51 protein-coding genes, 1 tRNA gene and 1 other RNA gene are annotated in these 57,671 nt (G+C 33.6%); 42 read left to right on the top strand and 11 right to left on the bottom strand.

The window, feature by feature from the left end:
• Window positions 1–36 precede the first annotated feature (36 nt).
• Entirely contained in the window at window positions 37–426 is a 390-nt protein-coding gene (locus tag KA894_RS05865) for a GrpB family protein (protein ID WP_170006914.1), read from the bottom strand.
• Between the two features lie 127 nt (window positions 427–553).
• Between KA894_RS05865 and KA894_RS05860 the strand changes: the two genes are divergently transcribed.
• From KA894_RS05860 to KA894_RS05845, 4 genes are all read left to right on the top strand, one after another.
• Window positions 554–1,444: an EMYY motif lipoprotein gene (locus KA894_RS05860; protein WP_103373376.1), complete on the top strand. Its 891-nt coding sequence runs from the start codon at window positions 554–556 to the stop codon at window positions 1,442–1,444.
• A gap of 150 nt (window positions 1,445–1,594) precedes the next feature.
• On the top strand, window positions 1,595–1,915 hold the full coding sequence (gene ytxJ / locus KA894_RS05855) for a bacillithiol system redox-active protein YtxJ (protein ID WP_096810693.1): 321 nt from the start codon (window positions 1,595–1,597) through the stop codon (window positions 1,913–1,915).
• 617 nt (window positions 1,916–2,532) lie between these two features.
• Complete coding sequence (locus KA894_RS05850; protein WP_119487896.1) at window positions 2,533–3,657, top strand: glycerate kinase; 1,125 nt, start codon at window positions 2,533–2,535, stop codon at window positions 3,655–3,657.
• 619 nt (window positions 3,658–4,276) lie between these two features.
• Window positions 4,277–4,417, top strand: a complete 141-nt coding sequence (locus KA894_RS05845) for a hypothetical protein (protein ID WP_157772556.1) — start codon at window positions 4,277–4,279, stop codon at window positions 4,415–4,417.
• Between the two features lie 345 nt (window positions 4,418–4,762).
• On the opposite strand, the gene pepT is transcribed toward KA894_RS05845, so the two are convergent.
• From pepT to gdpS, 4 genes are all read right to left on the bottom strand, one after another.
• Window positions 4,763–5,995, bottom strand: a complete 1,233-nt coding sequence (gene pepT / locus KA894_RS05840) for a peptidase T (RefSeq protein WP_103373377.1) — start codon at window positions 5,993–5,995, stop codon at window positions 4,763–4,765.
• A 12-nt stretch (window positions 5,996–6,007) separates the two neighbouring features.
• Complete coding sequence (locus tag KA894_RS05835; RefSeq protein WP_096810690.1) at window positions 6,008–6,508, bottom strand: threonine/serine exporter family protein; 501 nt, start codon at window positions 6,506–6,508, stop codon at window positions 6,008–6,010.
• 13 nt (window positions 6,509–6,521) lie between these two features.
• The gene (locus KA894_RS05830; RefSeq protein ID WP_096810689.1) at window positions 6,522–7,283 is read right to left on the bottom strand and encodes a threonine/serine exporter family protein; all 762 of its coding nucleotides are present in this window, start codon (window positions 7,281–7,283) and stop codon (window positions 6,522–6,524) included.
• A gap of 402 nt (window positions 7,284–7,685) precedes the next feature.
• Entirely contained in the window at window positions 7,686–8,756 is a 1,071-nt protein-coding gene (gdpS, locus tag KA894_RS05825; protein ID WP_096810688.1) for a GGDEF domain-containing protein GdpS, read from the bottom strand.
• A gap of 396 nt (window positions 8,757–9,152) precedes the next feature.
• Between gdpS and KA894_RS05820 the strand changes: the two genes are divergently transcribed.
• Window positions 9,153–10,208, top strand: a complete 1,056-nt coding sequence (locus KA894_RS05820) for a glycosyltransferase family 4 protein (RefSeq protein ID WP_096810687.1) — start codon at window positions 9,153–9,155, stop codon at window positions 10,206–10,208.
• Window positions 10,209–10,319: 111 nt separating this feature from the next.
• On the opposite strand, the gene KA894_RS05815 is transcribed toward KA894_RS05820, so the two are convergent.
• Window positions 10,320–10,961, bottom strand: coding sequence for a YigZ family protein (locus tag KA894_RS05815; RefSeq protein WP_096810686.1), 642 nt, complete (start codon window positions 10,959–10,961; stop codon window positions 10,320–10,322).
• 143 nt (window positions 10,962–11,104) lie between these two features.
• On the opposite strand from KA894_RS05815, the gene fakB1 reads away from it, so the two are divergent.
• The 21 genes from fakB1 to KA894_RS05710 all read left to right on the top strand — a co-directional run bounded on the left by fakB1 (window position 11,105) and on the right by KA894_RS05710 (window position 36,972).
• Window positions 11,105–11,968 (top strand): fatty acid kinase binding subunit FakB1, encoded by an 864-nt coding sequence (gene fakB1, locus KA894_RS05810; protein WP_096810685.1) that lies wholly within the window; start codon window positions 11,105–11,107, stop codon window positions 11,966–11,968.
• Between the two features lie 316 nt (window positions 11,969–12,284).
• Window positions 12,285–13,355 (top strand): DEAD/DEAH box helicase family protein, encoded by a 1,071-nt coding sequence (locus tag KA894_RS05805; protein WP_245337198.1) that lies wholly within the window; start codon window positions 12,285–12,287, stop codon window positions 13,353–13,355.
• Window positions 13,356–13,366: 11 nt separating this feature from the next.
• Window positions 13,367–14,026, top strand: a complete 660-nt coding sequence (locus tag KA894_RS05800) for a ComF family protein (RefSeq protein WP_103373012.1) — start codon at window positions 13,367–13,369, stop codon at window positions 14,024–14,026.
• A gap of 66 nt (window positions 14,027–14,092) precedes the next feature.
• Window positions 14,093–14,659: a ribosome hibernation-promoting factor, HPF/YfiA family gene (gene hpf / locus KA894_RS05795; RefSeq protein WP_096810683.1), complete on the top strand. Its 567-nt coding sequence runs from the start codon at window positions 14,093–14,095 to the stop codon at window positions 14,657–14,659.
• 280 nt (window positions 14,660–14,939) lie between these two features.
• Window positions 14,940–17,471 (top strand): preprotein translocase subunit SecA, encoded by a 2,532-nt coding sequence (gene secA / locus KA894_RS05790; RefSeq protein ID WP_103373010.1) that lies wholly within the window; start codon window positions 14,940–14,942, stop codon window positions 17,469–17,471.
• Window positions 17,472–17,719: 248 nt separating this feature from the next.
• Window positions 17,720–18,824, top strand: a protein-coding gene (gene prfB / locus KA894_RS05785) for a peptide chain release factor 2 (protein WP_119487895.1) whose coding sequence is annotated in 2 segments (ribosomal slippage) — window positions 17,720–17,791 and window positions 17,793–18,824 — 1,104 coding nt in all. Because the reading frame shifts where the segments join, the coding sequence is not laid out codon by codon here.
• A gap of 587 nt (window positions 18,825–19,411) precedes the next feature.
• A complete protein-coding gene (locus KA894_RS05780; protein WP_107643926.1) occupies window positions 19,412–20,347 on the top strand; it encodes a COG3942 and LysM peptidoglycan-binding domain-containing protein in 936 nt (311 codons plus the stop codon).
• A gap of 643 nt (window positions 20,348–20,990) precedes the next feature.
• Complete coding sequence (locus KA894_RS05775; protein WP_096810679.1) at window positions 20,991–21,632, top strand: YfbR-like 5'-deoxynucleotidase; 642 nt, start codon at window positions 20,991–20,993, stop codon at window positions 21,630–21,632.
• A gap of 5 nt (window positions 21,633–21,637) precedes the next feature.
• Window positions 21,638–21,868, top strand: coding sequence for a CsbA family protein (locus KA894_RS05770; RefSeq protein ID WP_096810678.1), 231 nt, complete (start codon window positions 21,638–21,640; stop codon window positions 21,866–21,868).
• Between the two features lie 311 nt (window positions 21,869–22,179).
• A complete protein-coding gene (gene uvrB, locus KA894_RS05765) occupies window positions 22,180–24,165 on the top strand; it encodes an excinuclease ABC subunit UvrB (protein WP_174221781.1) in 1,986 nt (661 codons plus the stop codon).
• A 5-nt stretch (window positions 24,166–24,170) separates the two neighbouring features.
• The gene (gene uvrA / locus KA894_RS05760) at window positions 24,171–27,008 is read left to right on the top strand and encodes an excinuclease ABC subunit UvrA (protein WP_096810676.1); all 2,838 of its coding nucleotides are present in this window, start codon (window positions 24,171–24,173) and stop codon (window positions 27,006–27,008) included.
• A 283-nt stretch (window positions 27,009–27,291) separates the two neighbouring features.
• A complete protein-coding gene (gene hprK / locus KA894_RS05755) occupies window positions 27,292–28,230 on the top strand; it encodes an HPr(Ser) kinase/phosphatase (RefSeq protein ID WP_096810675.1) in 939 nt (312 codons plus the stop codon).
• Window positions 28,230–29,063 carry a prolipoprotein diacylglyceryl transferase gene (gene lgt / locus KA894_RS05750; protein WP_174221771.1) on the top strand — a complete coding sequence of 278 codons (834 nt, stop codon included), beginning with the start codon at window positions 28,230–28,232 and terminating at the stop codon, window positions 29,061–29,063. Before hprK ends, lgt begins: the two co-directional genes overlap by 1 nt.
• Window positions 29,064–29,072: 9 nt before the next feature.
• Window positions 29,073–29,546 carry an acyltransferase gene (locus KA894_RS05745; RefSeq protein ID WP_103373506.1) on the top strand — a complete coding sequence of 158 codons (474 nt, stop codon included), beginning with the start codon at window positions 29,073–29,075 and terminating at the stop codon, window positions 29,544–29,546.
• 25 nt (window positions 29,547–29,571) lie between these two features.
• Complete coding sequence (locus KA894_RS05740; RefSeq protein ID WP_103373505.1) at window positions 29,572–31,020, top strand: tetratricopeptide repeat protein; 1,449 nt, start codon at window positions 29,572–29,574, stop codon at window positions 31,018–31,020.
• A gap of 65 nt (window positions 31,021–31,085) precedes the next feature.
• Window positions 31,086–32,030, top strand: coding sequence for a thioredoxin-disulfide reductase (gene trxB / locus KA894_RS05735; protein ID WP_096810671.1), 945 nt, complete (start codon window positions 31,086–31,088; stop codon window positions 32,028–32,030).
• 374 nt (window positions 32,031–32,404) lie between these two features.
• Window positions 32,405–33,331: an RNase adapter RapZ gene (gene rapZ, locus KA894_RS05730; RefSeq protein ID WP_096810670.1), complete on the top strand. Its 927-nt coding sequence runs from the start codon at window positions 32,405–32,407 to the stop codon at window positions 33,329–33,331.
• Window positions 33,318–34,298, top strand: coding sequence for a gluconeogenesis factor YvcK family protein (locus KA894_RS05725; RefSeq protein ID WP_096810669.1), 981 nt, complete (start codon window positions 33,318–33,320; stop codon window positions 34,296–34,298). Before rapZ ends, KA894_RS05725 begins: the two co-directional genes overlap by 14 nt.
• Window positions 34,299–34,345: 47 nt before the next feature.
• A complete protein-coding gene (gene whiA / locus KA894_RS05720; protein WP_210133823.1) occupies window positions 34,346–35,290 on the top strand; it encodes a DNA-binding protein WhiA in 945 nt (314 codons plus the stop codon).
• 479 nt (window positions 35,291–35,769) lie between these two features.
• A complete protein-coding gene (locus KA894_RS05715; protein ID WP_096810667.1) occupies window positions 35,770–36,615 on the top strand; it encodes a YitT family protein in 846 nt (281 codons plus the stop codon).
• Window positions 36,616–36,753: 138 nt separating this feature from the next.
• Entirely contained in the window at window positions 36,754–36,972 is a 219-nt protein-coding gene (locus tag KA894_RS05710; protein WP_096810666.1) for a hypothetical protein, read from the top strand.
• A 285-nt stretch (window positions 36,973–37,257) separates the two neighbouring features.
• Here KA894_RS05710 and KA894_RS05705 read toward each other — a convergent pair.
• Window positions 37,258–37,329 (bottom strand) — tRNA-Arg (locus KA894_RS05705).
• Between the two features lie 151 nt (window positions 37,330–37,480).
• On the opposite strand from KA894_RS05705, the gene clpP reads away from it, so the two are divergent.
• The gene (gene clpP / locus KA894_RS05700) at window positions 37,481–38,065 is read left to right on the top strand and encodes an ATP-dependent Clp endopeptidase proteolytic subunit ClpP (protein WP_096810665.1); all 585 of its coding nucleotides are present in this window, start codon (window positions 37,481–37,483) and stop codon (window positions 38,063–38,065) included.
• 509 nt (window positions 38,066–38,574) lie between these two features.
• Here the strand turns inward: clpP and KA894_RS05695 are convergent.
• Window positions 38,575–39,471 carry a TIGR01777 family oxidoreductase gene (locus KA894_RS05695; protein ID WP_096810664.1) on the bottom strand — a complete coding sequence of 299 codons (897 nt, stop codon included), beginning with the start codon at window positions 39,469–39,471 and terminating at the stop codon, window positions 38,575–38,577.
• Between the two features lie 368 nt (window positions 39,472–39,839).
• Entirely contained in the window at window positions 39,840–40,031 is a 192-nt protein-coding gene (locus KA894_RS05690) for a hypothetical protein (protein WP_210133820.1), read from the bottom strand.
• A 275-nt stretch (window positions 40,032–40,306) separates the two neighbouring features.
• Between KA894_RS05690 and KA894_RS05685 the strand changes: the two genes are divergently transcribed.
• Entirely contained in the window at window positions 40,307–40,987 is a 681-nt protein-coding gene (locus KA894_RS05685; RefSeq protein WP_210133817.1) for a DUF4887 domain-containing protein, read from the top strand.
• A 247-nt stretch (window positions 40,988–41,234) separates the two neighbouring features.
• Here the strand turns inward: KA894_RS05685 and KA894_RS05680 are convergent, their stop codons facing one another.
• Window positions 41,235–41,468 carry a hypothetical protein gene (locus KA894_RS05680; protein ID WP_232514181.1) on the bottom strand — a complete coding sequence of 78 codons (234 nt, stop codon included), beginning with the start codon at window positions 41,466–41,468 and terminating at the stop codon, window positions 41,235–41,237.
• A 359-nt stretch (window positions 41,469–41,827) separates the two neighbouring features.
• On the opposite strand from KA894_RS05680, the gene KA894_RS05675 reads away from it, so the two are divergent.
• From KA894_RS05675 to KA894_RS05615, 13 genes are all read left to right on the top strand, one after another.
• A complete protein-coding gene (locus KA894_RS05675) occupies window positions 41,828–42,856 on the top strand; it encodes a sugar-binding transcriptional regulator (RefSeq protein ID WP_096810660.1) in 1,029 nt (342 codons plus the stop codon).
• 39 nt (window positions 42,857–42,895) lie between these two features.
• A complete protein-coding gene (gene gap, locus KA894_RS05670; RefSeq protein WP_096810659.1) occupies window positions 42,896–43,903 on the top strand; it encodes a type I glyceraldehyde-3-phosphate dehydrogenase in 1,008 nt (335 codons plus the stop codon).
• 131 nt (window positions 43,904–44,034) lie between these two features.
• The gene (locus tag KA894_RS05665; protein WP_103372936.1) at window positions 44,035–45,225 is read left to right on the top strand and encodes a phosphoglycerate kinase; all 1,191 of its coding nucleotides are present in this window, start codon (window positions 44,035–44,037) and stop codon (window positions 45,223–45,225) included.
• Window positions 45,226–45,295: 70 nt separating this feature from the next.
• Entirely contained in the window at window positions 45,296–46,057 is a 762-nt protein-coding gene (gene tpiA, locus KA894_RS05660; RefSeq protein WP_119488119.1) for a triose-phosphate isomerase, read from the top strand.
• Window position 46,058: 1 nt separating this feature from the next.
• Window positions 46,059–47,576, top strand: coding sequence for a 2,3-bisphosphoglycerate-independent phosphoglycerate mutase (gene gpmI / locus KA894_RS05655; RefSeq protein WP_103372938.1), 1,518 nt, complete (start codon window positions 46,059–46,061; stop codon window positions 47,574–47,576).
• 194 nt (window positions 47,577–47,770) lie between these two features.
• On the top strand, window positions 47,771–49,075 hold the full coding sequence (eno, locus tag KA894_RS05650; RefSeq protein WP_096810655.1) for a surface-displayed alpha-enolase: 1,305 nt from the start codon (window positions 47,771–47,773) through the stop codon (window positions 49,073–49,075).
• Window positions 49,076–49,721: 646 nt separating this feature from the next.
• Window positions 49,722–50,183 (top strand): hypothetical protein, encoded by a 462-nt coding sequence (locus KA894_RS05645; protein ID WP_119488118.1) that lies wholly within the window; start codon window positions 49,722–49,724, stop codon window positions 50,181–50,183.
• A 68-nt stretch (window positions 50,184–50,251) separates the two neighbouring features.
• Window positions 50,252–50,485, top strand: a complete 234-nt coding sequence (gene secG, locus KA894_RS05640) for a preprotein translocase subunit SecG (protein ID WP_019469442.1) — start codon at window positions 50,252–50,254, stop codon at window positions 50,483–50,485.
• Between the two features lie 135 nt (window positions 50,486–50,620).
• Complete coding sequence (locus KA894_RS05635; RefSeq protein WP_096810653.1) at window positions 50,621–51,361, top strand: alpha/beta hydrolase; 741 nt, start codon at window positions 50,621–50,623, stop codon at window positions 51,359–51,361.
• 35 nt (window positions 51,362–51,396) lie between these two features.
• A complete protein-coding gene (rnr, locus tag KA894_RS05630; RefSeq protein ID WP_119488117.1) occupies window positions 51,397–53,769 on the top strand; it encodes a ribonuclease R in 2,373 nt (790 codons plus the stop codon).
• 22 nt (window positions 53,770–53,791) lie between these two features.
• Entirely contained in the window at window positions 53,792–54,256 is a 465-nt protein-coding gene (smpB, locus tag KA894_RS05625) for an SsrA-binding protein SmpB (protein WP_096810651.1), read from the top strand.
• Between the two features lie 101 nt (window positions 54,257–54,357).
• Window positions 54,358–54,717: a transfer-messenger RNA gene (gene ssrA, locus KA894_RS05620) on the top strand.
• Between the two features lie 188 nt (window positions 54,718–54,905).
• Window positions 54,906–55,376 (top strand): DinB family protein, encoded by a 471-nt coding sequence (locus KA894_RS05615; protein WP_107643938.1) that lies wholly within the window; start codon window positions 54,906–54,908, stop codon window positions 55,374–55,376.
• A 361-nt stretch (window positions 55,377–55,737) separates the two neighbouring features.
• On the opposite strand, the gene KA894_RS05610 is transcribed toward KA894_RS05615, so the two are convergent.
• Window positions 55,738–56,697, bottom strand: coding sequence for a thermonuclease family protein (locus tag KA894_RS05610; RefSeq protein WP_207606565.1), 960 nt, complete (start codon window positions 56,695–56,697; stop codon window positions 55,738–55,740).
• Window positions 56,698–56,949: 252 nt separating this feature from the next.
• Here KA894_RS05610 and KA894_RS05605 point away from each other — a divergent pair, with 252 nt between their 5' ends.
• A complete protein-coding gene (locus tag KA894_RS05605; protein WP_096810648.1) occupies window positions 56,950–57,480 on the top strand; it encodes a hypothetical protein in 531 nt (176 codons plus the stop codon).
• Window positions 57,481–57,671: the final 191 nt, after the last annotated feature.

The following is a 57,671-nucleotide window of genomic DNA, read 5'->3' as shown; positions in this document are numbered from 1 at the left end:
TTGTTCACCAAAATGTGTTGCTAAAGATGGGTTGGCTTATAGAAAATCATTTGTTTTTAAATAATCATCATAAAGATTTGAGTGTTTTTGAATAATATGTAACCGTACGGTTTGTTTTAAGTCAATTAAATTATTAAATTTAGCCATGATTACTTTTTTATTATATGGATGATGTAGCCTATAAAACCCTTCATAAATCAAGCGTTTTTCACCTAAAGAAGTAATGTCATGTAAATGATTGACACCGGCTAAAATATCTAAAATAGGCTCTGTTGGATAATTGAAATGGCTCGTCTCACCTATGTGATGCGTTGATCGGATTGGCGTATCTAACAGATTAAATAACTTATGGCTTAGCGCCTCATATTGTTTTATAAAATTTTGCTGAACATCGTCTTTGATAAAAGGTTGAACGTCAGAATGCATTGAATTAAAACACTCCTTTAAATATGAATATTTAATTGTTAAACTGTAAATTCTGAAATAATATATCATATATTATTTTCAAGTCAAATAAGTTTCTGTATAATACAAAATGATAAGGAGTGCAGAAATGAAAAAAATAATATGCTTTATTTTATTAGTGTGTGTTTCTGTAGTACTTGTAGCTTGCGGACGCGAAGGTGCAAATGAATTTAAAGATTTTGATAGCACGCTAAGCGATGTGAATAACAAAGAAAAAGCGTTCAATAAAACAATGGATTCAATTGATTTGAGCTATATCGATGATTTAAGTAAAACAGATATGACGGATAAAAACAAAAAAGAATTCAATCAATTACAAAACAAGTTAAATAGCAAGTTAATGCCTAAACTTGAGGCTTATGATAAAGCTGCTAAAAAGTTACCAGCAGAATCAGAAGAAACTAAAGAATTAAAAGCTGAATACTTAGAAGCGGTTAAAAAGAAAAAAGACGCAATTAATGAAGTTAAAAACTTTGTAGATTTATATAATCAATCAGTTAAAGCGAATGAAGATATATTAGATTATACAAAACTCTTTGAGAAAAACAGATCACAAGTAGAAGATAATATGGAAAAAGCTAATAATGCTGGTGAAAATGTAAAAGATTTTAAACATAAATTAGAACAGAATAATAGAGATTTGAAACTTACTGCAGAAAAACAATCCAATATGATGGATGCTAAAGCAGAAAAGAAAACAATAGAGACACAAATTATGCCGCTCATAAATAAACAAATTAAAGATTTAAACAAGGCAGAGATTACAGATGGCTATGTCAACGATGCACGTAAAAATACGATTGAAATGTACTATAGTCTACAAAATTATTATGAAACTAGAGAAGAGACAATTGAAATTGGTGAATCATTGGCTAAAATCGACATCAATAAATTACCTCAAGAAAGCAAAGATTTGGAGCCATATGATAAGAAGTTTAATGAGAAATATGCCGATATAAAAGATAAATATCAAAAATAAATGATCTAGTTAAGTCATAAGATTTAGAATAAACTGTTAACAATAAAAAGGTATTTGTGTATAATTGGAAACAATGATATGTGAATATCGTTGGAATTTCACACTTTTAGAAACGATATGGTGTGTTAAATATTTTTAGAGGTGAATAGAATGGCTATAAAGCTGAGTTCGATTGACCAGTTTGAGCAAGTTTTAAAAGAAAATAATTATGTGTTTGTGTTGAAACATAGTGAAACATGCCCGATTTCAGCAAACGCGATGGATCAATTCAACAAATTTTTATATGAAAGAGATATGGATGGCTATTATTTAATTGTACAACAAGAAAGAGATTTATCAGATTACATTGAAGAAAAAACAAAAGTGAAGCATGAATCGCCACAAGCATTTTATTTTGTGAAGGGACAAGCGATTTGGAATGCTGATCACGATCATATTAATGTCAAATCTTTAGCAGATGCTGAAGAATAAAAAATAAATACGTTAAAATGAAACGCTTGTTGGACTCTAATTAACATTGAGAAGTTTAACAAGCGTTTCTTATAATGTGAAAAAAAGTCTTAGGACATGTATAATAAGTAGTTGAATTAGTAAAAAAGTTTAGGAACAGTGCGTTCAATTTTATATATGATTATTTTACTAAATAAACATGTAATATATCATATACACTCGCTATGCCTAAAACCATACTAGAAATCGTGATGGTTTATAAGTTGTGTGGAGAATAGTTTGATAAAATCAATTGCATGTTTTGAGTAATTTTCATCATATCAACTACTGATATGGTGTGGTTTAGATGTTATCTCGAATCCCTACGATTAGAATAATGAGGTGCGTATTTTTTATAAAAAATGCACATGGATGAAAGAGAGTGTTTTCAAAAAAAGGCTATAGTCTAGCCTGATTGAAAATCTATCTAACTTTGAAGCGTAAAATAATAAAAATTGGATTAAAATGTACCAAGTATTTGAAATTCAACAATATAATGATAAAAGTAAGATTTAGTTAATTATACTACATAAAGTCTAAATACATTATATTAAAATAAAATACAGTTAACGATGTATATTAATATTAGAGGTGACAAAATGAAAGTATTAGTGGCAATGGATGAATTTAATGGTATTATATCTAGCTATCAAGCTAATCGTTATGTGGAGGAAGCAGTAGCTAGTCAAATAGAGAAAGCTGACATTGTACAAGTACCTTTATTTAATGGTCGACATGAGCTTATGGATTCAGTTTTTTTATGGCAATCTGGGAGGAAATATAGAGTGGCTGCACATGATGCAGATATGAATGAAGTAGAAGCTGTCTATGGCATTACAGATAATGGAATGACGATTATTGAAGGCAATTTGTTTTTAAAAGGACAAAAACCTATAAAAGAACGAACAAGTTTTGGTCTGGGTGAAGTAATCGAAGATGCTATTGATAACGGCGCTGAGCATTTAATCATTTCTCTTGGAGGTATTGGTAGCTTTGATGGTGGAGCTGGTATGCTACAAGCACTAGGTGTTAGGTTCTTTGATGATGAAGCTGAAGTGGTTGATGTTACGCAAGGTAGTCAAGTTTTAAAATATATTCGTCGTGTTGATATGTCTCAAATCAACCCTAAGTTGAAAGATATGCGCATTCAACTAATGTCAGATTTTGATAGTAAATTATATGGTAAAAACAGTGAAATTATGCAAACGTATGAAACATATCATGTTACACATCAAGAAGCTGCTGAAATTGATAATTTAGTTTGGTATTTAAGCGAGATATTTAAAGCAGAGCTGAAAATCGCGTTAGGTCCCGTTCAAAGAGGTGGAGCTGGCGGCGGTATCGCTGCAGTATTCAATGGACTATATGGTGCTGAAATTATGACAAGTCATGAATTAGTAGACCAAATAACGCATTTGGACACTTTAATACAACAAGCGGATTTAATTATATTTGGTGAAGGTGTGAATGAAGCTGATCAAATTTTAGAAACGACAACAGTGCGTTTAGCAGAACTGGCTACGAAACATGAAAAACCTTCAATAGCAATTTGTGCAACAGATGATAAATTCGATTTATTTGAATCAATGGGCGTGACAGCAATGTTTAACACGTTTATTGAAATGCCAGAAACATTTACAGATTTTAAAATGGGTATTCAAATTAGACATTATACGATTCAAGCGATTAAGCTATTAAAAACGCAATTTGATGTAAACCAATAATAGCTTAAGAGGCTATCACTGATAATAGCCATATAGATGAGTGAGACGAACAAGTATGATTAAAAATTTAAAATGATAAGTCAACCAATTTTTTGAATGGTTAGAAGAACTATTAGGATTACTCGTCAAGTTGCTTTCAAACCTATTGAAAAAGGGTTCATATGGTCAGAAAAGGATTATGTTTTAAATTAGTTTTGGCTTAAATATTATTTAGTAGAAGCGTTATAACATTCAAATTTTGAAAAATCATAAGTTACACACGATGATAAAGTTATAATCTATAACACCTTATTTATTTTGTACAACTGCGCGCCACGCTTTTATAGCGTGTTTAATAAATAATGTAGTATAGATATGCTAGAAGTTGAGACATCAATCTCATCATTCAGCCCCAAAATATTTCTAACACAAGGAATTTTTGGGGCTTGTTTTATGTCCCTTCATATTATTTTGCTCCTTTAGGACACGGCCTTCCTGCAGGTGCTTCACAACCGAAACGATTTTTTAAACTACATATCATTATCACAGATTTTTTATTACAAAAATAAGATACTTTGTATAATTTAATAAACATCACTAAACTAAATTAGCGAAGCGCGGTACGTATAATAGTCATAACATGACTCAATTTACATTAACACTGGAAACTTCAATTTTAACTTCTACTAAAGATATACCACGCTATGTAAATAACATTATTGAAGCAACACTTGAAAACGAATTCGACAAATTGCAACATCATCGTGAGGCATCTGTTTAACATTCAAAAATCATGCTGAAAATTATGCTATACGCTTATACACGAACTGTGTTTTCTAGTCATAAAGTAAAAAAGTTACTCAATGAGAGTATTAGAATGGTGGGGCGCTTTCAAAATCAAACACTTCATATAAATCAACCAGTTTTAGATTGAATTCATAAACTGACATTTGGTTAACATCACTTTTTATTTAATTTCATTAAAAATGGCTGACTACGTACCGAATGGTAGGAAGTCAGCCTAGTTAACAACTTTAATTATTTAATTGTACTCTTTTTTCTATTCATTCTTACTGAAAGGGAGCAATAAAATCATACCATAGAAATATAGATTTTATCCCACTCGTTATTTCTCATAAGTTTGTACGACTTCTTGTGCTATACCAATAATAACGCGAACTGCTTTTTCCATGACGTCGATTGAAGCATATTCGAAAGGACCATGGAAATTATCACAGCCAGTGAAGATATTTGGTGTTGGAAGTCCCATAAATGATAATTGGGATCCGTCTGTACCTCCACGAATAGGCTCGGTATTAGCTGGAATGCCTAATTTACTAAAGACACGTTTAGGAATATCTATGACGTGTGGATTTGGCTTAATTTTTTCGCCCATATTGTAATATTGATCGTTCATTTCAATTTCAATTGGTTCATCTTCAAAGTGACTGTTGATATCATTTTGAATTTCCACTAAACGTTTTTTACGTAAATCAAATTTAACGCTATCATGGTCACGAATAATGTAGTAAAGTTTTGCTTGTTCAACATCACCATCAAACTTCATTAAGTGATAGAAACCTTCATAGCCTTCGGTACGCTCAGGAACTTCATTTTGTGGTAATAGCGTATTGAATTGTTGACCTAAAAGCACAGCGTTAACCATTGCATCTTTGGCAGAACCTGGATGAACGTTGACACCATGACAAGTGACAATCGCTTCTGCAGCATTGAAGCTTTCGTATTGTAATTCTCCAAATTGGCTGCCATCCATTGTATAGGCAAAATCAGCATTGAAACGTTCGACATCAAAGGCATGTGGACCTTTACCAATCTCTTCATCAGGTGTAAAAGCTACTCTAATTCGACCATGTTTGATTTCTGGATGCATCGTTAAGTATTTTAAAGCCTCCATAATTTCAACTACGCCAGCTTTATCATCTGCACCTAACAATGATGTACCATCAGTAACCATTAATGTGTGTCCCTCTACTTCTTTCATAGCAGGGAATACATCCTGACTTAAAGTACGATTTGTTTCTCCAAGTTTTATGGGTTGCCCGTCGTAACTTTCAATAATTTGTGGATTAACGTTTGTAGCGTTGAAATCTGGAGAAGTATCAACATGTGCTAAAAATCCTACAGTAGGAAGTTCTTGGTCAACATTACTTTCTAATGTTGCAAATAAATAACCATTTTCATCCATATCTGTTTCTAACCCTAAGTCTGTGATTTCATCATTTAATAAATTCAATAAATCCCACTGTTTTTGAGTGGAAGGTGTTGAATTAGATTGTGGATCAGATTGTGTATCAATTTTTACATATCTTGTAAGCCTATCTATAATATCGTTTTTCATTAAAAACACCCCTTATGCTCTGTTATTCATATTATACGACTTCTTATATATTTTACCATGCATTTTACCGTAATGCTGTTTAATACGCGTATAGATGTAGTATATAATCTCGGCGCATAAAATACCAAAAGCAATGGCGCCTGAAATCAGTGTTACCTCAAGAAAAGTATTTACAGCATGGGTATATTGGTTACTCACTAAGAAACGTGTAGCTTCATATGCAAGTCCACCAGGAACAAGTGGAATAATCCCAGGCACGATAAAAATAATGACGGGCCGTTTATAACGTCTACTCATCGTGTGACTCATAATAGCTAAAATAAAACTACCTAAAAATGAGGCCATTACTTTACCTAATTCTAAATCAAATGTCACTTTATAAATAATCCACCCCATAGCGCCAACGAAACCACAAGCTAAAAGGAGACGTCGGGGTGCATTAAAAATAACAGAAAATAGCATCGTTGCTAGATAACTAATTATAAATTGTAAAACATAGTAGCCAATGACCATACAAGCACCCCTTTTAAAATATTAATAAAACGATTGCAACGCCAGCACCAATAGCAAATGATGTTAGTGCTGCTTCTACACCACGTGACATGCCAGCAAGTAATTCCCCCGCCATGAGATCTCGAATTGCGTTTGTAATTAAAATACCAGGTACAAGAGGCATAACGCCGGCTATGGTGATAATATCTTGGTTTTCTGTTAGGCCAAATTTTGAAAATGTGGCCGCTATCATAATAACAACGGCAGCACTGATAAATTCTGAAAAGAATTTTATTTGAATATAGCGCTGCACAAAATCAAATGTTAAAAATGCGCCAGCTCCTGCAAGTATAGCAAAAAAGAAATCATTTATAACGCCACCGAACATAAATAAGAAAAATCCACATGCAATAGCAGCTGCAAAGAATTTAGTGACAGATGAAAATTGTAATGACGCGTGGTGTAGGTGAATAAGTTCTGATTTTGCTTCATCTATACTCAATTGATTACTTGAAATTTTTCGAGATAAGCTATTAGTTAATGCAATTTTTTCTAAATCAGTAGTCCGCTCACGTATACGTATTAATCTAGTGTTCGTGCGATTATTAAGTGAAAATATAATCGCAGTAGATGTCACGAAACTATATGTATCATCCAAACCGAAACTAGCGGCAATTCGTGTCATCGTATCTTCTACACGATAAGTTTCTGCACCACTTTCAAGCAAAATTCTGCCTGCAATGAGTACAACATCAATTACTTTATCTTCATCGATGATAGTGATTGAATCGGTCATAGCTTTGCACCTCCTAAGTAGTTCATAAATGAATAAAAAGTTTACAATATACGCATGCAACTTTCATTCGTGTTTCATCTGTATAGATGGTTTTTATAATTACCTTCTATATTGTAACAAACTTAAATTTAGAAATGATATGTTTTACATTTGATTTTAAAAGCATATGTGCCCAAGAAGACTATTGTTTTAAATAGCATTCATTGATATTTTCATTATATAACACAAAAAGGGCCGAAACATAAAGATGTTTCGGCCAGATATAGTACAAGTAAGGGATAGGGATGGCTGGAATGAAAATGTAATTTCTGTCTTATTCCTAGCACGATCAATTTAAAACAAATCGTTCATTTTAATAATCCAACAAAATTCAATGCCTTTTATCATTATATTATTCGAGCGTTATAGCTTAACAATAGGGTTGAACATAACTTGGTTGCGGCCTTCATTTTTAGCCATGTGTAACATATCATCCGCGACTTTAAAGACTGTACGTTGAGATTTATAATCATCTTTGGTTAGATAACCGACACCGATAGAAACAGATAATTTAATAACTTCTTTATTTGGCAAGTGGAACGTTGATTGTTCAACCCCTTTACGGATGCTTTCGCTCAATTTTACACATTGATCTAATGTATAGTCATATAAAACTACAGAAAACTCTTCGCCCCCGTTACGATAGATACTAAACTGTTGTGGGACGTAATTTTTTAACAATTGGGCGATTTGTCTTAACACTGCGTCGCCAGAATCATGTGAGTACGTGTCGTTCACGTCTTTAAATCCATCTATGTCAATAAGTAATAAACCTAAACTTTCACCATTTTTCTCAGCAATACGCGTCGTTTCGTTTAAATGTCTATCGAATTCTTTGACGTTGCCTAACCCCGTTAGATAATCAAATCTATCTTCGTTTTCGTATCGATTTACTAATGAGAAGAAATGCCAAATGTCCACGAACGTAATCGAAGAAGTGATAGTTAAGATGAAAGATAATGGAATTAAATATAATACTTCTTTAAATTCATAATAAGGACTGATAAATGACAAGATGATAAAGATAACTAACGTAATTAAGTTGAGAATCTGTAACGAGATAATATCATTTTGTTTTAAAAATGGTCCGACTGCGCCTACAATTATAGCAATAACAATGAGTATCATTGCGCTAATGATGGTATAATCACCAATTAATACGTTGACGAGAGAAACTATAAATGCTGCTAGCACTGTATAAACCATGTTTGTATATCTACCTAAAAATAGAATAGGAACAAAAGATAAGTAAAGTACATATTCATGGAAAATAGGTATTGGTTTTATGGTTAATAACAACGCTACAATTGTCATTAAAATTGTGACATATTCTTTTGAAAATACCATGTTTTTATTTTCTGAGTACTGTAAACGATGGAATAAATAGATGCCTGCGACAGTAACCGCAATATTGTAAATAATAGCTTCAAACATTTCCTTACGCTCCTTTAAATAAACACTTAGTTATTGTAAGTGAAAAGTTACATTTTGTCATCATTGATATATAGATATTAATAACATTTGTTTAAAATTCATGTTAAAATGTTAATTTGAGTGATTATAAAATAAATAATTTGATTATTCTATAAAAATACTAAGTTACGAGTTATTTTGCTCTAACCACCACATTACTATTTGTATTAGCAAAAGTACATCATGTATTATAGAATTAATGAGATTGTTCATAGCATCACTCAATAAAAATAAATTTTATTATGGCATAAAACACACTATGTGTATTCATTATAAATAAAATTTCGTATTTGAAATATATAGATAATTGATATTTAAATTCAATTTTTAAAGACTTAAATTAATGAAGGTGAACTGATGTATACATTATTATTAATCATTTTTTCAATGATTGTCAGTTTAATACTTACACCCATTGTTATCAAAGTTTCACATAAATTAGGGGTTGTAGATCAGCCTAATTTTAGAAAAGTACATAAAAACCCAACCTCTGTGCTTGGAGGTACCGTTATACTTCTTTCTTTTTTACTAGGTATTTGGTTGGGACATCCAATCGAAACAGAAGTGAAACCACTTGTCATTGGGGCAGTATTAATCTACTTAGTAGGATTAATAGATGATATCTATGATCTGACGCCAATAATTAAATTATTAGGGCAAGTGATTGCAGCATTAGTTGTAGTATACTATGGTGTAACCATTGATTTCATATCTTTACCAATTGGGCCAACCATACATTTTGGTATATTAGGTATTCCTATTACTGTCGTTTGGATTGTAGCGATTACCAATGCGATTAACTTAATCGATGGGTTAGATGGGTTAGCTTCTGGTGTAGCAACTATCGCTTTAATGACTATTGGGTTTATAGCTATATTACAAGCAAATATATTTATCATGATGATTTGTAGTGTGCTAATTGGTGCACTATTAGGGTTCTTATTCTTTAATTTTCATCCTGCTAAAATATTTTTAGGTGATAGTGGTGCATTGCTAATCGGATTTATAGTGGGCTTCCTTTCACTCTTAGGTTTTAAAAATATTACGTTTGTGTCTTTATTTTTCCCAATTGTTATTTTAGCTGTTCCATTTATTGATACGCTGTTTGCTATGATTCGACGCGTGAAAAAAGGTCAACATATTATGCAAGCAGACAAATCACATTTGCATCATAAATTGCTAGAATTGGGGTATTCTCATCGTCAAACGGTTATCCTTATTTATTCTATCGCATTGTTATTTAGTCTTTCGAGTATCATCTTATACTTATCACAACCGTGGGGCGTACTTATGATGCTCATTCTAATACTAATTACAATCGAACTTATCGTAGAGTTTACAGGATTAATAGATGATGATTACAAACCACTATTGAAATTAATTGAAAATAAAGATAGGCATAAAGAAAAATAAATAATGACATACCATAAAAAGTAACCGGCAATTTCAACAGAATTTGAAATTACCGGTTATTTTAAATGTTAATTGAACTAACTATATGATAAAACATCTTTTTTATACCGGTTAGTTTGTTGGTATATCAAATGGTAATTGAACCATATCTTGTTTAATCAGGCCATACTTACCTGAAGTAATGCTATTTAAAAATGAGATAAATGATTCATACTCTGCTTCAACTACATCTATTTGATAGCTGACCTTATCAGTATACTGCGTTTCCCTTAAGAAAAAAGATGTCCGTTCTAACTCATATTCAAACTTACCAGTAAGGTCGTAATCTATCGTTACAGTCGTAGGTATAGCTGAACGGAGTGCAACGCGACCTATATCATAAATGACATCTCTCACCGCGCCACTGTAAGCCCGAATTAAACCGCCACCCCCTAGTTTGATTCCTCCAAAATAACGTGTTACAACGACACAAACGTTATGTACTTCAAGTTTTTTTAATACTTCTAGCATCGGTATGCCAGCAGTTCCACTTGGTTCACCATCATCATTTGCTTTTTGAATGTTCATTTGATCACCAACAGTATAAGCTGAGCAATTATGTGTTGCTTCGTGATGTTGTGATTTTATAGATTTTATAAAATTTTTGGCTTCTGCTTCAGTTTCAACAGGTTGAATATGGGCGATAAATCGCGATTTGCTAATTACATTCTCTATTGTATGTGCTTCTTTTATTGTAATGATTGCTTCGTCCATGTCTAATCACTCCAGTCATAGTATACATCAATTCATTATATCGTATTATACACTGTTATGAATTGGAGTTTAATGTAAAAATAAATTTTCTTTTAATATAAAATAATGTATCATAGTTGTGAGTATAATTGAGGAGGATTATGATGAAAATTGCTGTGTTATCAGATTCAACGAGTTATCTGTCTCAAACATTAATTGATAAATATAATATAAAAATTGCTCCGTTAAGTGTAACTTTTGACAATGGTGAAAATTTTGTGGAAAATGCATCGATTTCAGCAGATGAATTCTATGAAAGAATGAAATCATCTAAAACAATTCCTACGACAAGTCAACCAGCGATTGGCGAATTTATAACGAATTTTGAAAAGTTACGTGATGAAGGCTATACAGATGTTATTTGTGTCTTTCTTTCTGCAGGTATTAGTGGTAGTTACCAAACTGCTACACAAGCAGGGGAAATGGTAGAAGGTATCGATGTTCATACATTCGACTCGAAAATTTCAGCAATGGTACAAGGAAGCTATGTACTTCGCGCAATTGAAATGATAGAACAAGGTTATGAACCAATAGAAATTATCGACGATTTAAAAGCGATGCGTGCAGAGACAGGTGCGATATTGATGGTCGATGATTTGAAAAATTTGCAAAAAAGTGGTCGTATTACTGGTGCTCAAGCGTGGATTGGTACAATGTTAAAAATGAAACCTGTCTTAAGATTTGAAGATGGACTTATTTTACCGGATGAAAAAGTACGTACCAAAAAACGTGCATTACAAGAAATCATAAATAAAGTGATACATTTAGTTAAAGATTATGAAGACGTGACTTTATTTGTAATTGGTGGCGATATTAAAGAAGATGCAGACTGGATGTATAACGAATTACAAGAAAAATACCCGCAATATAAAGTTCACTACTCTCATTTAGGGCCTGTTATAGCAGCGCATCTAGGTTCTGGCGGTATGGGTTTAGGGTACACTGGTAGAGCAATTCGTTTAGATTAATATATATTAAAAAATGGTTAGATATTTTATAGAGCGGAGGATGAAATTAAAAGTGAATACTTAATTTCTAATCCGCTTTTTTGTTTGGAGGTTATAAGAGATTAAATACTATGGAAGAGTGATTCATAATCGAGCATTATTAACTGGAGAACATGTGAAACAAATTTCTAAGGGGGTGACGCTTAAGCATGGAAGATGGATTTGTTCACAATGTCATTCAACTCGGCAATCCCATTTTTATCAATATAGGTCTGTAATTTTGGATAAAAAGATAGTTTATTGTCGTAATTGTGTGAATATCGGCAGGGTGGATAATATGAATGATGTGTTTCTAATTGAAACCCACAATGTTAAATCCTCATGTCATTACCAATTGCCCTTTGAATTATTTGAACAACAACAGTTTGCTTCTAAAAAAATAGTAACAGCCATTGCGCATTTACGTTCATTATTACTCCATGCAGTCACAGGCGCGGGTAAGACAGAAATGATATTTGAAGGCATTAAATATGCGAGAAATGAAGGGCTTAATATTGCTATTGTATCTCCACGGGTCGATGTAGTGATAGAAGTAAGTATGAGAATTAAGAAAGCTTTTGTTGATGAAGATATCGACGTTTTACATCAATCTTCACAACAACAATTTGACGGTCATTTTGTTATTGCTACAGTACATCAACTTTACCGCTTTAAACAACATTTCGATTTAATTATAGTCGATGAAGTCGACGCGTTTCCTTTATCTGTAGATCCTACCTTAATGCAGACATTAGTACATGCCTCAAAGTTTAAACACTGTCATATATTGATGACGGCTACGCCTCCACGTGTTTTAATGAGACAAATTAAACACTTAGAAGTTATAGCATTACCTGCCCGTTTCCACAGATATCCTTTACCAGTACCTCGCTTCCAATTTTTAAAAATAAATCCCCATAAAAAGCAATATAAATTATTAAAGTACTTGCAACAACAAATCGAACAACAGCGCTACACTTTAGTCTTTTTTAATAATATTGATGTGATGAAACGTTTATTTCATCTATATAAAAATGAGGTGCCTTCATTAACTTATGTATATAGTGATGACGCGTTACGATTTGATAAAATAGAGCGTTTGAGACGAGGCGACCACCAAATTGTATTTACGACGACTATTTTAGAAAGAGGATTTACCATGGCCTATTTAGATGTCTTGATTTTAAATAGTCATTTGTTCGAAGCCAATGCTATCGTCCAAATTGCTGGTAGAGTAGGGAGAAAAGCCGAAGCACCCACAGGTCTTGTATTGTGTATGCATGAAGGTATTACACTACCGATGTTACAAGCCAGGCATAGTATAAAGAAAATGAACAAACTCGCACAAAAAAGAGGGTGGATTGATTGAAAAAGACATGCATGCAATGCCAAACACGTTTGTTTGAATCCTTGAACGCTACCACATTTTATAAGAAAGCATCAAAACTATGTACTGTATGTAACGAACAGTGGGACGAAATGAAATTAGAGATAGATGGTCGTTGTCAAAAGTGTTTGAAGCAATTAAACGTCGCAGAAACAATATGTCTAGATTGTGCATTCTTGTCCGAAAAATTTAATTTAATGGATAAATTGTACTGCGCATACCAATATGATGGCATTGTAAAAGAAATGATACATCAATACAAATTTATGAAAGACGTTGCAATTGCTGAGATATTAGTAGAAAAAATAAGATTACCTCATCAAAAGTATGACTATGTAGTGCCTATACCTTCTTCCGTTTATAAAGATCAAGAAAGAACATTTAACCCCGTCCGATTTGTTTTAGATTTAAAACAAGTTAACTATCATTGCTTGCTTCGTATGCAATCACGTCCTAAACAATCAAAGTTAAGTAAGCCAATGCGTGCACAATTAGCGAATCCATTTGAAATTATCTCAATGGTTGATTTAAAAGAAAAAAATATTTTGTTGGTAGATGATATCTATACCACGGGTTTAACGGCTCATCATGCCGCACAACTATTATTTGATAGAAAAATCAGAAAATTCGATGTGTTTACGTTTGCACGTTAGGTGATTCGTGGTATTATATAGATAAGCACTATTACCAATATAGAGGTTTTAAAGGAGTCGATTACTATGATCAGATTTGAAATTCACGGAGAGAACCTCACTATTACTGATGCGATTCGCAACTATATTGAGGAAAAAATTGGTAAATTAGAACGTTATTTTAACAATGTGCCCAATGCAACCGCACACGTTAAAGTGAAAACATACCAAAACTCAACTACTAAAATAGAAGTAACTATTCCATTGAAGAATGTTACACTAAGAGCGGAAGAGCGTCATGATGATTTATATGCGGGTATTGACTTAATTAACAGCAAATTAGAAAGACAAGTTAGAAAATACAAAACACGCGTAAATCGTAAAAATAGAAAAAATGACGAACAAGAAGCATTTGCATCATTGCCCGAAGAAAAAGAAGCAGAAAATCTTCAAAACGATGACAATGATAGTGAAATCGAAATTATTCGTTCAAAAAATTTCAGTTTAAAACCCATGGATTCAGAAGAAGCAGTGTTACAAATGGATTTATTAGGCCATGATTTCTTCATATTCACGGACCGTGAAACAGATGGTACTAGTATCGTATATAAAAGAAAAGATGGAAAGTATGGACTGATTGAAACAACTGAATAATTCAGTTGCATTAGCGCCATAATATGTAAAACTGTAGCGTTCATGATTGAGTGAAATCATGGACGCTCATTTTTTGCTGTGTTATTATGTAATAATTTGAAAGTAAGACAGTAGGTTTATGTATATTCTATCTAATGAATTGTAAAATATTCAATCTACTGTAAGTAAAGTAGCAGCGGAAATAGTAAAACAATAAATGTAATAAGTGTAAATTTAAGCTAATAAATGATATTATAAATTGTTGTAAACAAAGAGTTATAAAGCTAAAGGAGCGAACAAAATGGGTTTTTTATCAAAAATTGCAGATGGCAATAAAAGAGAAATAAAACGCCTTGGTAAATTAGCCGACAAAGTCCTTGCATTAGAAGAGGATATGTCGATATTAACTGATGAAGAAATTAAAGCAAAAACAAAATCATTCCAAGAACAATTGCAAGAAGAAGAAGATATTAAAAAACAAAATAAAATGTTAGATGATATTTTACCAGAAGCATTTGCATTAGTTAGAGAAGGTTCGAAACGTGTGTTCAATATGACGCCATATAGAGTACAGGTTATGGGCGGTATCGCTATTCACGGTGGCGACATTTCTGAAATGAGAACTGGTGAAGGTAAAACATTAACAGCAACCATGCCTGTGTATTTAAATGCTCTGACTGGACGTGGTGTACATGTAATCACGGTCAATGAATATTTATCTAGTGTACAAAGTGAAGAAATGGCAGAACTATACGAGTTCCTTGGATTAAGTGTCGGTTTGAATTTAAATAGCAAGACAACTGCTGAAAAAAGAGAAGCCTACGCTTGCGATATTACGTATAGTACAAATAACGAATTAGGCTTTGATTATTTACGTGATAATATGGTGAACTACGCAGAAGAACGCGTAATGCGACCACTTAATTTTGCGATTATTGATGAGGTTGACTCTATTTTAATTGACGAAGCGCGTACGCCGCTGATCATTTCAGGGGAAGCAGAAAAATCAACTTCACTTTATACACAAGCAAATGTTTTTGCCAAAATGCTTAAAAATGAAGATGACTATAATTATGATGAAAAAACAAAAGCAGTTCAATTAACAGAACAAGGTATTGATAAAGCAGAACGTATGTTTAAAATAGATAATCTGTACGATGTGAAAAATGTTGATATTATTAGTCATATCAATACAGCATTACGTGCTCATGTGACATTACAAAGAGACGTAGACTATATGGTAAATAACGGTGAAGTGTTAATTGTTGACCAATTTACAGGTCGTACGATGCCAGGGCGTCGTTTTTCAGAAGGCTTGCACCAAGCAATTGAAGCTAAAGAGGGCGTAAAGATTCAAAATGAATCAAAAACAATGGCATCTATTACCTTCCAAAATTACTTTAGAATGTACAATAAATTGTCTGGTATGACAGGTACTGCTAAAACAGAGGAAGAAGAGTTTAGAAATATTTATAATATGACAGTAACCCAAATTCCTACCAATAGACCTGTTCAACGTATAGACAAACCAGATTTAATTTATATTAGCCAAAAAGGTAAATTTGACGCAGTAGTTGAAGATGTGATTCAAAAACATAAACAAGGTCAACCTGTCTTACTAGGTACAGTAGCAGTTGAAACAAGTGAATATATTTCTAATTTATTGAAAAAGCATGGCGTACGTCATGATGTGTTAAATGCGAAAAATCACGAACGTGAAGCCGATATTATTGCGAGTGCAGGGCAGCGCGGTGCTGTAACGATTGCTACAAACATGGCAGGCCGTGGTACAGATATTAAACTAGGTGAAGGCGTAGAAGAAATTGGCGGATTAGCAGTTATTGGTACAGAACGTCATGAATCACGTCGTATTGATGATCAATTGCGTGGTCGTTCAGGACGTCAAGGTGACAGAGGTGACAGCCGCTTCTATTTATCGCTACAAGATGAATTAATGGTGCGCTTTGGTTCTGAACGATTACAAAATATGATGAACCGTTTAGGTATGGATGATTCGACACCGATTGAATCTAAAATGGTATCACGTGCCGTTGAATCAGCACAAAAACGTGTTGAAGGTAATAACTTCGACGCCCGTAAACGTGTGCTTGAATATGACGATGTCTTACGCAAACAACGTGAAATTATATACAGTGAGCGTAATAATATCATTGATAGTGATGAGAGCGGGGAATTAATTAATACGATGCTTCGTTCAACTTTAGAAAGAAGCGTTCAATATTATGTAAGTGAAGAAGAAGATGAGCCTGATTATGAGCCATTTATCAATTATATTGGTGACGTGTTCTTAAATGAAGGCGAATTAAAAGAAGAAGAGATTAAAGGTAAAGATAATGAAGATATTTTTGATATTGTATGGTCTAAAATAGAGGTTGCGTTAAAAAACCAAAAAGAGAAAATCGGCTCTCAATTTGATGAGTTTGAACGTATGATTTTACTTCGTTCTATTGATACACATTGGACAGATCATATAGATACAATGGATCAATTGCGTCAAGGTATTCATTTGCGTTCTTATGGCCAACAAAACCCATTACGTGACTATCAAAATGAAGGTCACCAACTATTTGATACAATGATGCAGAACATCGAGGAAGATGTAAGCAAGTATATCTTAAAATCAGTTATTTCCGTGGAAGATGATGTAGAACGTGATAAGACAACTGATTTTGGTAAAGCTGAACATGTTTCAGCAGAAGATGGAAAAGAAAAAGCCAAAGCGGAACCATATGTCAAAGATGAACATATAGGCAGAAATGACCCATGTCCTTGTGGCAGTGGTAAGAAATACAAAAACTGTCATGGTGCTTAGTCATACTTTAAAATCAGCATATTGTTGTGACAGTTGAATAGATACTAATAAAACCATGAATACTACGCACCTTTTACAATTAGACGCTTTAGCCTATCTGTAAAGGGTGCTTTTTTGTGAGGTTCAAGTGTATTGTTTCTATGCTTGATTTGAAATGACTATTCTAAATTTTGTAAAATAAGTATGATAGTATAGTGATAAATATAGAAATGAAAATATTCATTCGTACAAAACGGGAGAGATGCATAATGGAATTATCTGAAATGAAGCGTAACTTAGATGCTTACAAGGAAAAATTAGAACAGCTTAGGGGGTCTCTTTGACTTAGAAGAAAAAGAGACGAATATACAAGAATACGAAGAAATGATGACGGATCCTACATTTTGGGACAATCAAGACAAAGCACAAGAAATCATTGATAAAAATAATACCTTAAAACAAGTTGTCAATGCTTATAGAAGTTTAGAAGCGAGTATTGAAGATATGGAAACAACAAGAGAATTATTATTAGAAGAAGATGACGCTTCTATGAAAAATGAGTTAGAAGAAAACGTCAACAACTTTGAAAAAGAACTAAATCAATTTGAATTGCAATTATTATTAGATGGTCCTTATGATACAAATGATGCAATCATTGAATTACATCCAGGTGCAGGTGGCACAGAATCACAAGATTGGACGAATATGCTTTTAAGAATGTATCAACGTTATTGCGAACAAAAAGGATTTAAAGTTGAAATTGCAGATTATTTACCAGGCGATGAAGCGGGTGTTAAAAGTGTGACTATGATTGTGAAAGGTCATAATGCGTATGGTTATCTAAAAGCGGAAAAAGGCGTGCACAGACTCGTTCGTATTTCACCATTTGATTCATCTGGGCGTAGACATACCTCCTTTGCATCATGTGATGTAATACCTCAATTTAATAACACTGAAATAGAAGTGGAAATCAATGCTGACGATATTACGGTTGATACATTTAGAGCTTCAGGTGCAGGTGGCCAACATATCAACAAAACGGAATCAGCGATTAGAATTACACACCATCCAACAGGTATCGTTGTGAATAACCAAAACGAACGTTCACAAATCAAAAATAGAGAAGCAGCAATGAAAACATTGAAGGCGAAATTGTATCAATTAAAAATAGAAGAGCAAGAACAAGAGATGGCTGCAATTCGTGGTGAACAAAAAGAAATCGGATGGGGCAGTCAAATTAGATCGTATGTATTCCATCCTTATGCAATGGTTAAAGACCATAGAACGAATGAAGAAACAGGAAAAGTAGACGCAGTCATGGACGGTGATTTAGGTCCATTTATTGAAGCGTATTTACGAAGCCAAATGGATTAATTAGAAGAGTATTATACTGAAAATAGTAAAGCTTGAGTAGGTTGGAAACTTTCTGACGACTGACCAGAAAACAGTTAACTATAAATGCATGTACTACCTCAATTATCTACCAATATATTTTTTGAAGTTAAGTTTGCTTGTTGTTACCTTAACCGCATTATATTTTTATGACGGGAGCGAGTATAAGAAACCAATTTAGTTTATTTGATTTCTAACTCACTCCTGTTTTTAATAAGCTACTATTTCATTATCTTTCTTTTTAAATATTCACCTAAAGTTGTTGTTGATGTAATCAATCATTTTAAGTAAGTATATAGCGTTTAGTGTTATTTTTATCAAAAATTTAAAATATTTTAAGTTATATGTAAAACGCAAACTAAAATGTTACAGTCGTTTTTTTATATAAAACAGCCCTCTTACATAAGGGGGCAGTATCAAGAGATAGAAAGATTTTTATTCGTTATACTTTAAAAGATATTTTAATAATTATCTATTGTATTACAAAACTATAACATTCACCTAAATCTTAAGTGCTTATGCTATATTATGATTGATTAAATTTAGACAGCAAAGGATTGAAACTTATAATGAAGAAAGGCTTAACATTTTCTGTAACATCAGCAGCTTTGTTTTTAGGAATAAATGGATTAGCATCGGCTGATCAAACTCATACAGTAAAAGAAGAGGCTAACTTGTCAGATATTGCGCGCGCGTTTGCAACAACGACAAACACAATACAATCATTAAATCACTTGGAGAACGTACAAATAGTTCAAGTTGGCCAAACATTAGTACTTCCAGATACAGATATTGTAGAAGTTAAAGAAGGAGACACGCTACAAGATATTGCGAATAAGTATAAATTAACTTTGGATGAAATTTACCAATTAAATCCATATTTAAATGAAATCATTTATCCTGGACAATTAATTGCTGTGTCGCAAAAGGGCTCATCGCATTTAAATAATCAAATAACAAGTATGTATGCACAACGTGCGAACAATGAAAATAATGAGTCTGGTATTGCGAGTATAAATGAATCAACAGCTTCAAATACACATCATTTTACATCGTTATCCAATCATTCAACGCCTGTATATCAACAGACTTGGTCATATTCAAATGCCGTGGCTTCAAATAATGAAGTAAACGACGTTGGTCATCATGATAGTTATTATCAACCGTCTCAAACTGTAGCCAATGGACAGAATTACTATGATTGGGGTCAGTGTACGTATTATGCATTTGATAGACGCCAACAACTTGGCAAATCAGTGGGTAGCCTATGGGGCAATGCAAATAACTGGGCGTCAGCAGCACGTCAAAATGGTTACGTGGTTAATTCCACACCAGAAGTAGGTGCTATCATTCAAAGCAGTGCCGGAAATTATGGTCACGTAGGCGTTGTTGAACGTCAAAATACGGACGGATCCATTTTAGTGTCAGAAATGAATTGGAACGGCTTTGGCCAAAAATCTTATAGAACGATTCATAATACAGGACAATATAATTACATTCATTAACCACCATAAAATAGATTCCATTTCAGTAGGAACAATAAGCATTTATATATGAAACGATGATATGGCACAGAAAACGTATTTTCTAAAATCACGTTGCTACCCATCCTAGCAAAGATGACTAGAAACAAGTGTGATACATGGGCTATAGTTTTCCTACTAGCTAGTTTCAGTGTATTACATGAGCTCAGCTCATGCATAAGTATGTCTTTAAAAGTAGTACTTTAGAAGCAACGCTTTATAAGCAATAATGCATTAGAAATTAAACTTAAGTTATTTTCATTTTAGCCATATGCTGACGATACCATATTTGAGGTCGAGACATTATTTATGTCACGGCCTCTTAATTATGATGACGTCCTTAAATAAATGGATGCGAAAATGTATTTATATTAAATATGTTGTATAAAATCATTCATTATATAGTAAGATAATGCCACTTTTAACGTATAACATCTCTAAACTACTTTTGTGGTATTTTGAAAATATCAAAACAGATAAAACTTGAAACAAGCGTATACTTGATTATATCTTTAAATTAGTATTAATTATTGACAATCAACTATATTAAAAAGACATTTTACTTGTTGAATGATATTATAAAACCAAGTATAATCAATCATTAAATAAATGAGGAGGCGCTATCATGGGAATACATCAATATTTTAAACGCTTATCAGATTTAGAAAAATTAATTAGATTGCCAGGAAAGTTTAAATATTTTGAGCATAATGTTGCTGCCCATTCCTTTAAGGTAACTAAAATTGCTCAATATTTAGGTACAGTCGAAGAATACCACGGCAATGAAGTAGATTGGAAAAGTTTATACGAAAAAGCCTTAAACCATGATTTCGCTGAGATTTTCACAGGAGATATTAAAACGCCTGTCAAATATGCTAGTGGTGAATTGAAAAAATTATTCTCTCAAGTAGAAGAAGAAATGGTTGATCATTTTATCAGTGAAGAAATACCAGAGCAATATCAAGCGATATATCGTAAACGTCTTCAAGAAGGCAAAGATGATTCGCTAGAAGGTCAAATTCTATCTGTTGCTGATAAAATTGATTTATTATATGAAACATTTGGTGAAATACAAAAACGTAATCCTGAACCTTTATTTTTTGAGATATATGAAATGTCTCTCGAAACAATCATGCAGTTTGACCATTTAAACTCAGTACAAGATTTTATAGAAAATATTATCCCAGAAATGCTAACAGAGAAATTTATACCTAAATCTGAACTACGAGAAACGACGATGTCTATTTTAAATAATAGGAATGGGTGACATAAATGATTTGGTATATACTTGCATCCTTTTTTCCCTGTATACTTGTAGTGCTTTTTAGCGTATTGACAAGAAGTAAATGGGTAGGAACTATTTTAACTTTAATTTTAATAGGGACTTCAATTGAAAAGGGCTTTTTCCATGATGAATGGATAATTTTTATAGATGTAGCTTCATTATTAACTGGTTACTTGATTATTGATCAACTCGAGCTACATAAAAAAGATGATGATTGAATAATAGGTATTAAGCAACTTAATTGATACGATATTAGGAACGGTATATAATGATTTAACTTCATTTTCTAGAATTAAAAATAGTAACTTAGACAAACATGGTGGTTTACTATGTTTGTTTTTATTTAGGAATAAAGTAATATGAAACTACGAACAAATGTTTGTATTTGAATCTGTGCATCTGTTAAAATATAAAATGTTAAGAGTATATTTTAATAAAATCTAGATACGCCAAAAATAAATTAGTCGAGTGATTAATTAGCTAGTTAAGTTATGTTCGTACGATAGAAATACAATAGGAGGCATGTGTTATTATGGAACACTACCCATTTAAATTGAAATCAGATTTTGATCCTAAAGGGGATCAACCAGCAGCAATACAAAAAATCGTAGATGGCGTGAATGAAGGAAAAAGGCATCAGACATTACTTGGTGCTACAGGTACAGGTAAAACATTTACGATGAGTAATGTGATTCAACAAGTTGGCAAACCAACCTTAATCATTGCCCATAATAAAACTTTAGCTGGTCAATTATATAGTGAATTTAAAGAATTTTTTCCTGAAAATAGAGTGGAATATTTTGTCAGTTATTATGATTATTACCAACCAGAAGCTTATGTCCCATCGACAGATACTTTCATAGAAAAAGATGCGTCAATCAATGATGAAATTGACCAATTGCGCCATTCTGCTACGAGTGCATTGTTTGAAAGAGATGATGTAATCATTATTGCTAGTGTCAGTTGTATTTATGGCTTGGGGAACCCGGAAGAATACCGTGACTTAGTAGTAAGTGTACGCGTAGGTATGGAAATGGATAGAAGTGAATTGCTGAAAAAACTTGTAGATGTACAATATACTAGAAACGACATTGATTTTAGACGTGGTACATTTCGTGTTAGAGGTGACGTTGTAGAAATCTTCCCAGCTTCTCGTGAAGAAATGTGTATTCGCGTTGAATTTTTCGGTGATGAAATTGATCGTATACGCGAAGTGAATTATTTAACAGGTGAAGTATTGAGAGACCGAGAACACTTTGCAATCTTCCCAGCCTCCCACTTCGTTACACGTGAAGAGAAAATGAAATCAGCTATTCAGCGCATTGAAAATGAACTCGAGGCACGTTTGGCAGAGCTTCGTGCAGAAAATAAGTTGTTAGAAGCGCAGCGTCTTGAACAAAGAACAAACTATGATTTAGAAATGATGAGAGAAATGGGATTTTGTTCAGGTATTGAAAATTATTCAGTACACTTGACTTTAAGGCCGATGGGGTCTACACCATATACGTTACTAGATTACTTTGGCGACGATTGGCTTGTTATGATAGACGAATCACACGTAACGTTGCCACAAATTAGAGGTATGTATAACGGTGACCGTGCGCGTAAGCAAGTTTTAGTTGATCATGGTTTCAGGCTTCCTAGCGCTTTAGACAATAGACCATTAAAGTTTGAAGAGTTTGAAGATAAAACAAAACAACTTGTATACGTTTCTGCGACGCCAGGGCCATATGAATTAGAACATACCGATGAAATGGTCGAACAAATCATACGTCCTACCGGGTTATTAGATCCTCAGATAGAAGTAAGACCAACGGAGAATCAAATTGATGACTTGCTTGGAGAAATTCAAGAACGTATCGATCGCAATGAACGTGTTTTAGTTACAACACTGACTAAGAAAATGAGTGAAGACTTGACCACTTATATGAAAGAAGCTGGTATCAAAGTCAATTACTTACATTCAGAAATCAAGACATTAGAGCGTATTGAAATTATTCGCGACCTACGTGTAGGCACATATGATGTTATTGTGGGTATTAACTTATTAAGAGAGGGTATTGATATACCAGAAGTATCTCTTGTTGTGATATTAGACGCGGATAAGGAAGGTTTCTTGCGTTCACAACGATCACTCGTCCAAACGATAGGGCGTGCCGCGCGTAATAGTGGTGGGGAAGTTATTATGTACGGTGATAAAATTACTGATTCTATGCGTTATGCGCTAGATGAGACAGAACGGCGTCGTTCCATCCAAAAAGAATATAACGAGAAATATAACATTACGCCTACTACAATTAACAAGAAAATACATGACGTGATTAGTGCTACAGTTGAAACTGATGAAACCAATGAACAACAACGTACAGAAGTACCTAAGAAAATGACGAAAAAAGAACGTGAAAAAACAATTGCTAATATAGAAAAAGAAATGAAACAAGCAGCTAAAGATCTAGACTTTGAAAAAGCAACTGAACTCAGAGATATGTTATTTGAATTAAAAGCAGAAGGGTGACAAATATGAAACAACCATCCATTGTAGTTAAAGGGGCACGTGCCCATAATTTAAAAGATGTAGATATAGAAATACCTAAGGATAAACTTATTGTAATGACAGGTTTATCAGGCTCAGGTAAATCATCGCTTGCTTTCGATACAATATATGCAGAAGGGCAACGCAGATATGTTGAATCCTTAAGTGCATATGCAAGACAATTTTTAGGACAAATGGATAAACCAGATGTTGATACGATAGAAGGTTTATCGCCTGCTATTTCAATTGACCAAAAGACAACGAGCAAGAATCCGAGATCTACTGTTGCGACAGTTACAGAGATTTATGATTATATTCGCTTATTATATGCACGTATTGGGAAACCATTTTGTCCTAATCATGGTATTGAAATAGAATCACAAACAGTACAACAAATGGTAGACCAAGTATTGCAACTGGAAGCACGTACTAAGATACAGTTACTTGCACCAATAGTGTCACATCGAAAAGGCGCTCATGAGAAATTAATTGATGATATTAGTAAAAAAGGTTATGTTCGTGTACGCGTTGATGGTGAAATTACAGATGTTAATGAGGTGCCAAACCTCGATAAAAATAAAAATCATACGATAGAAGTTGTGGTAGACCGTCTTGTTATAAAAGAAGGCATTGAAACACGCTTAGCTGACTCTATCGAAACTGCTTTGCAACTAGCAGAAGGTAACTTAATTGTAGATATCATTGGTGGAGAAGCATTAAAATTTTCCGAAAATCATGCTTGCCCTATCTGTGGATTCTCAATAGGAGAGCTAGAACCACGTATGTTTAGTTTTAATAGCCCGTTTGGTGCTTGTCCGACTTGTGATGGGTTAGGACAAAAACTTATGGTGGATTTAGATTTAGTCATACCTGATAACCATAAGACGTTGAATGAAGGCGCAATTGTCGCTTGGGAGTCATCGAGTTCAGATTTTTATCCAACATTGTTGAATCGTGTATGCGAAGTATATAAAATTAACATGGATAAACCTTTTGAAAAACTAACAGAGCGTCAAAAGGACATTATACTTTATGGTTCAAAAGATAAAGAAATTGAATTCACTTTTAAACAACGTAACGGTCAAACCAGAAAACGTACAATGGTTTTTGAAGGCGTTATAAATAACATTAATAGACGCTATCATGATTCCCCTTCAGAACTAGTAAGAGAAATGATGAGTAAATATATGACAGAACTTACATGTGAAACTTGTCATGGTAAAAGGTTAAGCCGCGAGGCATTATCTGTATACGTAGATGGTAAAAACATTGGCGAGGTTGTAGAACGTTCTATTAAGGATGCATTATATAATTATGAACATATTTCATTATCAGAACAAGATAGAAAAATTGCCAATCAAATATTGAAAGAAATTAATTCTAGGCTAGAATTTTTATATAATGTAGGGTTAGAGTATTTAACATTAAACCGTGCTTCAGGCTCTTTATCAGGTGGGGAAGCACAACGTATTCGTTTAGCAACACAGATTGGTTCGAGGCTCTCTGGTGTTCTTTATGTGTTGGACGAACCATCTATTGGTTTACATCAGCGCGATAACGATCGTTTAATCAATACATTGAAAGAAATGCGTGATTTAGGTAACACGTTAATCGTAGTCGAACATGATGATGATACCATGCGTGCTGCAGATTATTTAGTGGATGTTGGTCCAGGCGCTGGAGACCATGGTGGAGAAATTGTTGCTAGTGGAACACCTAAACAAGTTATGAAAAATGCTAAGTCATTAACGGGTCAATATTTAAGTGGTAAAAAGAAAATAGAAGTCCCGGAATCACGCCGTGAAGTTACAGATAGAGCGGTCAGCATTAAAGGAGCGCGTAGTAATAACTTAAAAAGTGTCGATGTGGACTTCCCACTTTCAACTATGACGCTTGTTACAGGGGTTTCTGGATCTGGTAAGAGTACTTTAGTCAATGAAATACTATATAAATCTTTGGCTAAACAAATTAATAAATCTAAAGTTAAACCTGGTGATTATGATGAAATTCAAGGTATCGATCAACTTGATAGAATTATTGATATAGACCAATCACCTATTGGAAGAACGCCACGTTCAAATCCAGCGACCTATACAGGTGTATTTGATAACATCAGAGATATTTTTGCCCAAACGAACGAAGCAAAAGTAAGAGGTTATTCTAAAGGCCGCTTTAGCTTTAATGTTAAGGGCGGACGTTGTGAAGCGTGTAAAGGTGATGGCATTATTAAAATAGAAATGCACTTTTTACCAGATGTGTATGTACCTTGTGAAGTTTGTGGCGGTTCAAGATACAACCGAGAAACGCTTGAAGTGACTTATAAAGGTAAAAATATTGCAGACGTTTTAGCAATGACTGCGGAAGAAGCGACAAACTTTTTTGAAAATGTTCCGAAAATTTACCGTAAATTGAAAACATTAGTAGATGTTGGTTTAGGCTATATTACTTTAGGTCAACCAGCGACTACTTTATCTGGCGGAGAAGCGCAACGTGTTAAACTTGCTTCAGAGTTGCACAAACGCTCTACAGGTCGTTCGATATATATTTTGGATGAACCAACCACTGGTTTACATGCGGATGATATTAGTCGTTTATTAAAAGTGTTAAATAAATTAGTAGAAAATGGGGATACTGTCGTTGTGATTGAACACAATTTAGATGTTATTAAGATGGCAGATCACATTATTGATTTAGGGCCAGAAGGCGGCGATGGCGGCGGTACTATTGTGGCAACTGGTACACCAGAAGCTATTGCAGAAGTGAAAGAAAGTTATACTGGTCAATATTTAAAACCAATCTTAGAGCGAGATACAGTGCATCAATAAGAAATAAATAATCATTTCTCATAAATGAGATGGAACTACTCTATACAACTGGCATAACCGGATGTACAGAGTAGTTTTTTTATCCGTAAAATTGAATAATCTATGTCAAATGCTAAGTGTATCGTAAATAAAATAAAAGTTAGTAATATCGTTAATAAATAATATAAGGTATGATATTAAGGATGGGAATTTAATTTTATCCTTTTTTATATAGATTATCATTCCTTTTTGATATGATAATGACATATGAAAATTCAGGAGAAATATTAATAGAGGTGAACTTATGTTAACAACCAAGAGTTTAATTGAACGCTTTGACCTTGAACTTATTGCAGGGGAACCGGGTTTAAATAAACAAATAAAAAATACAGATATTTCAAGACCAGGATTAGAAATGGCGGGTTATTTTTCGCATTATGCCTCTGACCGTATTCAATTACTAGGAACAACAGAATTATCATTTTATAATTTACTTCCAGACGAAGAACGCAAAGGTAGAATGAGAAAATTATGTCGCCCAGAAACACCAGCGATTATCGTGACAAGAGATTTAGAACCGCCTGAAGAATTGGTGGCATCAGCGAAAGAGTTTGATACACCATTGATTACATCAACAGTTGCAACGACCCAATTGATGAGTCGTTTAACTACATTTTTAGAACATGAATTAGCACGCACAACATCTCTACATGGTGTACTTGTAGACGTATACGGCGTTGGTGTACTCATTACTGGTGATTCAGGCATAGGGAAAAGTGAAACAGCGCTTGAATTAATAAAGCGCGGGCATCGACTTGTAGCAGATGATAATGTAGAAATTAGAGAAATTAGTAAGGATGAATTAATAGGTCGACCACCTAAACTCATTGAGCATTTACTAGAAATTAGAGGTTTAGGTATTATTAACGTGATGACATTATTTGGAGCGGGTTCTATTTTAACTGAAAAACGTTTACGCCTAAATATTCATTTAGAAAATTGGCATAAAGATAAACTATATGATCGTGTAGGGTTAAACGAAGAAACTTTACGTATTTTAGATACTGAAATTACTAAAAAAACAATTCCAGTAAGACCTGGGCGTAACGTAGCAGTCATCATAGAAGTTGCGGCGATGAATTATCGTCTTAATATTATGGGCATTAATACCGCTGAAGAATTCAATGATCGCTTAAATGCTGAAATATTACGTAACGGTAGTAATAACAAGGAGAATGAATAATGGTACTGAATTACATCGACCCAATTGCATTTGAACTAGGGCCTATATCGGTACATTGGTATGGCATTATTATTGCTGTTGGCATATTAATGGGTTATTTTATTGCACAAGAAAGCATTAAACGCATAGGATTTGATAAAGATACTTTAGTAGACATTATCTTCTGGAGTGCCATATTTGGCTTTATCGTGGCTAGAATTTATTTCGTCATTTTTCAATGGCCATACTACGCACAAAACCTAATAGAAATACCAATGATTTGGTATGGGGGTATTGCAATACATGGCGGCCTCATCGGCGGTTTTATTACCGGCATCATCGTCTGTAAGCAAAAAAATATCAACCCATTCCAGATTGGTGATGTAGTCGCACCGAGTTTAATTTTAGGACAGGGTATCGGAAGATGGGGTAACTTTATGAATCATGAAGCCCATGGTGGCCCAGTTTCTAAAACAGTTTTAGAAAATCTTCACATTCCAGATTTCATTATTAATAATATGTATATAGAAGGCCAATATTATCAACCAACCTTTTTATATGAATCTGTATGGGATATTTTAGGATTTGTCGTATTGATCTTGCTGAGAAAACATTTACGTATAGGTGATACATTTGCACTATACCTTATTTGGTATTCTATTGGCAGATTTTTCGTAGAAGGTATGCGTACAGATAGTTTAATGCTTACGAGTGATATCCGTGTAGCGCAAGTGATGTCTATCGTACTTATTATTGCAGGTGTCATACTTATGATTATAAGAAGAGTGAAATATAACGCACCAAGATATAAAGATGTGGGGCCTTTAACATGGCCAAATCAAAAGGTGAAGTGATAGAATATAATGCGTGACTTAAAAAAGACGAAGGTAAACGGTAAAAATCCTCTATGGTATATGTATCGTTATATAAACGGTTTTAAAATGTTTAAACAAACATGCATTATAGAGGTTTGTCGCTATTTACCAAATGTTAAATTAAAACATTGGATTTACCATAAACTATTAAATATGAATATAGGTAGTCATACGTCATTTGCTTTTAAAGTGGTGCCAGATTTACTACACCCTGAATATATAACAATTGGTGAAAATTGTGTGATAGGGTATAATACGACGATTTTGACACATGAATTTTTAGTAGATGAATTTAGAACAGGGCGTGTCTATATAGGAAATAACACGTTAATTGGTGCGAATGTTACAATATTACCTGGCGTTAAAATAGGAGATAATGTAAAAGTTGGAGCGGGTACGGTGGTGTCTAAAGACGTTCCAAATGATACATTAGCATTTGGCAATCCGATGCAATTTAAATAATTAGTGATACAGGAGGTGAGCATGGATGGCGCAAAAAAACAATAAAGTTATATCAATGAAACTAGACAGTCCTTTTTATAAAAAATTAGCTGATCAAAAATTTCAACAACAAGATTATAAAAAGGCTGCAGAATATTATGAAAAAGTGCTTGAAATGTCACCCCAAGAATTTGATGATTTTGAAATTAAAGTGAAATTTTCAGAATGCTTAGCACATCTTGGTTATCATAACAGAGCAGAACATATTTTTTATGAAATGATTGCTAAACAAACATCTGTAATCGATAGTTATTATCAACTTAGTCAATTAAACATCACATTAAACGAAGCAAACAAAGCGTTTTTATTTGGGATGAATTACGTGATTTTAGCAGAAGATGAAGACTATAGAGAAGAATTAGAAGACATGTTTGAGGTCTCTTATAATTCTGAGGAAAAGATTGAGACCGAGTGTCAACTATTCGCTATTCAGCTCATTTTTCAATATTTATTTTCACAAGGTAGATTACCTGAAGCACGCAATTTTATTCTGAACCAAAATGGAGAGATTCAAGATCATCGTGTTGTCAGAAATCTGCTTGCAATGTGTTACCTATATTTAAACGAATATGATACTGCCAAAGTCATGTTCGAACGCCTGCTTAATGAAGACAATACAGATGTACATGCACTTTGTCATTATACATTATTATTATATAACACAAATGATAAAGAAAAATATCAGCGCTATTTAAATATCTTAAGTAAAGTCATACCGATGAATGACGACGAATCCTTTAAATTAGGTATTGTACTTTGTTATTTAAAGCAATATGAAGCTTCGCAAAATTTATTACAACCTCTATATAGAAAAGGTAAGTTTCTTTCAATCCAAATGTATAATGCCCTAAGCCATAATCATTTCCATTTAAATCATATTGAAGATAGCAAATATTTTTGGTCTAGATTACAAGAAATTTCGCAAGTTGATGTAGGTTACGCCCCATGGGTAATTGAGGAAAGTAAAGATTATTTTAATCACCAAGTATTACCGTTACTGTTAAGTGATGATAGCCACCATAGGTTATATGGCATTTTCTTATTAAATCAATTAAAAGGTCGAGAAGTTTTATTAACGCAAGACATATGGGCTGTGCTAGAAGGTATGAATGATTATGAGAAATTATATTTAACTTATCTAATCCAAGGATTACAACTCAATAAGTTAGATTTTATTCATAGAGGCATGTTAATGTTATATAATATCGATTATTTGAAAAACAACTCAGAATTATTTATTGTATGGATTGATAAAGCAGAAGCAATTATTGCTGAAAAAGCAGATTTAACGCACGTAGATGATTATGTTGCTGCTTTCGTGTATATGTATTATCGGAGTATGGATATGAAAATTACGAAACAACAAGTCGTTGAGTGGTTTGACATAACAACATATCGTTTGAATAAGACGATTGATTATTTGATAAGCATATAATTTTATAAAATGCAAGAAAACGTATATAATGCATATAATGAATTAATAAATAGGAGGCAATTTAAATGGCTGAAACAGTGGATTTTGATGTTGCAATTGTAGGTGCAGGGCCAGCTGGCATGACTGCTGCCGTTTATGCATCGCGTGCAAATTTAAGTACAGTAATGATCGAACGCGGTATGCCAGGTGGACAAATGGCAAATACAGAAGAAGTTGAAAACTTTCCTGGTTTTGAAATGATAACTGGGCCTGATTTATCAACTAAAATGTTCGAACATGCGAAAAAATTTGGCGCAAAATATCAATATGGCGATATCAAATCAATCGAAGATAAAGGTTCATATAAAGTTATTAACCTTGGTAACAGTGAAGTTACGGCGCGCGCAGTAATTATTTCAACTGGTGCAGAATATAAAAAAATCGGTGTACCTGGTGAACAAGAACTAGGTGGCCGTGGCGTGAGTTATTGTGCTGTATGTGATGGTGCATTCTTCAAAAACAAAAAATTATTTGTTATCGGAGGCGGAGACTCTGCAGTTGAAGAAGGTACATTCCTTACAAAATTCGCTGACAGTGTAACGATTGTTCACCGTAGAGATGAATTACGTGCTCAAAAAATATTACAAGATCGCGCTTTTAAAAATGATAAAATCGATTTTATTTGGAGTCATACACTTAAAACAATTAATGAAAAAGATGGTAAAGTAGGCTCAGTAACATTGGAATCAACTAAAGATGGCGCTGAGCAAACATTCGATGCTGACGGGGTATTCGTATATATCGGTATGAAACCATTAACAACTCCGTTTGAAAATTTAGGTATTACAAATGAAGTAGGCTATATTGTAACAAATGAAGATATGAGTACTAAAATACCTGGTGTTTATGCTGCAGGCGATGTGCGTGCGAAAGGCTTACGTCAAATCGTAACTGCAACAGGCGATGGAAGTATTGCTGCACAAAGTGCAATTTCATATATTGAAGAACTTAAAGACGCTATAGAAGCATAACTTTAAAGCACACGCTTTTAGAGTGATGAGAGATTACTTTATCTATAGGTACTGACATAGCTAGAACGCCTGACTTACATTATTCATGTAAGTTGAGGCGTTCTAGCTTTTTTACATAGAAAAATGATAATAAAATGCTATAAGCTTATTTAATTCACATTATTTTTTGTTATCAATTCGTGATTAAATCAACGATTAATAGTAAAATTTGTTTGCTAAGTGATAAAACTACTACCGAAGTCCTTTTTCATGTAAAATATAATATGATAGCATAGTGGTCATAAATGACCATAATAAAAAGTTAACTTTTTGATTTAAAGCAAATAAACGACAAATTGGAATATTTAAAAATAATTTTTGGATGGTGTAAAGCAATGCAACGAGAAGAAAAGGAAGTAACTAAAAGTGAATTATTAGTGGTAACTGGTTTGTCAGGTGCGGGTAAGTCTGTAGTAATTCAAAGTTTAGAAGATATTGGTTATTTTTGTGTAGATAATTTGCCACCGATATTATTACCGAAATTTGTAGAATTGATGGGGCAAGGAAATCCTTCGTTGCAAAAGGTAGCTATTGCCATTGATTTAAGAGGAAAGGAACTTTTTAAATCCCTAATTAAAGAAATAGATCAAATAAAAAGCAATTCAGATATTATTGTTGATATGATGTTTTTAGAAGCATCCAATGAAAAATTAATTTCTCGTTATAAAGAAACAAGACGTGCACATCCATTAAATGAACAAGGACAGCGATCGTTGCTTGAAGCAATTGAGGAAGAACGTAATTTATTAACTGAGATTCAAAGCCTAGCCAATTACACAATTGATACGTCATCAATGAAACCCAAAGAGCTTCGAAAGCGTATTGGAGACTATTTTAATCAAAGTAACTACCAAACGTTTAATATCAATGTGACGAGTTTTGGCTTTAAACACGGTATCCCAATGGATGCAGACTTATTGTTTGACGTAAGGTTTTTACCCAATCCGCATTATGTGGATGAATTAAGACCATTAACAGGTGACGATGAAGCGGTGTATAATTATGTTATGAAGTGGAAAACGACAAATATTTTTTATGAAAAATTAATGGATTTATTGAAATTTATGATACCAGGTTATAAAAAAGAAGGTAAATCACAACTTGTGATTGCTATTGGTTGTACTGGTGGCCAACACCGTTCTGTAGCTTTAGCTAAACGGATTAGCACAGAACTAAATGAAAATTTTGACTATAATGTATATGTGCGTCATCGAGATGCTCATATTGAAAGTGGCGTGAAGCAAAAAAATGAAGAGAATTAAACTTGTACTTATTGGTGGTGGTACAGGTTTATCTGTTTTAGCACGTGGATTAAAAGATTTTCCAATTGATATTACGGCTATTGTCACTGTTGCTGATGATGGTGGTAGTACCGGGAAAATCAGAAGTGAAATGGATATACCTGCGCCAGGAGATATACGAAACGTAATTTCAGCATTAAGTGACTCTGAAACAACAATTGAAAGATTGTTCCAATATCGTTTTAAAGAAAATCAAGTTGAAGGACATTCATTAGGCAATTTGTTAATTGCTGCACTAACGAATATGAATGACGATTTTGGACATGCAGTAAAAGAATTAAGTAAAATTTTAAATATTAGAGGCCGTGTTATACCATCTACAAATTCGAGTGTAAGTTTAAATGCTGTGATGGAAGATGGTGAAATGGTTTACGGCGAATCCAATATACCTAAAATGAATAAGAAAATTAAGCGTGTATTCTTAGAACCAGAAGATGTAGAACCTATGGAAGAAGCTGTTGAAGCAATCGAAGAAGCAGATTTAATCGTACTAGGACCTGGTTCATTATATACAAGCGTGATTTCTAATTTATGCGTAAAAGGTATCGCCGAATCGTTATTAAAATGTAATGCACCTCAATTATATGTATCTAACGTCATGACCCAACCAGGTGAGACTAACCGTTACACTGCGGTAGATCATGTTAATGCAATACATAATCACATGGGGCGTAATTGTATTAATTATGCCATATGTAGTACACAGAATTTTACTGCTGATGTCCTAAAACGATATAAAGAAGATGGTGCTGAACCAGTTAAATGTAATATGAGTGATATGGAAGCACAAAATATAAAAGTTTTTACACATCCTAATTTAGTAGAAGTATCCCAAGAAAACTATGTTAGACATAATACCGAAGTCTTGTCTAAAATGATTTATGAGATTGCAATGAGAGAGACGGATACAATAGAATTTAAGCGATAAAAAGATAACCTAAGCGTTAAACTTAGATAAGAAGGGACTGAAGCAGTATGAGCTTTGCATCGGAAATGAAAAATGAACTCACTAGAATCGAAGTAGATGAAACAAATGCAAAAGCAGAGCTCAGTGCGCTCATACGTATGAATGGTGCACTCAGTCTTTCCAACCAACAATTTGTTATTAATGTGCAAACTGAAAATGCTACAACAGCAAGACGTATATACTCGTTAATAAAAAAAATGTTTAATGTTGAAGTGGAGCTACTTGTAAGAAAGAAAATGAAATTAAAAAAGAATAATATTTATATTTGTAGAATTAAAGCACGTGCTAAAGAAATATTAGATGAGCTAGGTATCCTGAAAAATGGAGTTTTTACACATGAAATCGACGCTTCTATGATTCGCGAGGATGAAATGAAAAGAAGCTATCTGCGCGGGGCGTTTTTGGCTGGTGGTTCCGTTAATAACCCCGAGACTTCTTCTTATCATTTGGAAATATTTTCATTATATGAGGATCATTCAGAAGGTATTACGAATCTAATGAATGCATATGAACTCAACGCGAAACACTTAGAACGTAAAAAAGGTAGTATAGCTTATTTAAAAGAAGCTGAAAAAATTTCAGATTTCTTAAGTCTCATTGGCGGTTATCAAGCCTTACTGAAATTTGAAGATGTACGCATTGTTAGAGATATGAGAAATTCTGTTAATAGGTTGGTCAACTGTGAGACTGCTAACCTAAATAAAACAGTTAGTGCGGCAATGAAACAAGTAGAAAGTATTCAATTAATAGATCAAGAAATCGGTTTAGATAACCTACCTGATAGACTACGTGAAATAGCTAAGTTAAGAATAGAGCATCAAGAAATTTCGCTTAAAGAATTAGGTGAAATGATGTCGTCAGGTGCCATTTCAAAATCTGGTGTAAATCATCGTTTAAGAAAACTAAATGAAATTGCCGATAAAATACGTAGTGGTGAAACGATAGAATTATAACATTTTGACTATGCGTGACGACAGAATTTACCATGAGTGGAATACATCAATTTTAGAAATTGCAAAAATATCATTGATAAATATAACACATTAATATTATAATAATTGAATTAGTTTTTGTGTGAATAAAGCTTTCATGTAGATTAATATGTAAGCTTCATATACACTTTGGTAGTAATTATCTGGAATGACGATACACGCATATTTAACTTAAAAAACGATTGGTTCTATAAAGTACCACTTTGCCATTTTATTGAGTTAGTGATACTTATGCATGCGCCCATCTCATATAAGATGCATAAGAAAATGAGCAGTTCTTAGGCAAGCGTTTTAATTTGTGTGTTTTTCTAGCTAATAGTGCCAGGGGCGGGATAATGTTATCTTTTTTGGATAAAAGATTTCTATTCCGCTCTCTTTTTAATATAATCCATACTATATTTAAATAGTAATTTATTTTCGAAGAGATTAGGGGTGAATGAATGTCAGCATTTATCAAAAAACACTATAAAAATATTATCTTATGCTTGCTGGGGACATTTATTAATGCGATAGGTGTAAACTGCTTCCTACTTGGATCAGATTTAGGTGATGGTGGTACGGTAGGTATATCACTTTCCTTACTGTATGCCTTTGGTTTATCCCCTGCGTGGACGTCATTAATAATAAATACTATTGTCGTTTTTATTGGTTGGAAATTTTTAAGTAAAATGGTTGCTATTTATACAGTGGTTTCAAATACTGCATTGTCTTTCTTTTTACATTTAACTGAAAATATTAATCTCGGTATCGATAATTTTGTTATTAACTCGGTCTTTGGTGGTGCCATCATCGGTATTGGTGCTGGTTTAGTTATCTCAACAGGTAGTACACTTGGAGGCACATCTGTAATTGCTAAAATCATTAGTAAATACACAGAAATGAAAACATCACAAGGTATTTTTATATTAGATGCCATCGTTGTTTTATCATTTTTAATGGTGTTGCCATTGAAACACGTGTTATTTACAATTATTATGCTGTTCATCACTGAGCGCGCAACGTCATTTATAATTGAAGGTTTCAACCCTAAAAAAGGCGTGACAATTATTTCTAGTAAGAATGAAGTAATCAGTGATAAAATTAATACCTTTACTGGTCGAGGATCAACGCTCTTAACCGGGAAAGGTGGCTATGCTAAGACAGATACAACCATGCTATATGTAGTTGTACCCCAGTCTCAAGTAACGAGAGTGAAAAAACTCGTACACGAAGAAGACGAAAACGCCTTTCTCGTTATCCACGATGTGCGAGATGTTTTAGGTAGTACATTTATTAACGTGAAATAAAAAGGTGAAATTTTTGTATTCATTTGTTCAGCAATGCAACATAAAGTGATTTTTCTATTTGACAAGAGCGTCTGTATTGCATCAAGGCGTAATTAGTTGGATAATTATATTTATAATGATTATATAGGATGACTATGGATGAATGATATTTTTAAATTTATAATCGAAGCTAACGATGGTAATGCCTTCTGTGAATATGTAGAGAATGTATGGGAAATAGACCCGGCACTAGCTTTAAAAAGATTTGAAACAGCAATTAAAAGACATCATTATTTTTATTTAAAAGATAGTGATAGATATATTAATGTTAATAATATCATGTCAATAAAAGTAGAAATTGTGAGGAAAGCTGATTAAATTGGCCAAACCAAAATAAAAAAGAATGATGTAATTTAAAATAATTCATACCATAAAATATGATTCTATCCACTATTTCCAAGTTTTCTAAAGCTATAAAATATATTATCTGCTAAGCAATAGGAGTGGCTGTGGAGTTAAAAGAATCGTTTATTTGTATAATAAGTTAAGAATTTTACGAAGATGCGCAGCTAAAACGTATGATAATGAAAAGCATAATATTACCGGTATCACAGTATTATAATCCATTGTGATATCGGTAATATTAAATAGCCTATACTTAAGTCCCCTCGAAGGGAATCGAACCCCTATCCTAAGAACCGGAATCTTATGTGTTATCCATTACACTACGAGGGGATAAATAACAATAATATTAGTGTACAAATCAAATGAGGAATGGTCAACAATAATATTTTAGGTTTGTTGAAAATCCAAGCGTTATTTTTTGACCATATTTGACTTTTAGGTTAAAATAAATTTATCAGTTAGAAATAAGGAGGCAATATTAATGAATTTAATACCTACAGTAATTGAAACTACAAACCGTGGGGAACGTGCTTATGACATTTACTCACGTTTATTAAAAGACCGTATTATTATGTTAGGTTCACAAATCGATGATAATGTAGCTAACTCTATCGTATCACAATTATTATTCTTACAAGCGCAAGATGCTGAAAAAGATATTTATCTTTATATCAATTCTCCAGGTGGTAGTGTAACTGCCGGATTTGCGATTTATGATACAATCCAACACATTAAACCAGATGTACAAACGATTTGTATTGGTATGGCAGCGTCAATGGGTTCATTCTTACTTTCCGCAGGCGCGAAAGGTAAACGTTTCGCGTTACCGAATGCTGAAGTAATGATTCACCAACCACTAGGCGGTGCCCAAGGTCAAGCAACTGAAATTGAAATTGCCGCTAACCATATTTTAAAAACACGTGCTAAATTAAATAAAATTTTAGCTGAACGTACTGGTCAATCAATTGAACAAATTGAAAAAGATACTGACCGTGATAATTTCTTATCAGCTGAAGAAGCTAAAGAATATGGCTTAATTGATCAAGTAATGATACCAGAATCATAATAATTTATTTTATAAATAAATGAGTGAAAAAGACGAGTCACATTGTTGCGCTAATCCTTTCCTATGTATGTTTAACAATAGTAGTGGATTAGCCATACGTGACTCGTCTTTTTTAAAACATAATCAATTTTGGAAGAGATTGGGCATGAACAATATCTCGGCTTTGAATATTATTTAGACAGTAACAGTATAGAATCAAAAGCATTTCAATTTTTATGTTTTTTACTTAATCTTCTTAACCAAGGAGGAAGTGACAAAAATTATTTCCGACACGTGTTCTTTCTATCCCACTTCCTAACATTGTTTCGGGTGACACAGTTTGTTTTTACAAAATAATATTAAAGCAATAACCAGTGTTAACAAACCTAAAATGAACAAAGTAATTGAAATTATAATTATTATTAATGATTGTTCCAATGCAAAGACACTATTCAATATGAGTAATAGACCTGCAATAAATAATAAAATTTGCGAAAAACGATCATGTTTCATAGTTACTTTTTACCTTCCTACTGGACTAAGTTTTCAAGTGCAAGTTTTAGGTTTGGATATTTAAATTTAAAGTCTATCGCTTGTAATTTATTAGGTAGTACTTTTTGAGTATCGAGAATAACCGTAGACATTTCTCCTAAGACTAATCTAAGAGCTAACGACGGCACCCAAGTATAATGTGGTCGATGTACTTCTCTTGCTAACGTGTAACCGAACATGTTCTGATGCTCTGCCATAGGTGATGTAAAATTATATACACCAGACGCTTTATCGTTGTTTATCGTATATAATATACCTCTTGTTAAATCTTCTATGTGAATCCAAGAATACCATTGTCTGCCTGTCCCAATTTTTCCACCTACATTTAAGTCATAGGGTAACTTCATTAGTGGCAAAGCACCCCCTTCACTTGATAGAACCATACCAAATCTGCCAATAATCACGCGTGTACCTAATGTTTCGAATTGACATGCAAGTCGTTCCCATTGATAAACGACTTCTGATAAGAAATCAAATGGGAGTGTTTGATATAATTCAGTGTAAGTACGTGTTAAGTCAGGTCTATAATAACCAACCGCACTCGCGTTAAAGAATATAGATGGTTTTTGTTGTCTGTTTTTAAAGAGGTCGAACAATGCTTGAGTAGCTTGTAAGCGGCTTAACATAATGTTTTGTTTGTGCGAAGCAGTCCATCGTTTATTTAAACTCGCACCAGCTAAATTGATTACAATATCAATATCTGGAATTTTATCTTCCCAATTCGGTTCCGACCAATTTACATATGTGATTTTAGGATGTGATGTTGAAAGTGATTGTCTTGTTAAAATGGTTATATGTGAGTCGCTTTGTTTAATAGCGTTAACGAGTTGAGTGCCTACTAGACCTGTACCGCCTGTTATTAGATAGTGTTTCATTTTATCACCTCATAGAATTGTAATGTTAAGCATTGCTAACATTAAAAGTAGATCAATCTTTTAGATTTGAAAGACAAAATTTATTCGAATTTTGTTCAAGAATATGTCATTTACTTCCTGATAGATGTATTTAAAATCAAATGATATGTCGTTATAATAAAGGTACCTTCGATATTAATTAATCATCTCTTAATTATTTCGAGTATACCCCATAATATACTAGCGAAGGTAAAATTTTGACTCCCTTTAGTAGAGGCCTATGCGCGTAGCGTGTAGGCCTATTTAATTTATACTTGTAAAATTAAATAATCAGATGGATAATGAATCATCTTATTGGAAGTATTCACATACAAGTGAATCACTTCATATTATAAAATAAATAGTTTAATAATGCCAAAAGCAATAAAAAGTAAGAAAACAGTTAATATGAAAAATTTGTAACATGCCCTTATTTGCAATTTAGAATCGTCATAATCATTTTCGGTCATCATATGACGTAAGCCTTTGGGTTTCGACTGGTGGTCTTGGTTAATATTATTAAATAAGTCTTGTTTATTCATAATCTAGTCACATCCTGTTATGATTAGGGTATAGTAAAATAATTTAATAAAAGTGTTGAATCACCAGTTCAAATTAGATTACTATTAAATTAAAGCACATAATATAAAGCACATTATATATAGTTTACTATAGTTATGCCAACAAAGTAACAACCGTATTAAAATGAAGTTAATATGGTTGTTTAATAAAAGAAATGGTGTAAAATATAGTTCTGATATAAAATTAAAGCCATTATAAAATAATGAGTTGATATAAGCTGAAGTGAGGGGAGCATATGCCTAAACATAATCAAAATAATGATTTTGATGAAAAAGACAAGAAAAAAATGAGTGGTCTTGCAAAAATTATAAGCGGCGTCATTGTCCTATTACTCATAGGCGGTTTGATTTTCGCAATTTTTGCCTTTGTAGACCATTCGAATAAAGCCAATGAACGTTTAGCAGATCAAAAGCAAGAAGAAAAAGACAAGAAAAAAGAGAAAACGAAAGAACAAAAAGATAAGCAAACAGAAGAATCAACTGAAGAAACACAACAGACACAGCAATCCCAAGAAACACAACAAACACAACAAACACAACAAACACAGCAAGTTCCTCAAACCCAACAGACGCAACAATCCCAAACACAAGAAAGAAGAACGACTGAAGAGGACAACTCACCTGAAAAAGCAAAAGAACCAAGTACGACGGAAGAACAATCTACTGAAGAAAAAACAACAGAAGAACGATCAACAGAAGAGAAAACAACAGAAGAACGATCAACAGAAGAGAAAACAACAGAAGAACGAACATCTGAGCCATCAACAGAGGAACAAACCTCTCAACCGTCAACAGAAGAAAAAACAAGCGAACCTTCTACACAACAACGAAGTGCTCAAGAAAATACAGAACAACGCTCTACCCAAAATAATAATTCAAATTCAGAAGATAGTTCACAATCATCAGAGGATGATTAAAATTGAAGCATGTTACTTTGAAAGAAGTGCTTTATATTTTTATTCCAGTCCACTACTGTTAATACAATATTCAAGGCTGAAACATAATGATGTTTCAGCCTTTTTATGCGACTTGGGTAATAAATGCAAAGCACCAACACCTCTCAAATGATTGAGTTAGCAGTATTTATGCAAGCAGTTGGTTGATGTAATCAGTTCATATTTTAGAAATGAAAACGTATTGAATTTATATGTACAATTTCATGTTTTAGAATAATAAACTAACTAAATATGAAATTAATGAAAATAAAAGTATGAGTGAAACACAACCCCCAAGGCAACCAAATGGTCCTAGGTGACAGCCTACTTGTCTATTATAGTTAAATGATTGATAACGATTTTTATGGGATGGGTTTTTGTTTTGTTTAAAATAGTCGTCATCTTTATAGCGCTTATCGTCTGGATCTATCACTTCCGGATGTTTATCATTAGCCACGTGCATCCCTCCCTTCTAAAATATGAACTATTTTTATATTTATTTTAATCGTATTAAGGGACTGATTCAATGAAATCCACATCGTAAATGAAATTACTTAATCTGATAGCTTTTATATTATATTTAAAATAATAATGAGAAAATGATTAATGAAAACCTTAAAGGGTAATTTATAGTATATAAAGAGAAATAAGACAACTTAGATTAGCTTCTATTAATGGATAAGTATTTCTCTTGCTTTTTTAAATATATAGTAGTATTATTGCAAATATAAGAGGTTATATTTTTTTGTCCCACCAGGGACGTAAAAAGTCAATCTATGGTTAGAACCTGACCCTTGAATATAGAAACGGAGGAGGATAGTAGTGAAAGACTTGATAAAGATTCAACAAAAATTAGTGCCAGAACTTGTTGAAAAAATGTATCGTCGTTTTTCGATTCTCACTACTATTGCTCAATATCAACCCGTAGGTAGACGTAGTTTAAGCGAATATATGAATTTAACTGAGAGGGTACTTCGTTCTGAGACTGATGTATTGAAGAAACAGGAACTAATTAAAGTCAAACCTACAGGTATGGAAATAACGGATGCTGGCGAAGCGACCATCCGTCAATTAAACAGTTATTTTAATGTTTACTCAGACGATCATCAACTTGCACAAGTTATCAAGGAAAAATACGGCATCAAAGATGTCTATGTTATTCCAGGTGATTCAGATACTGACAAAGCAGTTAAAATTGAACTGTCGAAACAGGCTGGACAACTCGTTGAAGACGTATTGTATGACCACGCAACTGTTGCAGTAACAGGCGGTTCTACAATGGCGTACGTAAGTGAAGCCATGCATCATCAACCTTATGATGTATTTTTTGTACCTGCACGAGGTGGCCTTGGTGAAAATGTTGTATACCAAGCGAATACTATTGCAGCAAGTATGGCGCAGCAGACTGATGGCGATTATACAACGCTATACGTTCCAGATAATGTAAGTGAAACCACTTATAACACACTTATGTTAGAACCATCAGTCATACACACCTTAGAGAAAATCAGAGAAGCTAATATTACAATCCACGGCATTGGTGATGCGCTGAAGATGGCGCGAAGACGTCAATCACCTAGTGAAGTTATTGAAAAACTTCAACATCACAATGCCTCGGGAGAAGCATTTGGATATTATTTCGACGAACAAGGGCAAATCGTTCACAAAGTTAAAACGATTGGACTTCAATTAGAAGATCTTGTTTCGAAAAAGTTTATCTTTGCCGTAGCTGGGGGTAAATCAAAAGGAGAAGCTATTAAAGCTTACCTCTCGATTGCGCCTAAAAATACTGTGTTAATTACAGATGAGGGTGCGGCAAGCGTTATCGTTAACAATAGTAATAAAAAGTGATTCCACTTTTTAAATATCATTTTAAAGGAGGCCATTATAATGGCAGTTAAAGTAGCAATTAATGGTTTTGGTAGAATTGGTCGTCTAGCATTCAGAAGAATTCAAGACGTAGAAGGAATCGATGTTGTAGCAGTAAACGACTTAACAGATGATGAAATGTTAGCTCATTTATTAAAATATGACACTACACAAGGTCGCTTCACAGGAGAAGTTGAAGTTGAAGAAGACGGTTTCCGCGTTAACGGATTAGAAGTTAAATCATTCTCAGAACCAGATCCAAGTAAACTACCTTGGGGAGACTTAGATATCGATGTAGTATTAGAATGTACTGGTTTATTCACAGAAAAAGAAAAAGCAGAAGCGCACATCAACGCAGGTGCTAAAAAAGTATTAATCTCTGCACCAGCTAAAGGTGACTTGAAAACAATTGTATACAACACTAACCACGATACTTTAGATGGTTCTGAAGAAGTTGTTTCAGGTGCTTCATGTACTACTAACTCATTAGCTCCAGTTGCTAAAGTGTTAAATGATGAATTCGGTTTAATCGAAGGCTTCATGACTACAATCCACGCATACACTGGTGACCAAAGTACACAAGATGCGCCTCATAGAAAAGGTGACAAACGTCGTGCACGTGCAGCTGCTGAAAACATTATCCCTAACTCAACAGGTGCTGCTAAAGCTATCGGCCTAGTAATCCCTGAAATTGATGGTAAATTAGACGGTGGAGCGCAACGTGTTCCAGTTGCAACTGGTTCATTAACTGAATTAACAGTTGTATTAGAACAAAATGTAAACATCGAAGACGTAAATAAGGCAATGAAAAATGCATCAAACGAATCATTCGGCTACACTGAAGACGAAATCGTTTCTTCTGATGTAATCGGCATGACTTATGGCTCATTATTCGATGCGACACAAACTCGTGTTATGACAGTTGGCGACCGTCAATTAGTTAAAGTAGCAGCTTGGTACGATAACGAAATGTCATACACTTCACAATTAGTTCGTACACTAGACTATTTAGCTAGCCACGCTAAATAAGGTGACGTTAACTTAAATTTAGCAAGCATTAGCATTGTTAAATTGAATTAATAAGCTTAGGAGTAAGCGGGGAGCTCAACGCTTCTCCGCTTATTTTTACTTTATTCATTCATTTAAAGGAGGAAGATTTTATGGCAAAAAAAATTGTATCTGACTTAGAGTTAAAAGGTAAAACTGTACTTGTCCGTGCGGATTTTAACGTACCGATGAAAGATGGAGAAATTACTGACGACAATCGCATTGTCCAAGCTTTACCAACAATTAAATATATTGTTGAACAAGGTGGGAAAGTCGTATTATTCTCTCATTTAGGTAAAGTTAAAGAAGAAAGTGATAAAGCAGAATTGACTTTAAAACCAGTAGCTAATGCATTATCTGAAAAACTAAATAAAGACGTTGTATTTGTTCCTGAAACACGCGGCGAGCAACTAGAACAATCTATTAAAGGTTTAAATGAAGGCGACGTACTTTTAGTAGAAAATACACGTTTTGAAGATTTAGATGGTAAAAAAGAATCTAAAAATGACCCTGAATTAGGTAAATATTGGGCATCACTTGGCGATGTGTTCGTAAATGATGCATTTGGAACCGCACATCGTGAACATGCTTCTAACGTAGGTATTGCAGCTCACTTAGAAACTGTTGCAGGTTACTTAATGGAGAAAGAAATTAGATATATAGGTGGCGTCGTAGAAAACCCTGATAAACCTGTAGTTGCAATTCTTGGTGGCGCTAAAGTTTCAGATAAAATTGGCGTCATTACTAACTTATTGAAAATTGCAGACAAAGTACTTATCGGTGGCGGTATGTCATACACATTCTTTAAAGCACAAGGTAAAGAAATTGGTTTATCATTATTAGAAGAAGATAAAGTTGACTTTGCTAAAGAATTACTAGAAAAATCTGGTGATCAAATTGTTTTACCTGTTGATTGTAAAGTGGCGAAAGAATTTTCAAATGACGCGGTAATTACAGAAGTTTCTGTAGATGATATCCCTGCAGATCAAGAAGCAATGGATGTAGGTCCAAAAACAGTGGAACTATTCAAAGAACAATTACAAGGTGCGCATACAGTGGTGTGGAATGGACCTATGGGTGTATTTGAATTTAGTAACTTTGCTAAAGGTACAATTGGTGTTTGTGAAGCAATCGCTGAAATGAAAGATGCGAACACAATCATCGGTGGTGGCGACTCAGCTGCAGCAGCTATTTCGCTAGGATACGCTGATGATTTCAGTCACATTTCAACAGGCGGTGGCGCATCATTAGAATATCTTGAAGGTAAAGAATTACCAGGTGTCGTTGCGATTGCTAATAAATAATCGTTTGATTAAAAAAGCTAGACATGGTTAAACAGAAATTAATCATAATTTACTAATAGGAGTGTATATAATGAGAAAACCAATTATTGCGGGTAACTGGAAAATGAATAAAACAGTTCAAGAAGCTAAAGATTTTATTAACGAATTACCAGCATTACCAGATACAAAAGAGGTAGAATCAGTAATTTGTGCTCCAACAATTCAATTAGACGCTTTAGTTACATTGGTTAATGAAGGAAAAGCACAAGGTTTACAAATTGGTGCGCAAAACGCATTCTATGAAGATGATGGTGCTTTCACTGGTGAAACATCACCAGTAGCATTAGCTGACTTAGGTGTAAAATATGTGGTCATTGGACACTCAGAACGTCGTGAAATTTTCCACGAAACTGACGAAGATATTAATAAAAAAGCACATGCTGTATTCAATCATGGTATGACACCAATTATTTGTGTTGGTGAAACTGATGAAGAACGCGAAAGTGGAAAAGCTAACGAAATTGTCAGCAATCAAGTGAAAAAAGCAGTTGAAGGCTTATCAGATGAACAATTAAAACAAGTGGTAATTGCTTATGAACCGATTTGGGCAATCGGTACTGGTAAATCTTCTACTGCAACAGACGCAAACGAAATGTGTGCATTTGTAAGAGAAACAATTGCTGACTTATCAGGCCAAGCAGTTGCCGATGCAACACGTATTCAATATGGCGGTAGTGTAAAACCTAACAACATTAAAGAATACATGGCAGAATCAGACATTGATGGCGCATTAGTAGGCGGCGCGTCACTTAAAGTGGATGATTTTGTACAATTGTTAGAAGGTGCAAAATAATATGGCTAAACAACCAACTGCATTAATTATTTTAGATGGTTTTGCAAACAGAGCAAGCGAACACGGTAATGCTGTAAAACTAGCTAATAAACCTAACTTTGACCGTTATTATAGTAAGTATCCAACAACACAAATTGAAGCAAGTGGTTTGGATGTTGGACTCCCTGAAGGTCAAATGGGTAATTCAGAAGTTGGACATATGAATATCGGCGCTGGACGAATTGTTTATCAAAGTTTAACACGCATCAATAAATCTATTGAAGATGGCGACTTCTTTGAAAACGATGTATTAAACAACGCCATTCAACACACAAAAAGTAATGATTCAGCGCTCCATATCTTTGGTTTATTATCAGATGGTGGCGTACACAGTCATTATAAACATTTATTCGCTTTACTTGAATTAGCTAAAAAGCAAGGTGTCGAAAAAGTTTATGTTCACGCATTCTTAGATGGACGCGATGTAGATCAAAAATCAGCATTAAAATATATCGAAGAAACTGAAGCCAAATTTAATGAACTTGGTATTGGGCAATTTGCCTCAGTATCTGGACGCTATTATGCAATGGACCGTGATAAACGTTGGGATAGAGAAGAAAAAGCTTATAATGCAATTCGTAACTTTGGCGGAGAAACATTTGATTCAGCTAAAGCTGGCGTGGAAGCAAACTATGCTAAAGACTTAACTGATGAATTTGTTGAACCATTCATTGTTAAAGACCAAAATAACGGTGTAAACGATGGAGACGCAGTTATCTTTTATAATTTCCGTCCTGACAGAGCTGGACAATTGTCTGAAATCTTTACAGATAAAGCATTTGAAGGCTTTAAAGTCGAGCAAGTAAATGACTTATTCTATGCAACGTTTACAAAATACAACGATAATGTTGACGCAGAAATTGTATTTGAAAAAGTAGATTTAACAAATACAATTGGTGAAGTTGCACAAGATAATGGTCTCAAACAATTACGTATTGCTGAGACAGAAAAATTCCCACATGTAACTTATTTTATGAGCGGGGGTCGCAATGATGAATTTGAAGGTGAACGTCGTCGTTTAATTGATTCACCTAAAGTTGCAACTTATGACCTTAAACCAGAAATGAGTGCTTATGAAGTCAAAGACGCACTTATTGAAGAGTTAGATAAAGGTGATTTAGATTTAATCCTATTAAACTTTGCTAATCCTGATATGGTTGGTCATAGCGGTATGCTTGAACCAACAATTAAAGCGATTGAAGCAGTTGATGAATGTCTAGGTGAAGTTGTAGACAAAATCATTGATATGGGCGGTCATGCGATTGTTACAGCTGACCATGGTAACTCGGATATGGTGTTGACTGACGATGAACAACCAATGACAACACATACAACGAACCCAGTACCAGTTATTGTTACTAAAGAAGGCGCAGATTTACGCGAAACAGGACGTCTTGGTGATTTAGCACCAACATTATTAGATTTGTTAAACGTAAAGCAGCCCGAAGACATGACTGGTGAATCATTAATTAAACATTAATACAATGCGAAAATTTAAATGATTGCTTAGTAAAAAGTATAACAACGTGTCATATGTTATAAAATGTTTGTAAAACGTATGGCACGCAAAATTAAAAGAAAATAATTAAATTATTTGTATTTATAGCATTTATGGCTATAATGAAGATGAAATTTAATATTTCTAAACTACTTATTAAAAAGGAGATTACAAACATGCCAATTATTACAGATGTTTACGCTCGCGAAGTCCTTGACTCACGTGGTAACCCAACAGTTGAAGTAGAAGTATTAACTGAAAGTGGCGCATTTGGTCGTACACTTGTACCATCAGGTGCGTCTACTGGTGAACACGAAGCGGTAGAATTACGTGACGGAGACAAATCACGTTATTTAGGTAAAGGTGTAACTAAAGCAGTTGAAAATGTTAACGAAATTATTGCACCAGAATTAGTTGAAGGTGAGTTTTCAGTATTAGAACAAGTTTCTATTGATAAAATGATGATTCAATTAGATGGCACTGAAAACAAAGGTAAATTAGGTGCGAACGCTATTCTTGGTGTTTCTATTGCAGTAGCTCGTGCAGCAGCTGATTTATTAGGCCAACCACTTTATAAATATTTAGGTGGATTCAACGGTAAACAATTACCAGTTCCAATGATGAACATTGTAAATGGTGGTTCTCACTCTGATGCGCCAATCGCATTCCAAGAGTTTATGATCTTACCAGTTGGTGCTGAAACATTTAAAGAATCATTGCGTTGGGGAGCGGAAATCTTCCACAACTTAAAATCAATCCTTAAAAACCGTGGTTTAGAAACAGCAGTAGGCGACGAAGGTGGTTTCGCTCCTAAATTTGAAGGCACTGAAGATGCTGTAGAAACTATTTTAGAAGCGATTAAAGCAGTTGGCTTAGAGCCTGGTAAAGATGTATTCTTAGGTTTTGACTGTGCTTCATCAGAATTCTTTGAAGACGGCGTTTACAACTACGCTAAATTTGAAGGTGAAAATGGTTCTAAACTTACTGCAGAACAACAAGTTGACTACTTAGAAGAATTAGTTAACAAATATCCAATCATCTCAATTGAAGATGGTATGGATGAAAATGACTGGGATGGTTGGAAAGTATTAACTGATCGTATCGGTGATAAAGTTCAATTAGTCGGTGACGATTTATTCGTTACAAATACTGTTAAATTATCAGAAGGTATCGAAAAAGGTATCGGTAACTCTATCTTAATCAAAGTTAACCAAATTGGTACATTAACCGAGACATTTGATGCTATTGAAATGGCTCAAAAAGCTGGTTATACAGCAGTTGTATCCCACCGTTCTGGTGAAACTGAAGATACTACAATCTCTGATATTGCAGTGGCTACAAATGCTGGTCAAATCAAAACTGGTTCATTATCAAGAACAGATCGTATTGCTAAATACAATCAATTATTACGTATTGAAGATGAATTATTCGAAACAGGCAAATTTGACGGTATCAAATCATTTTACAACTTAGATAAATAATATTTATCTTAAATAAAGAGTTCACGCGCTAACACGCAAGTCATTTGACTTGCGTGTTTTTTTAAAGCTCCACTTCTCAAATTATTGAGTTAGTGGGGCTTATGCAATGGCAAAGCTATTGTAAACAGCGAAAGAACTTGCTCAATTGAAAATTGAGCTTAGTAGGACTTATGCAATAGCAAGGCTATTGTAACCAATGAAAGAACTTGCTCAATTTATTGAGTTAATGATATTTATGTATGAGTTTTAGCTCAAATAAATCCTTTATCCCTTTTAATCTAGTCATCTTTGCCGGGATGGGAGACGAAATCTTTTTAATAAATTAGATTTCTGTCCCCCTCCGTAGTAGAGCTTACGCAATAGTCAAGTTATTGCATAAGAGAAAAGTTTGAGTCGGGAGGAAATTAATTGTCCCTGCCATTAATCATTAATGTGGCAGTAATTTAAAGTCCCGTTCCCTTTTGTGCATACAGTTTATAGATATAAGTGGATGAATGTTTGTATCCTCAGTTTTATGTGGTATCCAAAGTAAAAAATATTACGAGTGCATATGATTTTAGTTTACTTATTTACTTAATTTGTTCATCTTTGTTAGTGAAACTGATATAATTAGTAGTGTAAATTATAGAAGGAGCATGGACTGATTATGAATGCAAAACCTGAAACAAAAGAAGTTAGAACTGGTCATTTGATTGCTTACAGTTCATTAATCATTGCGATTCTTTATGCAATACATTTATTTCTCATTTTAGACGATAGTGTAGTGAAGCAACTGTTAATAAATAGTAAACAAAAACCTTCCGAAAATGCTATTGGTGTTATAAAAAACAGTTTTCAATTTACAGGTGTTATGTATGTAATAGCCAATTTAACGGGGATTATTGCAATTTGGAACAGGCATACATACTTGTGGTGGTTTATGTTTGCAGTATTCGCTTCACAAATTCTATATAACTTAGTTAATATCAACGCAGTTTTCGAAGCAATATTAGATGTCAAATCAATGGTGAATATCTTACCGTTAACAATAGTATTGATTATGTCATTCGTCTTAGCAGTTTACATGTTAGTCGTGTCTATCAAGCGTAAAAGTACTTTTAATAGATAGAAGTTTGCTAAACAAGTTAAACGTGTGATATAATGCGGTGCGTATATAATGAATGGAGGACAATTTTTATGCATACATTTTTCATGATCATTTTAATATTAGATTGTATTGCATTAGTGACTGTTGTATTACTCCAAGAAGGTAAAAGTAATGGACTATCAGGTGCGATAAGCGGTGGCGCCGAACAGTTATTTGGTAAACAAAAACAACGTGGCGTTGATTTATTCTTGCATAGATTAACAATTGTATTGTCTGTCATTTTCTTCTTGTTAATGTTAGGCATAAGTTATTTTGGTTTATAAGGTCCGACAATGTTAAAGTCGGGCTTTTTTATTTATAATAGTATTACCCGACTTTTTAAATGATTAAATTTAGGGAATATACTTTGAGTATGATTCATATTAAATCAATTGCTAGGACGAAAGGGTTGAACCACGATGCAAATTAAATTACCAGAGCCATTCTTTTTTGAAGAAGGCAATCGTGCTGTATTACTTTTACACGGTTTTACAGGAAATTCTTCAGATGTAAGACAATTAGGTAGATTCTTACAGAAAAAAGGTTATACATCTTACGCACCACAATATGATGGTCATGCTGCACCACCCGAAGAAATATTGCAATCAAGTCCATTTGCGTGGTATAAAGATGCGATAGACGGGTACCAATTTCTTGTGGATAAAGGATATGATGAAATCGTTGTAGCAGGTTTATCTCTAGGCGGTTGCTATGCGTTAAAAATAAGCTTAGACAGAGATGTAAAGGGTATTATAACAATGTGTACGCCTATGCATATCAAGACAGAAGGCGCAATGTTTGATGGTGTTTTAGAGTATGCCCGTAATTTTAAAAAATACGAGGGAAAAGATGAAGCTACAATTGAAAAAGAAATGGATGTATTTCACCCCACAGACACTTTAAAAGATTTACAAGAACAAATTCAAAGTGTAAGAGACCAAGTAGACGAAGTGATGGATCCTTTACTCGTTATACAAGGTGAACAAGATCAAATGATTAATACCGATTCTGCAAACATTATATACAATGAGAGCGAATCAGATGAGAAAGATATTAAATGGTATGCGAATTCAGGACATGTCATCACAATAGATAAAGAAAAAGAAACAGTTTTTGAAGATATATACCAATATTTAGAATCATTAGATTGGTCAAAATAAATTTATAGTATTTAATTATAGAAAGGAGGGGCATAATGAATTTAAAGCAATCCATTGAAGAAATTATCAAACAACCAGATTATGAACCCATGTCTGTATCTGATTTTCAAGATGCATTAGGTTTAAACAGTGCCGACTCATTTAGAGACTTAATCAAGGTGCTCGTTGAATTAGAACAAACCGGGTTAATTCAACGTACAAAGACAGATAGGTACCAACGTAAGGAATCTAAAAAATCAAAACAATCCGAATTAATTAGAGGAACATTAAGCCAAAATAAAAAAGGCTTTGCGTTTTTACGTCCAGAAGATGGTGATACAGATGATATCTTTATCCCACCAACTAAGATTAATCGTGCAATGGATGGAGACACTGTACTTGTCGAATTACAACACTCTAAGGGTGAACATAAAGGTAAACTTGAAGGAGAAGTTAAATCAATTGAGAAACACTCCGTCACTCAAGTCGTAGGTACGTATAGTGAAGCAAGACACTTTGGTTTTGTACTACCCGACGATAAACGTATCATGCAAGATGTATTTATTCCGAAAGGTCATAACCTAGGCGCTGTAGATGGACATAAAGTATTAGTACAGATTACTAAATATGCAGATGGCACAGATAATCCAGAAGGACAAGTTTCAGCTATTTTAGGCCATAAAAACGATCCAGGCGTAGATATTTTATCTATCATCTATCAACATGGTATCGAAATTGAATTTCCAGATAAAGTGTTAGAAGAAGCTGAAGCAGTACCAGATGAGATTAAACCATCTGAAATAGAAGGCCGTCGTGATTTAAGAGATGAACTAACGATTACGATTGACGGTGCAGATGCTAAAGACTTGGACGATGCAATTAGTGTGAAAAAACTAGAGAACGGTCATACACAATTAACAGTCAGCATTGCAGATGTCAGTTACTATGTAACAGAAGGCTCAGCGCTAAATGAAGAAGCATACGATCGTGCAACGAGTGTTTATTTAGTGGATCGCGTAATCCCTATGATTCCACATCGACTCAGTAACGGCATCTGTTCATTAAATCCAAATGTAGATAGATTAACATTAAGTTGCCAGATGGAGTTAGATGAACGTGGCGATGTCGTTAATCATGAAATCTTTGATAGTGTCATTCACTCAAATTATCGTATGACTTACGATGAAGTAAACGAAATTATTACAGATCAAAATAAAGAGACGCGCGATAAATATAACGAAGTGACACCAATGCTTGATTTAGCAAAAGATTTATCTGAACGCTTAATCAATATGAGAAAACGCCGCGGTGAAATAGATTTCGATATCAGTGAAGCAAAAGTACTTGTAAATGAAGAAGGTATACCTACTGATGTTGAATTAAGAGAACGTGGCGAAGGCGAACGTCTTATTGAATCATTTATGTTAGCTGCCAATGAAACAATAGCAGAACATTTTGATCGTTTAGATGTACCGTTCATATACCGTGTACACGAACAACCTAAATCAGAACGTCTACGTCAATTCTTTGATTTTATTACTAATTTTGGAATAATGATCAAAGGTACTGGCGAAGAAATTCACCCATCTACTTTACAAAAAATCCAACAAGAAGTAGAAGGTCAACCGGAACAAATGGTCATTTCTACTATGATGTTACGGTCAATGCAACAAGCACGTTATGATGATGTCAATTTAGGGCATTTTGGCTTATCTGCCGAGCACTATACACACTTTACATCGCCTATACGTAGATACCCAGATTTAATAGTTCATAGACTCATCCGTAAATATCTTGTTGATAAAACGATGGATGATAAAGAACTTAATAAATGGGAAGAACTGCTACCAGAAATCGCAGACCACACATCTCAAAGAGAACGTAGAGCGATTGAAGCAGAACGTGACACAGATGAATTGAAGAAAGCAGAATACATGGTTCAACATATTGGAGAAGAATATGAAGGTATCATTAGTTCTGTAGCTAATTTTGGTATGTTTATTGAATTGCCAAACACCATTGAGGGCATGGTACACGTATCAGACATGACGGATGATTACTATAACTTCGATGAACGTCAAATGGCAATGATAGGTGAACGACAAGCTAAAGTATTCCGCATTGGCGATCCCGTTAATATTAAAGTAGTTAATGTCGATGTAGATGAACGCATGATTGATTTTCAAATCGTCGGTATGCCGTTACCTAGAAAAGAACGTAGCCAACAACCTTCACGTGGTAAGACGATCCAAGCTAAACCACTTGGTAAGTCACTAGATAAATCCAATGACGATAAAAAAGGTAAGAAAAAACAACGTAAAGGTAAAAATCAGCGAAATAAAAACAAACAAACTAGTGGCAATACAAAACATAAACCATTTTATAAAGATAAAAAGGTTAAAAATAAAGCTCGTAAGAAGAAAAAATAATTCAACAAAGAGGTGAAACTCAATGCCAAAGAAAAAATCACCAGGAACGTTAGCTGAAAATCGTAAAGCAAGACATGATTTTAATATTGAAGATACGGTTGAAGCGGGCATTGTGTTAAAAGGGACGGAAATCAAGTCCATTCGTCGTGGCAGTGCAAACCTTAAAGATAGCTATGCGCAAGTAAATCGTGGCGAAATATTTTTAAACAATATGCACATTGCTCCATATGAAGAAGGTAATCGATTTAACCATGACCCTCGTCGTTCACGTAAACTCCTATTACACAAACGTGAAATATTGAAATTAGGCGAACGTACAAGAGAAATTGGTTACTCAATTATCCCTTTAAAACTCTATTTAAAACACGGTCAATGTAAAGTCTTACTTGGCGTTGCAAGAGGTAAGAAAAGACATGATAAACGTCAAGCATTGAAAGAAAAAGCAATGAAACGTGATGTAGATAGAGCACTTAAAGCGCGTTATTAAGCGAAAATATTGCCAAAGACACCGATCTTTGGTAATATAATATGTGCTTTCTGAAAAAGATGTATAGTTTAAAGTCTGCAGAAAGTACATTATATTATTAGGGGGACGTTTTTGGATTCGACAGGGGTCCCCGAGCTGGTTAAGCGTGTCGGAGGGTTGTCTCCGCACCAACACACACAGTTAAAAATTAACTGACAAATCAAACAATAATTTCGCAGTAGCTGCGTAATAGCACTCTGCATCGCCTAACTGCATTTCCTATGTGCAGTTAACGCGATTCAACTTTAATAGGATACGCTAGGTACTGCCGCTTGAAGTCTGCCTAGAAGAGATTAACCAAGCTAGCACAATGTCGGCTGTCTATCACCTAACATTGTGCGAAATGCCTTGATAGACTACACACGTAGAAAGATTAGTATCAGGACCTCTGGACGCGGGTTCGAATCCCGCCGTCTCCATTACAGAGCTCTCAGCCCAAGTGGTTGAGAGCTTTTTTAATTGCCATGGTATTAACACAGATTTGCCTTGCTTATAAAAAAGTACGTTACAAATTTGTAGTTATTACTTTGTGATAAATAAACATAAATGATATTGTTTTAACCCTAGAATGTATTTAATATCAAATATTTCAAATGAGGAGTTATAAAAAATGATTAAAGAGCAAATCCAAGCTTCATATAATTTATTAAAAAAGCATATAAGAGACATAGATGAGGAAATAGCTACTTATCAACCAAACGTTGCTAATAATAATATCAAATGGCAATTAGGTCATTTAATTTTATTGAATGATTTTTTAGTATTTGAAACTATTAATGGGGAAAATGTTTTAGATCAAACGCCTGCAAAATATTTTTTGTGGGGAACATCACCAAAAGATTTTGATGGTTATGAACCTTCTTTTACCGAACTAAAAAAATTATTAGATGAACAACTTGATAGAATTCTTAATGCTTTAGAAAAACAATTAAAGAAAGATAGAAATGAACCAATTGTACTTAAAGATGTAGACGTTTATATGGAAAATTTTAATCAATCTATACATTTTGCTATTATTCATACTAATCGACACTTTGGTCAAATTGTATTATTAAAATCTATGATTAATAAATTAAATTAAAAACCACTGCCCAATATTAGGCAGTGGCTATAAACATTTTATAATTTTTTGCATATTCAGATACAAATGACTATATTGTGAATTTACTTCATCAATAAAAATGGCCTAATCTGTGCGTGATTATGATAAGGTTAACGCTTGGTGTTAATTCTATAATCAATCTTCACGTACGCTATTTATAAAATCAAATTCAATCTTTTCATCGATGCTCATCAGTTCTTATAGACGCCTTGCTCAAATCTAAAATAAATTTAAACGCCTAACTTTCATTACACCTATTTATCATTTTTAATAAAAAGTCTAATTTTTGCAATTCTGAAACAGATAAAAAATAGGACATCATCACGATGCCCTTTGAAAATTAACTCACTTCACATGCATAGCCATCTTTATCTCTATCGTGTTTTGACTCATATGCAGGATGATCTTGTGGAACGCCTTCTGGATAAACCTGACGTAGCGCTGTACAATTTGGGAAAGTTGTAGTATTTTCAGTTGTTGAATTGGTATTATCTTCGGTGTCGTCATTAAAATTATTACTTGAAGTAGGGTCGGAATTAGAATTGTTTTCTGTCTTTGCTTGATTTTGAGTATTGTTTTGTTCTTCAAATGCAGAATTTAAACTCCAAATGCCTATTTTTTCTGATTTTGCTTGTTCTTGTGAATTTTCTAACTCTGTCAAATATCTAGTATTTGGAGGGTAAACGTAAGCTACTTTTGCTAAACCTTCTCTTACTAATATATTATTTAACATGTCTCCATCTACATATATGTAAGCTAAATTTCTTCCGTATTTATCTTGCTTTTCTCCAACATCAAATTCTACTTCTATTTTTTCAGCATTATTTAGTAATTCTGCGGTTCTATCTGAGGCTTCTTGGCCAAATGGTTGCTTGCCTACGCTTGGGTGTTTAGTTTCAGGTGTGTCAATTAGTAAAAATCTAAAAGATGCTTTGGTTTCTTCATATATAAATTTAGCAGTATCACCATCAACAGTAGAGGCTAATTCAACTGGTATCTTATCTGTAGTGCCCGGTTTAGGTTTGTTTTCTTTTTTGTCTTCACTTTTCTGTTGATCATTTTTCGTTTCAGATTGATCTTCATCATTTGAAGATTTTAAAGTTGTTTTATCTTCAGATTCTTTAGAGTTTTCTTTTTTAGTAATTTCTTTTTGTTTGTTTTCTTCTTTATTCTCTCCTTTTTCAGCATCTTTTGATGATGATTGGTTTTCCTTCTTATCTTCTGATTTACTTTGTTCGTTATCACCACATGCAGATAAAACCAAAAAACTTGCTAATAATAAAAATAGTAATTTTTTCATATGTGTCTCCTCTAAATTATATTTGTATAAAATTATTGTACTATACTAAAAAATAATTAGTAAGAATAATTATAGTATTATTTGAAATGTTAATTATTTATAGTCAATTAGAATTATGGTATGTATATTATTATTGTAAAGTGTTCATCAATTAATCAATCGTTTTTAACTTTTAGAGGCGATATTTTTATAGATATGTGTTATATTTACAGTCCTACTACTGTCTCCTGAAAATATAAAAGGGGAAATTCTATGATAAATTTAATTTCAGCAATAGGTTCTATAGGCACATTTATAATGGCATTATTCTATTTTGTTTCAGTCACTTTGCAACTGTACCAAATGAAAATCGGCTTTATTCCAGCTTTAGGTTTTAACCAAGTATTGCTTGAACTAAATGAAGAAGACGAGCTTACCATGAAAAATATGTCAACTGACATTACTGATCATGAAGATTATTTAAAATTATATAACTTGGGCGGCGGTGCTGCTAAAAAGATAAAAATTGAGATTTTATTAGATGGTGAAAAAGTTATACAAGAAAAATATGTAAATATGTTACCAAGTAAAGAAAGTTATCTTTTACCTGTAAACAAAGAAGTATTTGAAGAATTTGAAAGCACAATCCAAAATAATGGATATGAGTCTAATATAAATATTAGAATATCTTACCGTCATAATGTCAGTAGAAAACAACATACACTGACATTGAATGGCAAGTTGGACGAATTTAATATGTATAAAAACAAGACAATATATGAACTTCAATTTATAGAAGATTAATTTTAACTCTACCTGTTAAGGTAGGGTTTTTTATAAAGTGAAAATGTGTGAAATAGTATTCATTTATATTTAAGAAACTGGATTAAGCAAACATAATTTGGAGGATATTACATAAAAAATAAGCCCATCAATTAAGATGAGCTAAAAGATTAATGATAACAAAATAAATAGGCTCTATACTAAACAGGACT

The sequence above is a fragment of the Staphylococcus sp. GDY8P131P genome (assembly GCF_017891975.1).
GTDB lineage: Bacteria > Bacillota > Bacilli > Staphylococcales > Staphylococcaceae > Staphylococcus > Staphylococcus nepalensis.
This window is presented reverse-complemented; position numbering and strand designations above follow the sequence as displayed.

Excerpts from the sequence above, each read along its gene's own strand:
- KA894_RS05865 (WP_170006914.1), bottom strand. The coding sequence starts at position 426 with ATGCATTCTGACGTTCAACCTTTTATCAAAGACGATGTTCAGCAAAAT.
- KA894_RS05860 (WP_103373376.1), top strand. The coding sequence starts at position 554 with ATGAAAAAAATAATATGCTTTATTTTATTAGTGTGTGTTTCTGTAGTA.
- ytxJ (WP_096810693.1), top strand. The coding sequence starts at position 1,595 with ATGGCTATAAAGCTGAGTTCGATTGACCAGTTTGAGCAAGTTTTAAAA.
- KA894_RS05850 (WP_119487896.1), top strand. The coding sequence starts at position 2,533 with ATGAAAGTATTAGTGGCAATGGATGAATTTAATGGTATTATATCTAGC.
- KA894_RS05845 (WP_157772556.1), top strand. The coding sequence starts at position 4,277 with ATGACTCAATTTACATTAACACTGGAAACTTCAATTTTAACTTCTACT.
- pepT (WP_103373377.1), bottom strand. The coding sequence starts at position 5,995 with ATGAAAAACGATATTATAGATAGGCTTACAAGATATGTAAAAATTGAT.
- KA894_RS05835 (WP_096810690.1), bottom strand. The coding sequence starts at position 6,508 with ATGGTCATTGGCTACTATGTTTTACAATTTATAATTAGTTATCTAGCA.
- KA894_RS05830 (WP_096810689.1), bottom strand. The coding sequence starts at position 7,283 with ATGACCGATTCAATCACTATCATCGATGAAGATAAAGTAATTGATGTT.
- gdpS (WP_096810688.1), bottom strand. The coding sequence starts at position 8,756 with ATGTTTGAAGCTATTATTTACAATATTGCGGTTACTGTCGCAGGCATC.
- KA894_RS05820 (WP_096810687.1), top strand. The coding sequence starts at position 9,153 with ATGTATACATTATTATTAATCATTTTTTCAATGATTGTCAGTTTAATA.
- KA894_RS05815 (WP_096810686.1), bottom strand. The coding sequence starts at position 10,961 with ATGGACGAAGCAATCATTACAATAAAAGAAGCACATACAATAGAGAAT.
- fakB1 (WP_096810685.1), top strand. The coding sequence starts at position 11,105 with ATGAAAATTGCTGTGTTATCAGATTCAACGAGTTATCTGTCTCAAACA.
- KA894_RS05805 (WP_245337198.1), top strand. The coding sequence starts at position 12,285 with ATGAATGATGTGTTTCTAATTGAAACCCACAATGTTAAATCCTCATGT.
- KA894_RS05800 (WP_103373012.1), top strand. The coding sequence starts at position 13,367 with ATGCAATGCCAAACACGTTTGTTTGAATCCTTGAACGCTACCACATTT.
- hpf (WP_096810683.1), top strand. The coding sequence starts at position 14,093 with ATGATCAGATTTGAAATTCACGGAGAGAACCTCACTATTACTGATGCG.
- secA (WP_103373010.1), top strand. The coding sequence starts at position 14,940 with ATGGGTTTTTTATCAAAAATTGCAGATGGCAATAAAAGAGAAATAAAA.
- KA894_RS05780 (WP_107643926.1), top strand. The coding sequence starts at position 19,412 with ATGAAGAAAGGCTTAACATTTTCTGTAACATCAGCAGCTTTGTTTTTA.
- KA894_RS05775 (WP_096810679.1), top strand. The coding sequence starts at position 20,991 with ATGGGAATACATCAATATTTTAAACGCTTATCAGATTTAGAAAAATTA.
- KA894_RS05770 (WP_096810678.1), top strand. The coding sequence starts at position 21,638 with ATGATTTGGTATATACTTGCATCCTTTTTTCCCTGTATACTTGTAGTG.
- uvrA (WP_096810676.1), top strand. The coding sequence starts at position 24,171 with ATGAAACAACCATCCATTGTAGTTAAAGGGGCACGTGCCCATAATTTA.
- hprK (WP_096810675.1), top strand. The coding sequence starts at position 27,292 with ATGTTAACAACCAAGAGTTTAATTGAACGCTTTGACCTTGAACTTATT.
- lgt (WP_174221771.1), top strand. The coding sequence starts at position 28,230 with ATGGTACTGAATTACATCGACCCAATTGCATTTGAACTAGGGCCTATA.
- KA894_RS05745 (WP_103373506.1), top strand. The coding sequence starts at position 29,073 with ATGCGTGACTTAAAAAAGACGAAGGTAAACGGTAAAAATCCTCTATGG.
- KA894_RS05740 (WP_103373505.1), top strand. The coding sequence starts at position 29,572 with ATGGCGCAAAAAAACAATAAAGTTATATCAATGAAACTAGACAGTCCT.
- trxB (WP_096810671.1), top strand. The coding sequence starts at position 31,086 with ATGGCTGAAACAGTGGATTTTGATGTTGCAATTGTAGGTGCAGGGCCA.
- rapZ (WP_096810670.1), top strand. The coding sequence starts at position 32,405 with ATGCAACGAGAAGAAAAGGAAGTAACTAAAAGTGAATTATTAGTGGTA.
- KA894_RS05725 (WP_096810669.1), top strand. The coding sequence starts at position 33,318 with ATGAAGAGAATTAAACTTGTACTTATTGGTGGTGGTACAGGTTTATCT.
- whiA (WP_210133823.1), top strand. The coding sequence starts at position 34,346 with ATGAGCTTTGCATCGGAAATGAAAAATGAACTCACTAGAATCGAAGTA.
- KA894_RS05715 (WP_096810667.1), top strand. The coding sequence starts at position 35,770 with ATGTCAGCATTTATCAAAAAACACTATAAAAATATTATCTTATGCTTG.
- KA894_RS05710 (WP_096810666.1), top strand. The coding sequence starts at position 36,754 with ATGAATGATATTTTTAAATTTATAATCGAAGCTAACGATGGTAATGCC.
- clpP (WP_096810665.1), top strand. The coding sequence starts at position 37,481 with ATGAATTTAATACCTACAGTAATTGAAACTACAAACCGTGGGGAACGT.
- KA894_RS05695 (WP_096810664.1), bottom strand. The coding sequence starts at position 39,471 with ATGAAACACTATCTAATAACAGGCGGTACAGGTCTAGTAGGCACTCAA.
- KA894_RS05690 (WP_210133820.1), bottom strand. The coding sequence starts at position 40,031 with ATGAATAAACAAGACTTATTTAATAATATTAACCAAGACCACCAGTCG.
- KA894_RS05685 (WP_210133817.1), top strand. The coding sequence starts at position 40,307 with ATGCCTAAACATAATCAAAATAATGATTTTGATGAAAAAGACAAGAAA.
- KA894_RS05680 (WP_232514181.1), bottom strand. The coding sequence starts at position 41,468 with ATGCACGTGGCTAATGATAAACATCCGGAAGTGATAGATCCAGACGAT.
- gap (WP_096810659.1), top strand. The coding sequence starts at position 42,896 with ATGGCAGTTAAAGTAGCAATTAATGGTTTTGGTAGAATTGGTCGTCTA.
- KA894_RS05665 (WP_103372936.1), top strand. The coding sequence starts at position 44,035 with ATGGCAAAAAAAATTGTATCTGACTTAGAGTTAAAAGGTAAAACTGTA.
- tpiA (WP_119488119.1), top strand. The coding sequence starts at position 45,296 with ATGAGAAAACCAATTATTGCGGGTAACTGGAAAATGAATAAAACAGTT.
- gpmI (WP_103372938.1), top strand. The coding sequence starts at position 46,059 with ATGGCTAAACAACCAACTGCATTAATTATTTTAGATGGTTTTGCAAAC.
- eno (WP_096810655.1), top strand. The coding sequence starts at position 47,771 with ATGCCAATTATTACAGATGTTTACGCTCGCGAAGTCCTTGACTCACGT.
- KA894_RS05645 (WP_119488118.1), top strand. The coding sequence starts at position 49,722 with ATGAATGCAAAACCTGAAACAAAAGAAGTTAGAACTGGTCATTTGATT.
- secG (WP_019469442.1), top strand. The coding sequence starts at position 50,252 with ATGCATACATTTTTCATGATCATTTTAATATTAGATTGTATTGCATTA.
- KA894_RS05635 (WP_096810653.1), top strand. The coding sequence starts at position 50,621 with ATGCAAATTAAATTACCAGAGCCATTCTTTTTTGAAGAAGGCAATCGT.
- rnr (WP_119488117.1), top strand. The coding sequence starts at position 51,397 with ATGAATTTAAAGCAATCCATTGAAGAAATTATCAAACAACCAGATTAT.
- smpB (WP_096810651.1), top strand. The coding sequence starts at position 53,792 with ATGCCAAAGAAAAAATCACCAGGAACGTTAGCTGAAAATCGTAAAGCA.
- KA894_RS05615 (WP_107643938.1), top strand. The coding sequence starts at position 54,906 with ATGATTAAAGAGCAAATCCAAGCTTCATATAATTTATTAAAAAAGCAT.
- KA894_RS05610 (WP_207606565.1), bottom strand. The coding sequence starts at position 56,697 with ATGAAAAAATTACTATTTTTATTATTAGCAAGTTTTTTGGTTTTATCT.
- KA894_RS05605 (WP_096810648.1), top strand. The coding sequence starts at position 56,950 with ATGATAAATTTAATTTCAGCAATAGGTTCTATAGGCACATTTATAATG.